Below are 53,792 nucleotides of genomic sequence, written 5' to 3'. Positions count from 1 at the left end.
CTCGGCAGCGGTGTGGAAGGCGCGCTCAGCTGGATATGGCGGGGATCGAAGGCGTCGCGCAGTCCCTCACCGATGAAAACCAGTAGCGAGAGCATCAGTGACAGGCTGACGAAGGCGGTAATACCGAGCCAGGGGGCGTGCAGGTTGTTCTTTCCCTGGGCGACCAGCTCGCCCAGCGAGGGCGAGCCCGGTGGCAGCCCGAAGCCGAGGAAATCCAGGGCGGTGAGGGTAGTTATCGCACCGGTAAACAGAAAGGGAATAAAGGTCAGGGTGGCCACCATGGCGTTGGGTAGCACATGGCGCCACATGATCAGGTGGGAGGGCAGCCCCATGGCCTTCGCGGCTTTAACATACTCCAGGTTGCGGGCACGCAGGAACTCGGCGCGCACCACATCCACCAGCCCCAGCCAGGAGAACAGCAGCATGATGCCGAGTAGCCACCAGAAGCCGGGCTGAACCAGGCTGGCCAGGATGATCAGCAGGAAGAGCACCGGCAGGCCCGACCAGATCTCGGTGAGACGCTGACCGATCAGGTCGGTCTTGCCGCCGAAATAACCCTGGATACCGCCAATGACCACGCCCATCACCAGAGAGCCGGCGGTGAGCACCAGGGCAAAGGCCACCGAGAGGCGAAAGCCATAGATGACACGCGCCAGGACATCGCGGCCTTGATCGTCGGTGCCCAGCCAGTGCCGGCCATCGGGCGCAGCCGGAGAGGGGCGCATCATCTGCATGTCCAGGGTCTGGTAGGAGAAGGGAATCGGTGGCCACAGGGCCCAGCCGTGTTTGTCGATCTGCGCCTGGATAAAAGGGTCGTGATAGTCGGTACGGGTCGGCAGGAAGCCGCCAAACTCGGTTTCCGGGTAGTCCACCAGCAGTGGCACGTACCACTCCCCGTCATAGTGCATGATCAGTGGCTTGTCGTTGGCGATCAGCTCTGCCGCTAGGCTCATCCCGAACAGGGCGAGGAAGATCCACAGCGAGACCCAGGCGCGACGATTGCCGCGAAAGACGGCCAGTCGGCGCCGCGTGATGGGGGAGAAGCGGTCTTGAAATGCCATCGGCTCAGGACTCCCTTGTCTCGAAGTCGATGCGCGGGTCCACCCACACATAGGTCAGGTCGGAGACCAGCTTGAGGATCAGCCCGATCAGGGTATAGAGGAAGAGGGTGCCGAAGATGACCGGATAGTCGCGCTGCATCACCGCCTCGAAGCCGAGCAGACCGAGTCCCTCCAGCGAGAAGATCACCTCGATCAACAGCGAGCCGGTAAAGAAGATGGTGACCAGGGCCCCGGGCAGGCCGGCGATGATGATCAGCATGGCATTGCGGAACACATGGCCGTACAGCACCCCGCGGTCGCTGGCCCCCTTGGCTCGCGCGGTTAGCACGTACTGCTTGTGGATCTCATCGAGAAAGCTGTTCTTGGTCAGCATGGTCAGGGTGGCAAAGCTGCCGATGGTCATGGCGGCCACCGGCAGGGTGATATGCCAGAGATAGTCCTTGACCTTGCCCCAGGGCGATAGCTCATGAAAATCGGGGGAGGTGAGGCCGCGCAGCGGGAAAAAATCCCAATAGCTGCCGCCGGCAAACAGCACGATCAGCAGGATGGCGAACAGAAACCCCGGAATGGCATAGCCGACGATCACCAGCCCCGAGGTCCAGACATCGAATCGGGAGCCGTGTCGCAAGGCCTTGCGGATGCCCAGTGGAATCGAGATCAGGTAGACCAGCAGGGTGGTCCAGAGACCCAGCGAGATCGATACCGGCAGTCGCTCGATCATCAGGTCGATGACGGGACGGTCGCGAAAAAAGCTGTTGCCGAAGTCGAAAGTGGCATAGTCGCGCATCATGGTCACGAAGCGCACATGGGCTGGCTGATCGAAGCCGAACTGGGCTTCGAGCTGTTCGATAAACTGGGGGTCGACCCCGCGCGCCCCTCGAGACTCGTCACGAATCACCACGTCCCCGCCGCCGGCATCGAGCCGGGTGCTGGCCATGCTGTCCACCCCCTCGAAGCGGGCAAGCATCTGGTCGATCGGGCCGCCCGGCGCGGCTTGAACGATGACGAAATTGAGCAGCATGATGCCGATCAGCGTTGGAATCATCAGCAGCAGGCGGCGCAGGACATAGCGACTCACGATGGCACATTCCTTATGGCATTCCCGTCAGCGACGGCGCAGTCGACGGTTGATCTCGGCCTCACGCTCGACGTCGACCCACCAGGCGGCGAGGTCGAGTCCGTAGGTGGGGAAAGGTTCGGGATAGCCGAACTTGTCCCAGATCGCGATGCGGGTCTCGCCGGAGTGGTAGTGGGGAATCATCACGAAGTTCCACAGCAGTACGCGGTCCAGGGCGCGGGCGATGGTGTTGAGCTCCTCTCGGCTGTCGGCGCGAATCATGCGCTCGACCAAATCGTCCACCACCGGGTCGGCGAGGCCCATCAGGTTACGGCTTTGAGGGCTCTCGGCGAAGTCGCTGGTCCAGAACTCGCGCTGTTCGTTGCCCGGGTTGTTGGATTGCGGAAACTGGCCGGTGATGATGTCGAAATCGAAGCTGCGCAGTCGGTTGAGATACTGATTGATGTCGACGATGCGTAGGCTGCCTTGGATGCCGAGGCGCGACATGTTGCGCAGCATCGGCTGCACCACCCGCTCCAGGCCGCTGTCGAAGAGCAGCACTTCCAGGCTAAGGGGTTGGCCCGTTTCACCGTGCACCAGGCGGCCGTCCTCGACCGCATAGCCGGCGTCCTGGAGCAGATCATAGGCCAGTCGCAGGCGCTCGCGCAGGTCCTGCGGATGTTCGATGGGGGTCGGCTCCTCGAACAACCTCTCTGGCAGGGCATCGCGATGGGGCTCTAGCAGCGCGAGCTCGTCCTCGCCTGGCAGCCCTCGGGCGGCCATGTCCGAGTTCTGGAAGAAGCTTTCGGTACGCTGGTAGGCGTCATAGAAAATGTTGGCATTGAGCCAGGGAAAGTCGAAGGTCAGGCTCAATGCTTCGCGAACCCGCGGGTCCTGGAAGGTGTCGCGGCGCAGGTTGAACACGAAGGCCTGCATCGTGGCCGGCTGGCCGTCCGGCACCGTGATGCGCCGGACCAGCCCGTCGCGATAGGCCGGAAAGTCGTAACCGATCGCCCAGGTTGCGGCCCGGGCATCGGTGCGATAGTCCATGACGCCGGCCTTGAAGGCCTCCCAGGCGATGTCGCGATCCCGGTAGTAATCATAGATAAGGCGGTCGATGTTGTGACGTCCGCGATTGACCGGCAGGTCCCGTCCCCAGTAGTCGGGATCGCGCTCATAGACAATGCGTCGCCCGGGGTCCACCTCGCCGATGCGATAGGGGCCAGAGCCGGGGTGGTGTGCCAGCGTCGGTGAGCTGAAGTCCCGTCCCCCCCAGTAGTGCTTGGGCAGCACCGGCAGCTGGCCGACGATCAGCGGCAGCTCCCGGGAGTGATTGCTGCTGAAGGTGAAACGCACGGTGTGCGTGTCTAAGACTTCGACACCCTCCACATCGGCATAGTAGGCGCGATAGAAGGGATTCCCCTCGTCGCGCAGTAGCTCGAAACTGAAGGCCACATCCTCGGCGGTCAGGGGCTCGCCATCATGGAAGCGGGCCTCGGCGCGAAGGTCGAATTCGATCCAGTAGCGCTCGGGGTCAAGGCGCATGCCGTCCGCCAGCAGGCCGTAGACGCTGAACGGCTCATCGGGACTGCCCTCGAGCAGGGTATCGTAGATCTGGCCCAGACCAATGGCGGGCGTACCACGAATGATGAAGGGATTGGTGGAATCGAAGCTGCTGCCCACGGCCGCCCGGGTCATGCTGCCCCCCTTGGGGGCATCGGGATTGACGTGGGGGAAGTGCGGGAAATCCGTGGGGAGCGCGGGTTCGTCGTAGAGCGCGAGGCCGTGGACCGTCGGGACCGCTGGTTCGGCGGCTATCACCAGCGGTGCCAAGATGGTGGTCATGCCAGCAACGGTACCAATCAGCAGGCGGCGTAGCGCTAGGGTCATCGATGACGTCCTTGATGGGGTTCCTGGCCCGGAAGCCCGGGCGATAACCGCCATAAGGTGTCAGGCCGGCCGTGGCTTGTAAACCTCTTCCGACGCCGCCCCGCTTATCGGGATGCCAGGCTGCGGCGCGGGACGGCGAGGGTCTGTCCGGCATGGATGACGTCGCCGTTGAGGCCATTATGCTGCCTTAGCTCGGAGATGCTGATGCCGTAGCGAGAAGCGATGGACGAAAGGCTGTCGCCCTGCTGCACCAGGTGCTGCTCGGCCCCGCCCTGTGTGGCGTTCGGCGCCGGGGTGGACAGGCGCGCCAGGACCACCTCTTCACGCTCCGCTGGTACCAGCACGACCTCGGCGGTCGACGGGTGGGCGCTGCCGTTGGTGAGGCCCGGGTTCAAGGCCGCCAGTTCGCTGGGGCTGACCCCCGCCTGATGGGCTAGCTGGCCAAGGTCGAGCGGAGCGTCAACCGGGATCTTGGCGAAGGCCGGGGTATCATCGATGTCAGGCAGTTCGATACCGTAAGCTTCCGGCTCGGCAATGATTGCCGCGATGGCATGCAGCTTGGGCACGTACTGCATGGTTTCATTAGGCAGACGCAGGTGCCAATAGTCGGTGGACTCGCCACGCGCGCCCGCTGCATGCCGTGCACGGTTCACGGTGCCAGCGCCGGCGTTGTAGGCGGCCAGCGATAGCTCCAGGTCGCCGTCATACCACTGTTCGGCCTGCAGTTCGATATAGTCCAGCGCCGCCCGGGTCGAGGCGACGACGTCCAGGCGACCGTCATAGCCGCGCTGACGTCGCAGGCCCAATGCATCGCCGGTACCCGGCATGAACTGCCAGAGACCCGCGGCGCCGCGATGGCTGCGGGCTTTCGGGTCGAAAGAGCTCTCGACGAACGGAATCAGGGCGATCTCGCCGGGCAGATCGCGCGCCTCGACCTGTTCGATGATCCAGGCCATCCAGGGGCGAGCGCGCTCGGTAATCTCTACCACGTTATGGGGGCTGTCGCGGTAGTGATCGATCCAACGCTGAACCCGTTCGTCGTGGGCCCTCTCCTGCCACGCCAGGTTGTCACGCAGCCTGTCCCAGGTGTTGCCCGAGGCCGGCTGCAGCTCGAGAGCGTCCCAGAAATGCAGCTGAGCCGGAGGGGTGGCAGTGGCCCGAGTGGCAGCCTGACTGGATGTGCCGGCTGCCGCCAAGGCGCCGATCAGGGCGATACTGCTGGCCAGGCCGATGGCTCGGCGCCGTGCCGTTCGATAGGTCATGCGTTCTCCTCCTGGCCGCAGGGACGAGGTCGGGCTGGCCGATTCCTCGTCGCGGCGTCCGGGATCGTGGTTCAGAAACGGTCTTTCCAGGCGCGCAGGGTTGCGAAGGTCGCCTGGTCGGTGTCGGTGTCGCCGTGAGCCGCTGCGGCGCTTCGCACCTCGGGCTCGGCACAGCGCAGGAAGGGATTGATACGCCGCTCACGCCCCAGGTGGCTGGGCAGGGTGGGGCGGTCGAGTTCCCTGGCGCGCTCGGTGTTGGCGATCGCCGTGGCCACATCCGGGTTACGAGGATCCGCGGCGCTGGCGAAACGCAGGTTGGCCAGGGTGTACTCGTGGGCGGCGAATACCAGAGTGTCGTCTGGCAAGTCGGCGAGACGCTGCAGCGAGCGGTACATCTGTTCAGGCGTGCCTTCGAACAGTCGGCCACAGCCGCCGGAAAACAGCGTGTCGCCGCAGAACAGCAGCGGCGGGATGCCCGCCGTAAAGAAGGCGATATGGTCAAGGGTGTGGCCCGGCACTTCCATTATCTCGAAGCGACGACCCATGACCCGGCAGGTGTCGCCTTCGCCGACACGCTCGTCGATCCCCTCGATACTGGGATTGTGAGGGCCGATGACCCGCGGCGAGTAGCGGCGTATCAGTTCGGGCAGACCACCGACATGATCCTGGTGATGGTGAGTAATCAAGACGCTGCCCAGGGTGAGATTCTCGCGTTCCAGCATCTCGATCACCGGGTCCGCGTCACCCGGGTCCACGACGCAGACCTCGGTGTTCGTATCCTGACGGAGTAGCCAGATATAGTTGTCGCCAAAAGCGGGAATCGGTGTCACGCTCAGCATGGGCAGTGTGTCCTCGTCGCGTCGTCAACCGGGTAAGCGGCATGGCACCGCAGGAGCAGGGCGCTCGCTCCAGGCCGTCGCCTAGCGGTTAACTCAAGGGACGGGCTCGAGGAGCTGTCGGCCAGGCGGCTGAGTGCTGCCAATATGATGCTATTGGCCTGCAAAACCGAGTATCTTGGAGGGTCTGGTAGACAATGTCAAACGCGCACGATGCGACTGCACTGGCGCGCCTGTTTCGCGAGGGGCGCCGCTATTGGGCGACGGAGGATGGCTGTGCCCACTGGCGTACCGAGCGCGCTTGCCTCGGTCCGGTCTGTGAGCAGCTGCATGGTGGACACAGCCTGGAGCTTGGCATGGCGCCTACGCTGATCGACATGTGTCCGATACGCCACCGCCTGCGCTGGGCGCCGACTGCTGAGCTGGCCGAAGGCCCTGCCACTCTGGTTTGTCCCCCCGAGGCTCTGCCGCTGCCCGACGAATGCCTGCACCTGGTGGTGCTCCATCACCTGTTGGAGATCCTGCCCAATCCTCATCGCCTGCTTCATGAGGCGGCGCGTGTCACCGCCGCGGATGGCAGCCTGATAATCTTCGGTTGGGCGCCCCTGGGAACGGCTGGCCTGGCGCGCGCCCTGCCGGGGCGCCGTCGACGCCTGCCCTGGCGGGGTGAATGGCGGACGCCGGGGCGTCTGCGTGACTGGCTGGCGTTTGTCGACTTCCAGATCGAGCGGGTAGACTATTGCGGATTTCATCTGCCCGGCAGCCTGCCGCGCAATGCCGCGCTGGAGACCTTGGGGCGCCGACACAATGTCCCGCTGGGCGACAGCTATATCATCCGTGCCCGGCGCCGTTCGCGGCTGGTGCAAACACAGAAACCACGCCTGCGGCTGGGTGGCGCGCTCGGTGGCGCTGCGCTGGGCCACGCCACCCGCGTTGGACGACAAAGCGAAAGGACGACCGAGGTTGAACGAATCCCGTCAGAGTGACCCGCTGCCGCGGGTCACTGTCTATACCGATGGCGCCTGCCGCGGCAATCCAGGGCCGGGCGGCTGGGGAGCGGTGCTCAGCAGCGGTCGCCATGAGAAAACCCTGAACGGCTTCGAGCCCAACACCACCAACAATCGCATGGAGCTAATGGCGGCGATCATGGCGCTGCGTGAGTTGAAACGCGAATGCGAGGTGGAGCTGTGGACCGACTCCGAGTACCTGCGCAAGGGCATCACCGAATGGATTCACGGCTGGATCAAGCGCGGCTGGAAGACCGCGGCCCGCCAACCGGTCAAGAATGCCGAGCTGTGGCGGGAACTGCTGGCCGAAACCCAGCGCCACCGGGTTCAATGGCACTGGGTCAAGGGGCATAGCGGCCATCCGGGCAACGAGCATGCCGACGCCTTGGCCAACGAGGCCATCGATGCCCATCGTGCCACTACCCGTGCCGCCGTCGAGTAGTCGGCGCTTCCCTTTCCCGATTTTCGAGCCACCTGATTCACGAGCGAGCCAATGCGCCAGATCGTCCTGGATACGGAAACCACCGGCATCGACCCTCGAGAGGGCCATCGACTGATCGAGATCGGTGCGGTGGAGCTGGTCAACCGCCGTCTTACCGGTAACAACTACCATCAGTACATCAACCCGGAGCGAGAGATCGAGGCCGAAGCCGTCGGGGTGCACGGCATTACCAATGAACGGGTCGCCGACGAACCGCGTTTCGCTGAGATCGCCGATGCGTTCTGGGAGTACATCCGCGGTGCCGAGCTGGTCATTCACAATGCCGCCTTCGACGTCGGCTTCATCGACCATGAATTCACGCTGCTGCAGGCCAAGCGCGGGGAGCCGCGACTGGGCCCGGTGGCCGAGCACTGCCGGATTCTGGATACCCTGAAGCTGGCCCGCGACCGGCATCCGGGCCAACGCAACAATCTCGACGCCCTGTGCAAGCGCTACGAGATCGACAACGGTCGCCGGGTCCTGCACGGTGCACTGCTCGATGCCGAGATTCTCGCCGAGGTCTATCTGGCCATGACCGGCGGGCAGACCGCCCTGACGCTGGACGCAGAGCACGCGGGCGATGAGCAAGTCCAGAGCGGCGGCCTGGCCATTCGTCGGCTCTCTCTGTCTCCCGGCAGTCTGCGTATCCAGCAACCTGCCGATGATGAGTGGGCCGCCCATCGTGCGAAGCTGGAGCAGATCCGCGAGGCAGCGGGCCATTGCTGTTGGGATGATCTCGAGGCGCTATTCGCCAGCAAGGGGCATTAAGCGCCATGTTGCGTCGTGAACTGCCGCCTTCGGGGGGAATGGGTCGGGTGATTCGTATCGCCCAGGGGCGAATCGCGCCGGGGCCTGACGGTTCACCGCTTCAGCCCGAGCAGCGCTGGGGCGAAGCACTACAGCCGCTGTGCTACTGGCACGAGACGCCCGTTGCCCTGGCCCTGGAGGACGAGCCGGAGCCGAGCTGGCCGGATGGCCGTCGCTGGCTGTCGCTGCTGGCAGAGTCGTGGTTCCCGCTGCTCTCCACGGCGCTGCAGGTCGCCGCTTGGCTCAACGATCACCGCTACTGCGGCCGCTGCGGCGCTCCGGCATCCCCGCTGGATGCCGAGTTTGCCATGCACTGCCGGCGCTGTGGCCATCGCAACTACCCGCGAATATCGCCATGCATCATCACCCTGGTGACCCATGGAGACTCTCTGCTGCTGGCGAGAAGCCCGCGCTTCCCGCCGGGACGCTATTCCACGCTGGCAGGGTTCATTGAGCCGGGCGAGTCGGCCGAGGATGCCGTGCGGCGCGAGATCTTCGAGGAGGTAGGCCTGACGGTGGGACGGCTACGCTACTACCGTAGTCAGGCATGGCCCTTTCCCCATTCGCTGATGCTGGGCTATTTCGCCGAAGCCGCCACGCGCCGGATTCGCATCGATGGGGTGGAGATCGCCGATGCTGCCTGGTTCAGCCCACGGCAGCTTCCCCAGCTGCCTCCCCTCTATTCGATCTCACGCGCGCTGATCGAGACTCACCTCGCGGAGGTGAGCGGGGGCACTGAATCACCTGGGTAAGCCACGGGGCGGCCCGCAGAGCCGAGCACGCCCCTTGCCTTTGCCCTCAGCGTGCCGGGAAGAGGCTGGTGAGCTTGGTGGCCAGCATGACGTTGCCGGTGGCCTTGAGCTTGCCGGTCATGAAGGCGGTCATGCCGTTGATCTGTCCGTTCATCACGCCTTTCAGGGTGTCGGTGCTCAGGCTCAGGGTGACACTGGGGTCTTCATGCTCGCCTTCCTCGATCGCCAGGCTACCGTCCTTGACCACCAGATAGTGGCTACCGGCATCGCTGAAGTGGAATTGGAAGACGTCGTCCATGCCTTCGGCGGCCTGGGCATCGAAGCGGTCTTGCAGCTTTTCAAGGGTGGTGCTGGACATGTGCGGCTTTCCTCTATGAAAAGGGGGTAGGCGGGGCTTGGCACGTCAGGGCCCGAACCCTGCCGAGCATATTTCAAACGACTGTTTCAATCAAGGCCATTGTGCCGGCCGACAGCCGGGGGCAGGATGATGGCATCTTCAGGGAAGCGGGGGAATCAAGGTGAACGATTGGCTGATGGATATCGGAACCTTCTTGGTCCAGCTGATGCTGTTGGCGCTGGTGGCGGGGCTGGTAGTGGCGGTGATTGCTCGAGCGCGCGGCGAGGGGGGCGAGCGCATGCGGCTACGGCTGGAGGAGCTCAATCACAGCCGCGAGTATCGGCGCCGTCGCCTGGCGCTGGCGGCATCTGAGCCTGGCGCCCGCAAGCGCCTGCTCAAGGCGTTTCGCCGCAGCGACAAGTCCGACGGACGCCGTGGACGCCACCAGCAGGAGAAGACGCCCCGTCCGACGGTGTGGGTGCTGGAGTTTCGCGGCGATCTGAAGGCCAGCGGGGCAGGGCGCCTGGCCGAGGAAATTTCTGCCGTGACGGCGGCAGCCGAGGAGGGTGACGAGGTCGTGGTACGGCTGGAATCGGCAGGAGGGCTGGTCCACGCTTACGGTCTCGCCGCTGCCCAGATGGACCGCCTGCGGGAGGCCGGCCTGACGACCACGGTGTGCGTCGACAAGGTGGCCGCCAGCGGCGGTTACATGATGGCCTGTGCCGCCGATCACCTGAGGGCGGCACCCTTCGCCGTACTGGGCTCGATCGGGGTGGTGGCTCAGCTGCCCAATGTGCACCGCCTGCTGAAACGTCATGACATCGACGTGGAGCTGCTCACCGCCGGCGAGTACAAGCGCACCCTGACGATCTTCGGCGAAAATACCGAGGAGGGGCGCGAAAAGTTCATGGCGGACCTGGAAAACACCCATGAACTGTTCAAGGCGCATGTCGCAGAGCGCCGCCCCAACCTGGATATCGAGGCGATTGCCACAGGCGAGATATGGTACGGCCGCGATGCCCTCGGCAAGGGGTTGATCGACGCCCTGGGCACCTGCGAGGCCTATTTGGTCTCGCGCATGGAAGAGGCGAGAGTGGTGAGTGTCACGCTCGAGTCTCGCCGGCCGATGGGGGAGCGGCTGGGCCTCTCGCTCTCCACCGCCGTCGAGCGGGGCATCGAGCGCCTGCTGGAGCGCCTGGATGCCGGACGCTGGGAGCGACGCTGACCGCTACAGTTGCTGCAGGTGGGTCAGCGCCTCCACCATCTGGCCGGCCTGCTCGCCCTGCAGAGAGTAGTAGATGGTCTGGGAGGCGCGCCGCGTGGTGACGAGCCCTTCACGACGCAGAATCGCCAGGTGTTGCGACAGCGCCGACTGACTCAACGACAACCGCCGGTTGAGTTCGGTGACCGACAGCTCCCTGCCGTCCAGCAGGCAGAGAATGCGCAGCCGGTTTTCGTTGGCCAGTGCCTTGAGCAGGGCGGTGGCCTGGTCGATGGCGCCATCGCCAGCCTCCAGGAGTCGGGCGGCGGCGCTCGCTGAGGTGCTCATGATGGTTTCCCCGTATTGGTTGCCCGGATGCTTATGGCGAAAGCGGGGCGGGCGACGGCGGGCAGTTCCCCTGAGCCCGTGACACGCCTCGTCGGTACGCCATCTCCGGGAGGCAACGCTCATGGCTTACTCATTTAGTCATCATTGATAGTGGAGCGGCGGCTGTCAAACGTCGAATCAACGCATTCTCACCCGGGATCGGCCGCTAATGGCTTGAGTGTTGTCAACAATGTGCGCAGGCTCTGCTATTTTGACCCCCAAATTAGCCGATGGTATGAGGGAAAATCCCGGAAAAATCTCTAGAGTGTCAACAATCACCGCAGCAACTTGACGCCGGACAGGACACTCATGACCAATTACTCATCAGAATTTCAGCACTCTATCACTCAGCCCGAGTCATTCTGGGAAGAGCAGGCAAGCCGGATTCCCTGGTTCACGCCGCCCAAGACCATCCTTGACTATGATGAACAGCAGCATGCCCGCTGGTTCGTCGACGGCGAGCTCAATATCTGTCACGCCGCTCTCGACCACCACGTGGAGCAGGGTCGCGGCGACCAGCCCGCCATTTTCTGGGACTCCCCGGTGACGAACAGCAAGCGCACCGTCAGCTACCGCGAGATGCGCGACCAGGTCGCGCGCTTTGCCGGAGCGCTGAAGGGGCTGGGCGTCGAGAAGGGGGACCGCGTGGTCATCTACATGCCGATGGTCCCGGAAGCGCTGATGGCCATGTACGCCTGTGCCCGCCTGGGGGCCGTCCATTCCGTGGTATTCGGTGGCTTCGCGCCCCATGAGCTGGCGGTGCGCATCGACGATGCGCAGCCCAAGGCCGTCGTGGCTGCCTCCTGCGGGATCGAGATCGACAGGGTCATTCCCTATAAGCCGATCATCGATGCCGCCATCGAGCAGAGCGAGCACAAGCCCGAGGCCTGTGTGATCCTGCAGCGAGAGCAGCTGACCGCCGAGCTCGGCTCACGCGATCATGACTGGGCGACGCTGATGGAGACCGCCGAGCCGGCCGACTGCGTGCCGGTCAAGGGCAGCGATCCGCTCTACGTGCTCTACACCTCGGGGACCACCGGCAAGCCCAAAGGCGTGGTGCGCGACACCGGGGGCTATGCGGTGGCGCTGCACTATTCGATGGAGGCGATCTACGATGTCGCGCCTGGTGAGGTGTTCTTCTCCGCCTCAGACGTGGGCTGGGTCGTGGGCCACTCCTATATCGTTTATGCGCCGCTGCTGCGCGGCTGTACCACCGTGGTCTATGAGGGCAAGCCGGTGAAGACGCCGGATGCCGGCGCCTTCTGGCGACTGATCAACGAGTACCAGGTCAAGAGCTTCTTCACCGCGCCGACCGCCTTTCGCGCCATCAAGAAGGAGGATCCGGACGGCAAGCTGCTGCAGCAGTATGATATCTCCTGCCTCAAGGCGCTGTTCCTGGCCGGCGAGCGCCTCGACCCGCCAACCTTCCACTGGCTAGACGATCTGCTGGACGTGCCGGTGATCGATCACTGGTGGCAGACCGAGACCGGCTGGCCGATTGCTGCCAACTTGCAGGGCCTAGAGCCCATGCCGACCAAGGCCGGCTCAGCGACGGTGCCGGTCCCCGGCTTTAACGTTCAGATCCTCAATCGCGACGGCGAGCCGGCTAAGCCGATGGAGCAAGGCAGCGTGGTGATCCAGCAGCCGATGCCTCCCGGCTGCCTGGTGGGTGTCTGGGGGGACCCCCAGCGCTTCCACAGTGCCTACATGGCGGCGTTTCCGGGCTATTATCTGACCGGCGACGGCGGCTACTTCGACGAAGACGGCTATCTCTTCATCATGGGGCGCACCGACGATGTCATTAACATCGCCGGTCATCGACTCTCCACCGGTGAAATGGAAGAGGTGGTCGGTGCCCACCCGGCGGTCGCCGAATGTGCGGTGATCGGTATCCATGACGCCCTCAAGGGGCAGCTGCCGGTGGGTCTGGTAATCCCCAAAGACGGCTTCGACGGTGACGAGGTGGCGTTGGAAGAGGCGCTGATCGCCCTGGTGCGCGACAAGATCGGCCCCATCGCCTGTTTCAAGCAGGTGCTGGTGGTCAACCGGCTTCCCAAGACCCGCTCGGGCAAGATCCTACGCAAACTGCTGCGCACCATCGCCGACGGCAAGGAGTACGGCGTACCGTCCACCATCGACGATCCGGCCAGCTTGCAGGACGTGCATGACGCCATGAAGGAGCGCTCCGTGGGGGCTGCCCACGAGGCCCGCCAGGTATGATCCGACGAGCCAACGACGCGCGATAATGCCAGGACGCCGCCCCGTGGGCGGCGTCCTGGCGTTTGTGAGCCACCTCGGCTGGCCTTCCACGCATGGGCCGGTGGGCATTGGTCAGCGCGCAGGGCCACGGCGTATAATTCACGCCTCTTTCCGGGCAAGCGCCAGACGCTGCTCGCCTGACCGACCAACGCTATGATGGGAGTCTCGATGACCGTCGATCTCAATTATCTTGATACCGGGGGGAGCGGCACGCCACTGGTGGTGGTGCATGGCCTGCTGGGCAGCGCCGACAACTGGCGCTCTCATGTCAAGCAGTGGCAGGCGGATCGGCGCGTTGTGGCAGTGGACCTTCGCAATCACGGCCGCTCCCCCCACGTCGCTGGCATGCGCTACGAGGAGATGGCAGACGATCTACTAGGCCTGATGGATCGGCTAGGGATCGAGCGCGCCCACCTGCTGGGTCACTCGATGGGTGGCAAGGTAGCGATCAGCCTGGCGCAGCAGGCGCCCGAGCGGCTCGCCTCGCTGATCGTCGCCGATATTGCCCCCGTGGCCTATGGTCACGGCCACGATGCGGTGTTCGCCGGCCTGCGGCGCGTGGAGAGCGGGCGTCCCGCCAACCGGCGCGAAGCCGATGCGCTGTTGGCCGAGCATGTCGAGGACCGGGCAACTCGGCTGTTTCTGGCTACCAACCTGGAGCGAGACGAGGCGGGTAGGTTGACGCCGCGCCTGGGGCTGGACCAGATCGAGGCGGGCTATCCGGATATCATGCAGGCACCGCCGGGCGAAGGGAGCTTCGAGGGACCCACGCTGGTCCTGCGGGGCGGCCGATCCGCCTATGTGACCGAGGAGATGCTGCCGGCTCTCTACGCGCGGCTGCCCCAGGCCCAGGTGGTCACCCTCGAAACGGCGGGGCACTGGCTGCACGCCGAGCAGCCCGACGCCTTCCAGGCGGCAGTAAACGATTTTCTTGCCAGCCTGTCGGCATAGGGTCGAATGACTATGGGCCTGGGCTCCCCAGGTCCACGGCCAGTCGCTCGACGGTGGAGCCTTCCTCGAGAATACCGGCATCCAGCAGGAACCTCTCGAAGCGGTGATAGCGCCCCTGATCCACGGCAGCAGGGCGTCGTGTCAGGCGTGGCAGGATATCGTCCCAGGCCTCGCGCATGTTGGGGTCGTCCAGGGCCGGCTCGGCCGAGATCAGCAGTTCCCAGGCCTCCTCTCGGTGATCGAGAATCCACAGGCTGGCCTCCTCCAAGGCGGCGAGCAGATGCCGAAACGCCTCACGCTGGCCATTGAGCCGATCTCGGTTGGCCATCAGGATCAGGCCATCGTGGACCGGCACGCCATGCTCTTCGATGCGCAGGGTGCGGGTGGCGATACCCTCATCGGCCAGCTGACGGGGCAGCAGGTAGCGCTGGTTGACGACCACCCCGTCGAGTGATTCGGCCCGCATGGCGTCCAGTGCCGAGAAATTCACATCGGTGAGGGTGGTGAGGCGGTCCAGGCCTCCCTCCTTCGCCAGCAGGCCGGTGAGGACCACCTCGCGACTGTCCTGATCGGTATAGCCAAGCCGCAGGCTAGCCAATTCGGGCTCGCCTGGGGCCTCGTCCACCGACTGCTTCAGGACCACCCCTCCCAGCGGAGTGTCGATCAGGGTGGCAACTCTGATCAGCGGCAGCCCACTCCCAGCCTTCAGGTGCAGCAGCGCTTGGCGGCCGAGCGCCAGGTCGGTGCGTCCGGCCGCCAGGAGCTTGGCAGGCACATTGGGATCCGCCGGGCTCGTCAGGGTGACCTCCAGGCCCCGGCGCTGAAACATGCCCTTTTCACGCGCGACCAGCAGGGCAGCATGCTGGGGGTTGAGATACCAGTCCAGAGTGATCTCCAGCGCCGTCATCGGCGGGGGCGCGATGGGCTCGGCGGGCTCGATGGCCACCGAGGGCACCGGTTCATCCGCCGTTACCGCCTCGTCCTCGACGGGTGAAGGGGCGAGCAGCGGCGCCAGGTCGATGCTCCCCGGGCCTTCGACCACCGGCGGTACTGCCACCCGAGCCGGTGCATCGCCGGGTGCATCGAGCAAGGGAGGCACCGAGAAAGACGCCGATGGGGTCTCGGTAGGCGCAACGTCATGGAGTGGGATGGGCACCATCACGTCGGAATCAAGGTGCAGGGGAGACGCGTCCTCGGGGAGGGCTTCTGGCGTCTCAGCGATGGCCGGGCCTGGGGCCAGGACAGCAGCGGCCAGCGTCAGGGCCAGCGCGCGGGTTGTAAACCATCGAAGTGTCGAGGTGGCCATGGGGGTGGGAAATCTCCAGCGGCGGCGGGGCCATCGGCGAGCGGCCAGTGTAGCTTCGCCGATGGCCCGGTGACCAGCCGCCGGCCACTGCTCTGTCATGATGGCCGTGTCATAATGCCCGTGATTGTGTTTCGAGGAATGGCATGGATACCATCAACACCCTCTTTCTGCTCAGCGGATTTCTCATCGCCCTGAGCGTGCTGGGCAGTCGCCTCTCCACCCTGGTGGGGTTGCCGCTGCTGTTGATCTTCCTGGGGCTGGGCATGCTGGCAGGCGAGGACGGCCTGCTCGGCATCGAGTTCGACGACCATTCTCTGGCCTTCGTGATCGGCCATCTGGCGCTGGCCATGATTCTGCTCGACGGCGGCCTGCGCACCCGTCTCAAGACCTTCCGTGTGGGGTTCAAGCCGGCGCTGACGCTGGCCACCCTGGGGGTCTTCCTGACCAGCGCCCTGGTCGGCCTGATCGCCATGTGGGTCTTTGAGCTGTCGCTGGTGCAGGGGCTGCTGGTGGGGGCCATCGTCGGCTCCACCGACGCGGCGGCGGTATTTTCCATGCTCAGCGGGCGTGGTGTGCACCTTAACGAGCGAGTCAGCGCCACCCTGGAGATCGAGTCGGGGACCAACGACCCCATGGCGATCTTTCTCACCATCATGCTGGTCGAGCTGCTGGTGGGCGAGATCGGCGGGGTGGCCGATACCCTGCTGTTTCTGGTCACCCAGTTCGGCCTCGGGCTGGTGATCGGCCTCGGGGCCGGCTGGCTGATCGCCCGCCTTCTGCGCTGGGTCGATCTGGCCCCGGGGCTCTACTCGCTGCTGGCCCTGGCCCTCGGGTTCACGGTCTTCGGCCTTACCGGTTTTCTCGGCGGCAGCGGTTTTCTCGCTATCTACCTGACCGGCCTGATGATCGGCAACCAGCCTGGCCGTCATCTCAATTTCATCTTGCCGGTACACGACGGGCTTGCCTGGCTGAGTCAGATCGGCCTCTTCCTGATTCTTGGGCTGCTGGTCAGCCCCATGGAGCTGCTCGAGGTGGCGCTGCCGGCATCGCTGGTCGCCCTGGCGCTGATCTTCGTGGCCCGCCCCCTGGCCGTACTGGTCAGCATCAAGCCGTTCTTCAAGTTTCGCTGGCGAGAGCTCGGCTTCATTGCCTGGGTGGGGCTGCGCGGGGCGGTGCCGATCGTGCTGGCGATCTTCCCGGTGATCGGCGGCGTCGAGAATGCCTCGCTCTACTTCAATGTGGCCTTCGCCGTGGTGCTGATGTCGCTGCTGATCCAGGGCGGCAGCCTGCCGCTGATGGCGCGCTGGATGCGCGTCGAGGTCCCTATGGGGGTGACGCCCAACCATCGCGGCCCGTTGGGCATTCTGCCGGAGAATGACTATGAGATGTTCGTCTATCAGGTCGAGAATCAAGACCTGGATGACGTGCCCATTCGCCTGCTGCGCTTTCCCTCCGGCGCCGTGATCTCGGCGCTGTTTCGTGAGCACGCCATGCTGCATCCGAAGGGCAGCACGCGGCTCAGGATCGGTGACGTGATCTGCGTGATCGGCCGTGCCGATGACCTGCCCGCGCTGAATCGCCTGTTCAGCGGCGATGCCAAACTCAAACGAGAGCGCGCCTTCTTTGGCACCTTCACTTTCGATGGCGACGCCCTGATGCGCGACATCGCCGGCGTCTATGGCTTGACACTCAGCCCCGGCGAGCAGGAGATGACCCTGGCCGAGTTCGTCTCGCTGCGCGTCGGCGGACACCCCGTGGTGGGCGACGATGTGGACTGGCACGGCATTCACTGGGTGGTCAGCGAGATGGAGGGGAATAAAGTGACGCGAGTGGGCCTGAGGCTCTATTGACCGCCGGATGTGGTCGTGGATGCCCTGGTGGCATCCGCCGCCTGCTCGGGGCGGGCAAGGCAATCAGCTTGCGTGCTTGCGCCAGGTCAAGGCGACTTCCACCGACTCATCCGGGGTGTTCAGCCACGTCATACCGTCCTGCAGCGTGCAGTGCAGGTTCATGCTTCTGCCGACCAGGCTCGCTAGCGCCTGTACCGAGGCTGGATCGACATCGATGACGCTCAGGTTACCGAACATGGCGAGCCGGTGGCCGTGCTGTTCCCACCAGAGCTGGGCGCCATGCCCGCTGTAGGTGTAGAGGGTTACCTGCCTGGCGCGGGCGCAGGCCCGGCGAACACTCTTCTCATCGGGCTGCCCGAGCTGAATCCAGTGTTCGATGGCCCCGGTAAGGTCCTTCTGCCAGAGATCGGGCTCGTCCTCGGTGCTCACGCCGCGCCCAAACGCCAGCGCCTCATCGGCGTGCCGGGCGAAGGCCAGCAGCCGCAGCATCATCCGCTCATCGGTTTCCGATGGATGCTGGGCCACGGTCAATGCATGGTCGGCGTAGTAGTGGCGCTCCATATCGGCGACCTGGAGCTGAACCCGGTGAATGCGTGCCTTTAATGCCATGAAACGAAGCTACCTAGGCGGGAGGAGGGCGCCATCATGCCATACGCTACGCCAACGGGGTATCGTCGCACTGTGGGGATGGCGGCCAAGGCGGAATGTCTGCCATGGTAAGAGCAGGCAGAGCCGTTTCGGCATCGCGGGCGACTGACAGGGCAAGCAGGCGCTGCTTGCGAAGGAGGCCGCATCAAGTTGATCAGGCACCAAGCCAACACGCGCGGTCGCGATTTTTTCATTGGCGATCTCCACGGCCAGTATCCGCTGCTGGAACGGGCGCTGCAAAATGTCGACTTCAAGCGCGACAGGGATCGCCTGTTCGCGGTGGGGGATCTGATCGACCGCGGTGCGGCCTCCCATAGATGCCTGGCCCTCGTCAATGAGCCCTGGTTCTTCAGTGTGATGGGCAATCACGAGCAGCTGGCCAAGGCGGCGCTCTGTGACGGCAGCGCCGGGGCCTGGGGGCTTTGGCTACTCAATGGCGGTTGCTGGGTGCTGCGGCATGGGCGCGGGGACGCACGTCGCCGCCTCGAGGCGGCGCTCCCGCACCTGCCCTATGCGCGCGAAATCGAGGTGGAGGGACGGCGGGTTGGCCTGGTCCACGCCGAGCCCCCGGCCGACTGGGCGCAGATCGAGCAGGCCGATACCGAACGACTGCTCTGGGGGCGTGATCGCATCGCCCGGTGTGACACAACACCAGTGACTGGCATCGACATGGTGGTCGTGGGTCACACTATCGTTGAGGCGCCTCTGACCCTGGGCAACGTTCACTATATCGATACTGGCGCCTTCCACTCCGGGCAGCTGACGCTGGTGGAGGCCGGCGAGCTGGTGGCTCGCGGCTGTCCTTAGCGATAGCGACCCGTTGCAACATTCGACTTCAAGGCGCGTTATCGCCCAGGCGAACAGAAAAAGGGGAATCGGCCTGACGGCGGATTCCCCTTTGAAACGGTGGCGGAGGGACAGGGATTCGAACCCTGGGTAGGCTCTCACCTACGCCGGTTTTCAAGACCGGTGCATTCAACCGCTCTGCCATCCCTCCGGCTTACGGCGGAGAATACTACCAGTATTCCTCGCTAGGTCAAGGGGTTCCGACAGGATTCGAAGGAGAGATGCCATGTCAGCCACAGCGCCAGCCGCCCGCAGCCTGCCTTGCCCTGCCGTATCCGCGGCGCTGGTGGAGGCAGGGCGCGTGCTAATGGTGCGACGGGGCAAGGCACCCAACCTGGGAAAATTGGCGCTACCCGGCGGGCGGATCGAAGCGGGCGAGGCACTGCTGGCGGCCGCCGTTCGCGAGCTGCGCGAGGAGAGCGGCATCGAAGCCGCGCCGGTACGCGTGCTCACCGCCATCGACCAGCTACACTATGATCATGAGGGTCAGCTTGCCTACCACTACGTGGTCGTCGTGGTGCTGTGTCGGCGGCTGCGTGGCTGGGGGGAGGCCGGCGACGATGCCAGCGAGGTCGTCTGGCTGGATATCCCGGCGCTGCGCAGCGAGCCGTCGCTCTGCGATAGCGCACGCGACATCGCGCTTCAGTTGCTGGGTGCTGACCCACTGCGCTGAGCTTTCGTTGACCCTTGTGAGGTCGAGGGCTTGCGTCGGGAACCAAGCGACGGCATCCTTTGTCCACTGCCGTGATCAACCAAGATCAACCACAGGGAGCTCTGGATCGATGGCCTATAACGAAACGCATGTGACACAGACCCAGCAGCAGTCGGCGCTGACGACTAACAAGGTGCTGCGTAACACCTATGGCCTGCTGGCCATGACGCTGCTGTTCTCTGCTGTGACCGCCGGCGCCGCCATGGCCATGGGCATCGAGCGCATGAACATCCTGGTCTTTTTCATCGGCGCCTATGGCCTGATGTTCCTGGTGCACAAGACTGCCAACTCGGCGGCCGGCCTGCTGGCTACCTTCGCCTTCACCGGCTTCATGGGCTTCACGCTCGGCCCCATCCTCAGTGCCTACCTGGCACTGCCCAACGGTGCCGCGCTGATCATGAACGCCTTGGCGATGACCGGCCTGACCTTCATCGGTCTGTCGGCCGTGGCCCTGGTGTCCAAGAAGGACTTCAGCTTTCTCGCCAACTTCCTGATGGCCGGTGCCATCGTGCTGATCCTGGCCATGGTGGCGGGCCTGATCTTCCAGATCCCCACCCTGATGCTGATGGTTTCGGCGGGCTTTGTGCTCTTCGCCTCCGCCGCCATCCTCTACCAGACCAGCGAGATCGTGCACCGTGCCGGAGAGACCAACTACATTCTGGCCACCATCACGCTCTACGTGTCGATCTACAATCTCTTCGTCAGCCTGTTGGCCCTGCTGGGGATCATGAGCAACGACTGACGGCGACACGCCACGCGAACCGGCAGGCCCCGCTCCGGCGGGGCCTGTGCGTTTGAGATAGCGGGACACCAGCCAAGATGCGCTACGCACTGCTTGTACAGGGGCCGCCCTACAGCCGACAGGCTGCCCATTCCGCCCTGCGCTTCGCCAGGGCGCTGCTCGCCAGAGGCCATACCCTGGAGAGCGTTTTCTTCTACCACGATGGCGTCTACAATGCCGCCCGGCTGGCGGCACCGCCCCAGGACGAGCCCAACCTGCTGGATGCCTGGCGAGCCCTTCACGACGAGCACGGCACCCGCCTGCAGGTCTGCATCGCTGCGGCGCTGCGGCGGGGGCTGCTCGACGAGCGCGAAGCCAGCCGCCACGGCAAGGCGGGGCACAGCGTCGAGCCGCCCTTCGAGCTGACCGGCCTCGGCCAGCTGATCGACCTGGGACTGAGCAGCGATCGCCTGGTGACCTTTTCTCCCTGAGGAGACGCGATGTACGAGCGAGACAATCCACTCGGCGGCGATGTGCTGGTCATCTTGCGCCATCCTCCCCAGGGGAGCAGCTGGCTTCGCGAGGGGCTCGATGCGGCTCTCGTGGCCGCCGCCTTCGGCCAGGCGGTTAGCTTGCTGTTCCAAGCGGATGGTGTCATGGCGCTAACCCCCGGCCAGGGCCCCGGCCCTCTGGGGCAGAAGGGGACCGCGCCCACCCTGGACATGCTGGCCATGTACGATATCGAGGCGCTCTACCTGGACCGCGCCGCCCTGGTGGAGCGCGACCTCGATGGCGAGATGCTGCTGCTCCCCGCGCGACCGCTAGGGCCCGTCGATATCGCCACCTTGATTGCCACTCATCGGCTGGTGCTAACCTTTTGAATAGCGTCCGGGACACTGTAACGTCGAGGCCTCCATGATCCTGCATATTCTCAATCGCCCCCCCAGCAGCAGCCTGACCTATCGTGATGCCCTGGCCGGTATGGGTCCGGAGGATCGCCTGCTACTGATTGAAGATGGCGTGCTAGGCGCGCTGCCGTCGCAGATTCGCCATTTCGAGGGAGTCGAGGGTCGACTGTTTGCCCTGCGCGAAGACCTGGCGGCCCGCGGGCTCGATGGCCGCTGCGATGCCGTCGTGCAGGTGGTGGATGTCGACGGCTTCGTGCTGTTGACCGAAGAGGCCGACAAGACGGTGAGCTGGTCCTGATGGCATCCACGGCAATAGCACGTTACCTGAAGGCGGGCGAACACTGCGTTCCCCTGGACCCCGAAGGCTATCTGGTCAATCTTGATGACTGGAGCCCCGCGGTGGCGAAGGCCCTCGCAGAGGAGGAGGGGCGCACGCTAACGGATGAACACTGGGAGGTGATTGAGGTGTTACGAGCCTTCTATGCGCGCTTCGAGTCCTCACCCGCCATGCGCCCCCTGGTCAAGGCGGTGGGTCAGTCCCTGGGGCCGGAGAAGGGCCGCTCGCTGCATCTGATGAAGCTCTTCCCCGACAGTCCGGCCCGCGTGGCAGCTCGCCTGGCGGGCCTCCCCAAGCCAGCCAACTGTCTGTGACGTCCGCTCCGTCATGAACTTCCTGGCCCATGCCTGGCTGGCCCGCGGCGGCAGCGACGACTTTCTTTACGGCAACCTGATTGCCGACGGCGTGAAGGGCAGCGACTTGTCGGCCTGGCCGGTTGCGGTGGCACGAGGCATTCGCCACCATCGTCGCGTCGATGCCTTCGTCGATGCCCATCCGGTGGTACGCCAGGCGCGCCGCCGGTCACCGACGCCGCTGCGGCGCTTTTCCGGGATTGCGCTGGATCTGGTGTGGGATCATTTCGTGGCCAAGCGGCTATGCCTGCGGGGAGATGCGCCACAGCTCATCCCACGCTGCTATCGTCTGCTGACCAGCCAGCCAGCGCCGGCGCGCCTGGCGCCCATGATGCCGCTGCTGGTCGAACAGGACTGGCTGCGCCGCTATGCTGATTTCGCGTTCACCTGCCAAGCGGTGCAGGGAATCGGTCGCCGCCTCTCTGGCCCCAATCGCCTGGCCGAGCTGGTGCCCTGGATCGAAGCCGACTATGCACGGCTTGCCGACGACTTTCGACGGCTCTGGCCCGAGCTGGAGGCCGCTCTGGGCGACGAATCCTGAGCGTGCCCCGAAGCGCGCAGCCTCTCCCTCAGGGCACCTGCAGCCAGAGGCACCTCACCGAGTCCCCCGGCTGAATGCGGCTGTGTTCCGGAATGACCGCCAGGGCGTCGGCCTCCACGCAGGAAGAGAGCACCGCCGAGTTTTGATCACGGAAGGCCTGGGCCTGAATCCCGCTTTCATCGAAGGCGAGCCGCACGCGCATGTAATGGCGGCGAGGGCCGGTCTCGGTGGTAAAATCGGCCTGGGCCGTCAGCATCGGCAGGCTCGCAAGCCTAGGGCAACCAAGCAGGGCACCCATCAGCGGGCGGAGGAACAGCCAGGACCCGACAAAGGACGACACCGGGTTGCCGGGCAGCCCGACGAAGCGCGCCTCGCCGCCCGTCCTCCGGGGCAGCCGCCCCAGCGCTAGCGGCTTGCCAGGGCGCACGGCGAGGCGCCACAGATCGAGCCGGCCCAGTTCGGCGACCATCTGCTTGACGTGATCCGCTTCCCCCACGCTGACCCCGCCGGTAGAGACCACCACGTCGGCCCGCTGGGCCGCCTCGTCCAGCAGTCGGCGCGTCTCGTCCGCCCTGTCAGGCACATCGGCATGCCATACCACCTCGGCGCCGAAACGCGCCAGCAGACGCGACAGCATCGGGCGATTGGTGTTGTAGATCTGGCCGGGGCCTAAGGGTTGGCCCGGGGCGACGATCTCATCGCCGGTGGACAGCAGGGCGACCCGCGGTCGCCGGCGCACCGCCACCTCGGTAATGCCTTGCCCTGCCAGATGCCCCAGCGCGGCGGCTTCCAGTCGCTGGCCGGCGCCGAGCAGGGGACTGCCAGCCGACACGTCACGTCCGCGTCGGCGCAGGTTATCACCCGCCGGGATATCCGGCGGCATTACCGCCTCGCCGTCAGTGACCTCGACCCGCTCCTGCATCACCACGCAATCGGCGCCCGGCGGTAATTCTCCGCCGGTGAAGATACGCGCACAGTTGCCGCGGGCCAGCGGTGCTGCGGGCTGGCCCGCCATGACCCGCTGGGAAATCGGCAGCGGGCGTCCGGCATCCTCATGGTGAAGGGCGTACCCGTCCATGGCGCTGTTGTCGAAAGCGGGAACGTCGAGCCTGGCGGTCACCGACTCGGCGAGGACGCGACCGGCGGCTCGTTCGCAGCTGAGCCTCTCTGTCGATAGCACGGTGACGCCTTCCAGCAGGGCCGCCAGAGCGGTCTCCACAGACTGCAGCTCAGCCATGCTGACCTCGTTCGGGGATGACCAGGTTGGCGAAGTTGCACGGCCGATGCCGGCTATCCAGCTGTTCCGCCAGGATGCCATCCCAGGCGGTACGACAGGCGCCGGTGGAGCCGGGCAGGCAGAAGATCACGGTGGCATTGGCCAGTCCCCCCAGGCAACGGCTCTGCACGGTAGAGCTGCCGATCTCCTGCCAGGAGAGCTGGCGAAACAGCTCGCCGAACCCCTCGATACGCTTGTCGAGCAGCACCGAAACCGCCTCCGGCGTGGAGTCGCGGCCGGTGAAGCCGGTGCCGCCGGTGGTGAGGATCACCTGAACCTCGGGATCGGCGATCCAGGCGGCAACCGCCGCGCGAATGCGGTAGACATCGTCGATGACGATCTGGCGGTCGGCGAGGCGATGTCCGGCCGTCACAAGCCGCTCTTTCAGTAGGGCGCCACTGCGATCGGTGCTCATATCCCGGGTATCGGAAATGGTCAGTACGGCCACGTTCAGCGGAATCATCGGTTCGCTCATTAACCTTGTGACTCCTGCTTGGCAGCCTGGCGTGCCTCGAAGGCCGCCTGCTGCTCCGCCGTGGCCGGCTGCTGGTGTTTCTGCTTCCATTCGCTGTAGGGCATGCCGTAGACGTACTCGCGAGCCGTCTCGTAGTCGAGCTCGGCGCCGCGCTCTTCGGCCGCGGTCACGAGCCACTTGGAGAGGCAGTTGCGGCAGAAGTCGGCCAGGATCATCAGATCGATGTTCTGGACGTCCTTGTGTTCGTCCAAATGGTTGAGCAGACGGCGAAACGCTGCCGCCTCGAGTTCGGTTCGAGTGGTGTCATCCAGGTGCTGCATGGGGGCTCTCCCGACAAGCTTGGGTGTTGCTGCGATCCTCCAGCATAACAAAATCGGCAGTGATAGGGCCTGCCCGCATCGCCGACGCCGTGGGCGACTTCACGACAGCCGAGACCACCCATGCCATCATGGCAGGAACGGACAGCGACAGGAGTCGGCCATGCCAGCCCTCACTCGCAGCCATGCCCGGTTGCCCACCACGCTGGAGATCCCGGTATCCGACGAATATGGCGAGTCTCGCTCCCAGGCCATCGCCGCCGAGCGCGCCCTGACGCTCTATCTCAACCGACGGGAGATCGTCACCTTGATGACCCTGGGGGCCGATCCCGAGGCCCTGGTGGTGGGTTATCTGCGCAATCAGGGGCTGATCGACAGCCTCGAAGACCTGGTGGCGGTATACGTGGACTGGGAGGTGGAGGCAGCGGCCGTGGTCACGCGTCGCCAGCCCGAGGACCTGGAGACACGGCTGGGGCAGCGCACCGTGACCACCGGCTGCGGCCAGGGCACGGTGTTCGGGCGCCTGCTGGAGGCGACCTCGCTGCAGGCGCTGCCACCGACCGAACTGTCGCAGTCGGTGCTCTACTCGCTGCTCACGCGACTGGGTGACTTTAACGAGACCTACCGCAGTGCCGGCGCGGTTCATGGCTGCGCCCTGTGCCGGCAGGCCGAGGTGTTGGATTTTGTGGAAGACGTGGGGCGCCACAACGCCGTGGACACCCTAGCCGGGCGTCAGTGGCTGGCCGAGGCAGACAGCGCCAATGCGGATATCTTCTATACGACAGGCCGCCTGACCTCGGAAATGGTGCTCAAGGTAGCCCAGATGGGCATCAGCGTGCTGGTGTCCCGTTCCGGGGTGACACAAAAGGGCGTCGAGCTTGCGGAGCGATTTGGGGTCCTGCTGATCGCCCGCGCCAAGGGACGTCACTTCCAGGCCATCCATACCGGCGGACGGCTGCGGCTCGATGCCATCCCCGCGCGGCGCCCCGGCGATCGTCGGCGCGGCTAGCCGCTAGACCATTTCCCCGCCAGGGGTGCAAACCGAAAGTACCACGGCATCCTGCTCGCTGATCGACACCAGCGCGTGCCCCATATCGCTATCGAAATAGATGCTGTCACCGCGCGACAGTCGTAGCGGCTCATAGAATTCGGTGTAGAGCCGAACCTCGCCGTCCAGCACGGTCAGGAACTCCTCGCCGTCGTGACGCACCCATTCGCTGAATTCATCGAAGCTGCGGGCCCGCACGATAGTCTTGAAGGGAATCATGCGCTTCTGGGCCAGCTCGCAGCTGAGCAGCTCGTGCTCGTAGGTGGGGGTGGGGTGGTGCTGGCCCGCCCCCTCGCGGGTCAGGTCGCGGCGCCCCATGGTGCGCGGCTGCACTCGGGGTGGCGTTAGCAGCTGGGGCAGATCGATACCCAAGCCGTTGATCAGCTTCTGCACCGCGGTGAAGGTCGGCGAGATCTGGTCATTCTCGATTTTGGACAGGGTCGAGCGGGCCAGCCCGGTGCGCTGGCTGACATCCTCGAGCGTCCACTGGTTGGCCAGACGGATCTCCTTGAGGCGCTCACCGAGTCGCAGCGGCTCGACGAAAGGTTTGCGGCCGGAGGCGATGCGCAGCGCGGCATCCTGGTCGGTGGTAGCGGTCATCGGCAGGTTCACTATCGGAAACAGAGTTTCCCCAAAGCGTACCATAAATGGCGGGCCGCGCATCGCCGAGATGACCTAGCCACTGAGATGGCCCAGCAAGAATTCGCGAGGCGCTCACTCGCTGAAGGGCTGTCCAAGCAGCGCCTTGAGATGCGCCTCGGCACCGCTGGCCAGTGAGTCCAGGTTATAGCCGCCCTCGAGTACCGAGACCAGGCGGTTTTCCGCGTAGAGGGCCGCGATCTCCAGGGCGCGCTGGGTCACCCAGTAGAAGTCCTCGTCCTCCAGGCAGAGCTCCGCCAGGGGATCCTCCCGGTGCGCATCGAAGCCCGCCGAGACGAGTACCAGCTCCGGCTTGAAGGCGTGCAGCGCCGGCAGCCAGTCGTCCTCGATGGCGCGCCGGAAGGCGGCGCTGTCGGTGCCGGCCTCGAGGGGCGTGTTGACCACGTTGTGCCATTCGCTGCGCAGGTAGCGCCAGGGATAGAAGGGGTACTGGAAGCTGGTGCAGATTAATGTCTCCGGGTCATCCTTGAAGATATCGACGGTGCCGTTGCACTGGTGGACGTCGAAATCGAGAATGGCGATGCGCCTGGCCCCGTACTTGGCTCGTGCATGAGCGGCACCGACGGCCACATTGTTGTAGAAGCAAAAGCCCATGGCGTCGGTGGCTTCGGCGTGATGGCCAGGCGGACGCACGGCACAGAACACGTTATCGGCCTGACGGCGATAGACCTGATCGACGCCGCGCAGAACTGCCCCCGCGGCCACCCGTGCCGCCTGCAGGCTGTCCGGGTTCATCATGGTGTCACTGTCGAGGGTCACGATGCCGGTTTGGGGTACGCACTTGTCCAGCGCACGCAGGTGGCGCAGCGGGTGGACCCTGGCGAGCTCTTCTTCGGAAGCCTCACGGGCCTCTGACTGCATGGTCTGCTGCAGCAGCCCCGTCAGCGCCAGCCTGGCCCGGATCGCTTCCAGGCGCAGCGGGCTTTCGGGATGCTCCGGCCCCATATGATGAAGGTCGCAGTCCGGGTGCGTTATGTAGGCCGTGATCATGCGTATGCTCCAAAATGACTGACATCACTTTAATGTCCTTAAACCCTTGCACGACAGTGTCAATAAGTCGTACACAGGGTGACTGGAACAGAGCTGGCGGAGGGAGCGACTTGGGTACCCGATTTCTGCGACACTTCTTCGAACCGCGCTCCATTGCGGTCATCGGCGCCTCGGAGAAGCCCCACTCCATCGGTGGACTGGTCATCCGCAACCTGCAGGATGCCGGCTTTCCCGGCACGATCTGGGCGGTCAACCGCAAGGGCTATGCCAGTGTCTTCGGCCAGCCGGGCGTGGCACGCATCCGCGACCTGCCGGAGCCCCCCGATCTGGCGGTGATCTGCTCTCCGGCGCACAGCCTGCCCAAGGTCATTGCCCGCCTGGGACGCTTCGGGGTCAAGGCCGCGCTGGTCCTATCCGGCGGCTCCGACCTCGATGACGCCAGTGAGGGAAAGGGTTCGATCCGTGAGCAGATGCTTGCAGCGGCACGGACGTCGGGCATACGGGTGCTGGGACCGGAGTGCATGGGGCTGATCGTTCCGGGCCGCAAGCTCAACGCCTCCTATGCCAGTCAGCCGGTCAAGGCGGGGCGCGTCGCCTACCTGGGGCAGTCCGGCATGCTGGGCAACGCCATGATCGACTGGGCCGCCGGGCGCGGGATCGGTTTTTCGCACCTGATCACCGTTGGCGACAGCGTCGACGTCATGCTTCCCGACCTGATCGACTACATCAACCAGTACGCTCCCACCCAGGCGATACTGCTGCACCTGGAGCGCATCCAGGACGCCCAGCACTTCATGACGGCGCTGCGCGACGCGTCCCGGCATCGCTTGGTCCTGGCGATCAAGAGCGGTCGCACACCCGAATCGGATCTCTCCAATGTCCCCCCCACGCCCGGGGTAGCCAACCGCGACGTGGTCTTCGATGCGGCCTTCTCGCGGGCCGGGGTGGTCAGGGTCAACGACTCGGATGAGCTCTTCGATGCGCTGATGACGCTGTCCCAGATGAAGCCGCTCAAGGGCGATCGCCTGGCCATCGTCTCCAATGGTCTGGGCCCTGCCATGCTGGCCATCGATAAGCTGATCAGCGCCGGAGGCCGGCTCGCCAGTTTCAGCGATGAGACTCGGCAGGCGTTGCGCAAGGCCGATTTCGACATGAGCAAACCGGGGGAAAATCCGGTCGACCTGGGCGGCAATGCCACGCCCGAGAAGCTGGTTGAAGCGCTGGAGGTCGTTGCCGCCGACCCGGGGGTTGATGCCGTGCTGGTGGTGCATGCGCCAACCCGTCTGGCCCCCTCCAAGACCACCGCCCAGGCCATCATCGCCAACCGCAAGCGGTTTCGCCGCAATCTGCTGACCAGTTGGATGGGGCTCGAGGGCGCCCTCTATGCGCGCCACGAGTGCAGCATGGCCGGCATTCCCACCTATGTGTCACCGGAGAAAGCCGTCAAAGCCTTCATGCACATGGTGGACTACCAGCGCGTCCAGGCGCTGCTCCAGGAGACCCCGCCGAGCCTGCCGTTTACCACCACCCCCGATATTCGCGCCGAGTGCCGCGCCCTCATCGAGACGGCCAAGGCCCAGGGGCGCGAGACCCTGTACCACTCCGAGACGGCGAGGGTGCTCGAGGCCTACGGTATCCCGGTGGCACCCAGCCGGCACGTGCACACCTCAGAGGAGGCCGCCTCCGCCGCCGTCGAGATCGATGGGCCCATGGCGCTCAAGGTCGTTCACGAGGGCAACTGTCAGCCGTTTCGCTACCGCAAACATCCGCACCGTCTCTCTGCCGGGCTGCTGCAGGACCTGCATACGCCGGAGCAAGTGGTGGAGGGGGTCGGGCGGCTGGCCGACAAGGTCCACGAGAAGCTTCCCTCCCTGGTCATCCGAGAGTATTGCCTGCAGCCCATGCAGCGGGGCAAGCACTCCATGCAACTCTGCGCCGGGATCACCCGGGACCCGATCTTCGGACCGATCATCGTGTTCGGCATCGGCGGCTACAAGGTCAATGTCCTGGCCGACCGGCAGGTGGCGCTGCCACCGCTGAACATGACCCTGGCGGCCGACGTGGTGGGGCGTACCCATGCGGCGCGATTGATTCGCGAGCATTCAAGCGACCCCGAACGCGACCTCGAGCGGCTCTGTCAGCTGCTGGTCAAACTGTCGCAGATGGCCTCGGACCTGCTCGAACTGCGCGGCCTCGAGCTCAATCCCCTGCTGCTTAACCGCGACGGCATGATCGCCGTGGACTTCGCCATGGACCTGGGGGCACCGGCACGCTTTGCGATCATGCCCTATCCCGAAGAGCTCAGAGAGTGGGTGACCCTGAAGAACGGCATGGAGGTCGAAGTGCGGCCGATTCGCGCCGAAGACGCCCCGTTGATTACCAGTTTTCACACCCAGCTCTCCGAAGAGAGCATTCGTTTTCGTTACTTCCACAACAAATCCGACCTTACCCAGCGCGACCTGTCGATTCTCTCGCATATCAATTACGACCGGCAGATGGCCTTTATCGCCGAACACCGACGCGAGGACGGCAGCAAGGAGATGCTCGGGGTGGTGAGGGTCTGGAACGACCCCGATAATATCCGTACCGAATTCTCGGTGATCATCCGCGATGACATGAAGGGGCAGGGGCTCGGCAGCCTGCTGATGAAGAAGATGATCGCCTACTGCAAGAGCGTCGGGACTCTGGAGATGATCGGCAAGATCATGGTCGACAATCATCCCATGCGGGCGCTGATGAAGCACCTGGGATTTCGCTGTCGCTACAACATGGAAGAGCAGGTGGTGGATGCGGTCATGCGGCTCAACGAGCCGGTAAGCGAGTGGCAGCGCCACCGACTGGAGAGTCTACCGGATTGAGCGAGCCCCGATTCACCGCCCACAACGGCAGGAATCGGGTTCTTCGCACTTTAGTGTGAACGTGTTTGGCTGATTATGGTGGGAGGCCGGCTCTGCCGGGCGAAGGCGCCGCAGGCGCCCTATGGGTAGTGCTGCGCGCTACTTCGCGAGCTGAAGCTCCCTCCCACAGAGCCAGTTCACGCCAGTCTGTGAAGAGCCGGGGATCAGGGCAAGAGGGAGGCGGAGTTACACGAGAACTACTCGTCGGCTCATCAGGGCGCCATACGAAAATGATGCCAGCGGCCATCACGATTCTCGTAGCGAATACGATCATGTAGGCGGCTGGGCTGACCTTGCCAGAACTCGAACATCTCGGGAATCACGCGGTAGCCGCCCCAGTGGATGGGGCGCGGGATCTCCTGGCCTTCGTACGCCTGCTCGAAGCGGTGCTGTCGCTCTTCGATCCAGCTACGGCCGGGGATCACCACGCTCTGGGTGGCAATCCAGGCACCGAGCTGGCTGGCCCGTGGTCGGCTGTTGAAGTAGGCATCGGATTCATCGCTACCGACCTGTTCGACCCGGCCCTCGACGCGTAGCTGTCGGCTAAGCGACGGCCACCAGAAGACCATGGCGGCGTGGGGCACATTGGCCAGCTCGCTGCCCTTGTGGCTGTGGTAGTTGGTGTAGAAGACCAGTCCTTGCTCATCATAGCCCTTGAGAAGCAGGATGCGCGCATGGGGCAACCCCTGGCTGTCCACCGTGGCCAGCGTCATGACATTGCCGTCATCGCCTTCGACGTCTAACGCCAGGGTCATCCACTCGTCGAACAGGACCATGGGGTCCTCTGGGGCCTGGGCCTCTTCCAGTCGGCCGCCCTCGTAGTCACGCCGGATATCGGCGATATTGCGTGTCATGGCGTTCTCCTCGTAAATTTTGCACATGGTCGCTGCTGCAGGGATGAAGCACAACACCCGATTCACCCCATCGGACTTACACAGGGTCAACGAGGGTAGAGGGGGGCGAACGGACTACCGTGGCGACAAGGGAATTGTACCGTCGAGTCAACCACGAAGTGGCAAGGAGGCGAAATGCGATATCCAGTCTGGGACCTGCCCATCAGGCTGTTTCACTGGGCTCTGGTGGCCGGTGTGGCGCTCTCCTTCTATACCATGAAGCTGGGTGGGGCTCCTTTCCTGTTTCCCGTGGAGCTACATGCCAAGGCGGGCTTTGTGGTGCTCGGGCTGCTCCTGTTTCGCTGGCTTTGGGGGTGGGTGGGCAGCTATCACGCGCAGTTTTGGCATTTTCTCTACGGGCCCAAGCGAATGGCTCGCTACGCCTGGCGGCTGCTCAAGGGGCCGCCGCCCGCCTTCGCCGGACATAATCCGCTAGGTGGCCTGATGGTCATCATCATGCTGGCTTCACTGACCTTTCAAGCGGTCAGTGGGCTCTTCCTGACCGATGATATCTTCTTCCGGGCGCCGCTTTACGGCCTTTTCGGCCGCGATGTCAGTCGTACCTTGCAGACACTGCATCATCTCAATGCCGATCTGCTGCTGATGTTGATTGCAGCCCACCTGGTGGCGCTCATCGTCCATCGCTTGAAAGGAGAGCGTCTGGTGGTGGCCATGATCACCGGTCGCAAGCCACTGCCAGGGGCACCGGAAGATGCGCCTGGCAAGGGGGCCGAGGGCCGTAACCCCCGCCCGTGGTGGCTGATCGTCTCCCTGGCCCTGGCGGCCGCTCCGGTGATCTGGCTGTGGAACGCCTGAGCCAGGGCCCCCACCTATAAGCAAAGGGGCGGCAGGAAGCCGCCCCCTATACTCGCACGCACCGCGCAATCACGCCGGCTCAGTCGGCACGATAATTATCGTGGCAGCCCCGGCACGTCTCTGCCACGTCGGCCACCTGTCGACGCATGATGCCGAAGTCGTCCCCCTGGGCGAGTTCGGCCAGAGTAGCGGTCTGCTCGATCAGCGTCTGCTGGCGTGACTCGAAGTCCGCCCAGTCGTCGGCGATCGCGGCCAGGGCGTCGGTGTCGACTCCATGTCCATCGCCGCGCAGCGAGCCCTCGACGAAGCCCTCCCAGGGCAGAGACGCCAGAAAGGCGAGGTTCTCGGCGCGATAGGCAAACGCTTCGGCATCGTAGTCGATATCGCCCTGGGCCATGGCGCCCAGCGGTCCGATCTGCCAGCCGATCACGCTCAGCGCGCTCTGGCGATAGTGGATGGCATCCTCGATGTCGCTGGCCTGGGCGACACCGGCCACTGCCACTCCCACCGATAGGCCACCGGCGACCAAGCAAGTCTTGAGCGTTACATTCATCACGGTCTCCCTTGAAGTCCTTATCAATTTAGCGCGTTACGAACGAATGCCATGCCAGGTCAGCGATTACCTTCGGCACGCAGCTGGCGACTGCGAAAGCGGGCATAGAACATGCAGCCGGTGAACAGCGCCAAGGCGGTCAGCGCCTCGAGACCGCCCCGCAGCCCCTGGCCGGGCAGGGTCGCGACCATCACCCCCTGAGTAAAGTAGAGCAGGCTGACAAATGCCAGCCAGGCGTGGCCTCTGGGACGCTGCCCGATCACCGACGGCAGGAACAGCACCAGCGGCAGGATGCGGACGATGATCGGCGTCAAGGGGTTATCGCCGGCCTGCATCGACAGGCTGCCCCACACCACCAGCACCATCAGCAGGATGAAGCTGCCCAGCACCAGGCGGCGCGCTCGCTCGGTCAGGGCATCCAGACCATGACGGGCCTCCAACTCCTCTAGCCAGCGTCTCATCGTGCCTCCCGGCGCATGGCGTCGAGGGCGAGGGCCAGCCGAGCGAGGCGCTTGCCCTGGGCCTTGGCCAGGTGGCGCTCGTCCTCGCCAAGCGGTCGGTCGCTGCGCACGCCGGCGACGTGACTGGCCCCGTAGGGGGTGCCGCCGCTGGAAGTGCTCATCAGCTCGGTTTCGCTGTAGGGCAGGCCGGCATAGACCATGCCATGGTGTAGCAGCGGCAGCAGCATGGAGATCAGGGTAGTCTCCTGGCCGCCATGCAGGCTCGAGGTGGACGTGAAGGCGCAGGCGGGCTTGTCGATCAGGGCGCCATTGATCCAGAGGGCGCTGGTGGAATCGATGAAGTGCTTGAGCGGGGCTGCCATATTGCCGAAACGGGTCGGGCTACCCAGCGCCACGGCGGCACAGCCCCGCAGATCGTCCAGGTCAGCATAGACGGCCCCCTCGGCGGGGATCTCCGGGTCCACTGCCTCGCAGGTAGGAGAGACCGGCGGAACGGTGCGTAGCCGGGCCGCGACCCCGGGGCAGGACTCGACCCCGGCGGCCAGCTGTTCGGCCATGGCGCGGGTGGCGCCGTAGCGGGAGTAGTACAGGATCAGCACGTAGGGCAGGGTGTCAGGCATCGTGGTTCCTGGTGAGTGGGAAACAGAAGAACGGGGCGGCAATTAATCATCGCCGCCGAGCAGGGAAAGGACGTCCTCCGGCGGCCGGCCGATGATGGCGCGCCGGCCATCGTCGGCGATCGGGCGCTCCAGCAGCCGCGGATGCGCCACGATGGCCCGGATCACCTGTTCCGGGTCCTGGATGTCGGCGTCCAGGGCCTTCCATTCGGCCTCCTGGGTGCGCACCAGGGCCTCGCCGTCGGTATCCAGGCGCGCCAGCAGCGCACGCAGTTCGCTCTCGTTCAGCGGCTCGTCTAGGTAGCGGCGCACATGCACCTCGGCGCCATGCTCTTGAAGCAGCGCCAGCGCTTGGCGCGACTTGGAGCAGCGGGGATTGTGCAGGAGAGTAATCGCCATTGTGGGGTCTGCCTCGCGTCGGAGCGTGAAGGTGGCGGCTATTGTAGAAGCAAGGCGGACGCCTCGGCCAGCCGCCGATAGACCCAGACCTCACGGCCATCCTCCAGTTCCAGGCGGACCCGCTCATAGCGAATGCCCAGACGCTCGTAGCGATCCAGCCGGGCCAGCTCCCGGGACGTTACCTCGATCAGCTCGCCGGCCACGCGCTCCCCGGGGGCCTCGGTCAGATCCAGCCCCTCGCGGCGAAAGCCCTCGAGCAGCGCAGGCTCGGTCTCGCCGGCACGCCCCATCACCACCCAGCGCACCGGGGCGAAGCGCAGGGTGCCATAGACGAAGACCTCGTGGGTTCCCTCCTCGATGGGCGGCAGATGCCCGGGGCGGTCGTAGGTGTAGGGACTCAGCATGGTCCACCATAGCCAGCCGGCCAGCGCCAGCGGGAGCAACAGCAGGCAAAGCAGCACAAGGCGCAGGCGTGTCATGGGAACTCCTGATCGAAAGCGGTAGGGGCATGCTGCCACGCTTGCCCCTTTGCTGTCCGATTCAACCCTTAACGCCGGCTCTGGTAGGATGTTTCCAGATACGACAATCGCGGAGGTGGCCCATGACCCAGTCGGCACGTGATGATCAGGACTTCCGGGCGCTGATGGGCGATGTCAGGCCACTGGCGAGTGGCGGCAATCGCGCCGATCCGGGGCCTCGGCGCCGCCCGCCGAGCGACGCCCAGCTGGCCCGCCGCGAGAGCGCTCAGGCCGAGGCGGGGCAGGACAACTTCCTCTCCGATGACTTCGTCGATCTGCTGCCGCCCTTCGATCCGCTGGAGTACCGTCGCGACGGCATCCAGAGCGGCGTCGTCGACCGCTTGCGCCACGGCGGCTATACCGCCCAGGCGCGTCTCCACCTGCTGCGGCGCCCCCTTGCCGAGTGCCGGCGTGCGCTGCCGCCCTTCATCCAGGAGGCCTATGCCCATGATCTGCGTTCGGTACTGATCGTTCACGGCCGCGGCCGGGAGATCGACAGCCCGCCCAACGTGTTGCGCTCCTATCTGGCCAAATGGCTGGCCCAGTTCGAGGAGGTACAGGCGTTCGTCTCCGCTCAGCAGGCGGACGGCGGCCTGGGCGCCACCTGGGTGATGCTGCGCAAGAGCGAACGGGCCCGGGCCGCTAACCGCGAGCGGCAGCAGAAGCGCCGGGGATAAGGAAGGACTCACGAGAACCGGGGCCAATTCTGGCCCCGGCGTCTCTTGAGCTTCTACGCTAGTCGCGCCATCAGGCGTAGGCGGGGGCGTAGTCGCGGGCCTTGGCCCACTCCCGTTCGCGGCGGCGGAACAGCGGCTCGGGCTGGTCGACGGCCGGCTGGTAGGCGCGGCTGAAGAAGCCCAACGCGCGCAGGGCGTCTTCCAACCACTGATCCTCGCGCAGCGACAACGCATCGAAGCCGCAGCGAGTCAGGAAGAAGCACTGATCCACCAGCACGTCCCCGATGGCACGGATCTCGCCTGCATAGCCATAGCGCTCGCGCAGCAGCCGCGCCAGGCTGTAGCCGCGCCCGTCGGTGAACTTGGGAAAATCGATGGCGATGAGCGGCGCCTTGGCGAGTTCATCGGCCAGCGCCGGCGTCAGTTCGGTGTCGCTGGAGAGCCAGGGTGCGAGCTCATCGTTCGGCTCGCCAGCCTGCCAGCGCGCCAGCGGTACGATCGCCGGGCCCGCGGGGAGTGCCGCCTGATCGTCGCGCACCAGCGTCCAGCGATCCTCGGCCGGCTTTCCCTGACGAATGAAGGGGCGCGTGTTAAGAGTGTTTTGATCAGGCATAGACCCGCTCCTTGAAGGGTTTGAGACCGATTCGGCGATAGGTTTCCAGGAAGGTCTCGCCGTCGATACGCTGTCCGACATAGACCTGCAGCACCTTGTCGATGACCTCGGGGACGCTTTCGCGGCTGAAAGAGGGGCCGAGAATCTTGCCCAGCGATGCGCCGTTGCCCTGGGCACCGCCCAGCGAGATCTGGTACCACTCCTCGCCTTTCTTGTCGACGCCGAGGATGCCGATGTGGCCGACATGGTGATGCCCGCAGGCGTTCATGCAGCCGGAAATGTTCAGCTCCAGCGGCCCCAGATCGTAGAGGAAATCGAGATCCTCGAAGCGCTCCTGGATGGCATGGGCGACGGGGATCGACTTGGCATTGGCCAGGCCGCAGTAGTCGCCGCCGGGGCAGCAGATCAGATCGGCCAAGGTGCCGACGGTAGGATTGGCGAGTCCCAGTTCGCCCAGCCGCTGCCAGAGCGCGTGCAGGCGGTCCACCGGCACGTCGGAAAGCACCAGGTTCTGCTCGTGGGTCACGCGCAGCTCGCCATGGCTGTAGTCGTCGGCCAGGTCGGCCACCTGGTGCATCTGCTCCCAGGTCAGGTCGCCCGGCGAGTGGCCGCTGCGCTTGAGCGACAGGGTGACCGCCTTGTAGCCGGTCACTTTGTGGCCGCTGACGTTGTTGGTGACGAAACGACCGAAGGCGCGGTTCTCGGTGCGCAGGCGCTCGAACTCATCGATGGCCTCGGCCGTGACCGGGCGACGCTCGGGGTCGACGAAGTGGCGATGCATATCGCTGACGGTATCGCGGGTCAGGGTCTGGGGGCCGTCCTTGAGGTGGGCCCACTCGGCGTCCACGCGACGACGGAACTCCTCCACGCCCAGCGCCTTGACCAGGATCTTGATGCGTGCCTTGAACTTGTTGTCGCGGCGACCGAACTGGTTGTAGACCCGCACCAGGGCCTCCAGATAGGTCAGCAGGTGCTGCCAGGGCAGGTCCTCACGAACGGTTTCGCCGATCATCGGCGTGCGGCCGAGGCCACCGCCGGCCATCACTTTCACCCGCACCTCGCCCTGGGCGTCACGCCACAGGCGCAGGCCCACGTCGTGCACCTGAATGGCCGCACGGTCTTCCTCGGCGCCGGTCACCGCGATCTTGAACTTGCGCGGCAGGTAGGTGAACTCCGGGTGGAAGGTGGACCACTGGCGGATCAGCTCACACCAGGGGCGGGGGTCCACCTCTTCGTCCTCGGCCACGCCGGCAAACTGATCGGTACTGGTGTTGCGAATGTCGTTACCGCTGGTCTGGATAGCATGCATCTGCACGCTGGCGAGTTCGGCCAGCATGTCCGGCACCGTTTCCAGCTTCGGCCAGTTGAGCTGCAGGTTGGTGCGGGTCGTGAAGTGGCCGTAGCCACGGTCATAGTCCCGGGCCAGGTCGCCAAGCTTGCGCAGCTGGTAGGAGGCCAGCAGGCCGTAGGGGATCGCGATGCGCAGCATGGGAGCGTGCCGCTGGACATAGAGACCGTTCTGCACGCGCAGCGGCAGAAACTCCTCCTCGCTGAGTCGCCCGTCCAGATAGCGATTCATCTGGTCGCGAAACTGGGCGACGCGTTCATTGACCAGGGTCTGATCGTGGTTGTCGTAGCGATACATTCAGCCGATCCTGCTGCAGTGAGAGTGGCGAAGCGTCAGGGGCACCTTAACGCCTCGGCATTATTCTATGAAAGAATAAATATTCATACTTTTTATACAAAAAGTCATATAAGAGGTCAAATCCCTGGGGCGCCTGCTATATCCGCACGGACTGCCAGCGGCGTCGCTGCCAGATCCACACGAACCAGGCCGAATTGAGACAGCGGTAGCCGAGCTGGGCCCACCAGATGCCCAAAAGCCCGAACTCCAGCACTACCCCGACCCACCACGCCAGGGGCAGGAACACCAGCCACTGCAGGGTCAGGGTGGTGGTCATGACGGTGCGGTTGGCGCCGGCACCGAGCAGCGCCTGGCCCAGCACCAGGGCGGCGGCGTCGAGCACGATCATCGCCGCAGCCAGCTGCAGCGGCAGGCGTCCCAGCGCGATCAGCGCCGGGTCATGCAGGAACAGCCCCAGCACCTGCTCGGGGAGCAGCGCCATGGGCAGCGCCAGGGCCGCGAGACACAGCCAGGCCAGGCGCACCACGTCCCACCCCCAGCGGTGCGCCTCGCGGTGAGCGCGCTGGCCCAGGGCTTCGCCCACCAGGCTCATCGCCGCCATGCCCAGCCCCACCCCGGGCAGGATCAGCAGCAGCGAAAGGTTCACCAGCACGTGCCCCACCGCCACACTGGCGGTGTCGATCCGACCAAGGATCCAGAACAGCACCGCATAGCCGGCGGCGAACCACAGCTGCTGGAAGGAGTGGGGCGTGGCCAGGCGCAGGGTCGTGACGAAGATTAGCCGGCGTGGCAGGGCGGCCAGAAAGCCGCTGCCAGTGGCATGACGCAGGGAGAGTACCGCCCAGACCGCAAGCCCCGCGAACAGTGATAGGGTGGTGCCGGCCCCCGCGCCGGCGGCGCCCATGGCCGGCAGCCCCAGATAGCCGAAGATCAGCACCACGCTGGCCAACACGTTGACCAGATGCATGAACAGGATGATGCGCAGATAGATGCCGGTCTGCTGGATGCCGTTCCAGTAGCCGCGAAAGCAGAAGATCATCGCCACGGCAGCAAGCGACAGCACTCGCCAGCGAAAGTACTCCACGGCCACGGCGCTGACCGCCGGATCCTGGTTGATCAGCGCCAGCAGCCGGGGGGCCTGCCAGAAGCACAGCGCGGTCAGCGGCAGTGCCGCCAACAAGGCGATGAACAGGCCGGCATTGAGCGGCATGGCGCGCTGCCCCCAGTCTGCCTCGCCGTGCCGCCGAGCGGTCTGAGCCTGCACACCGGAGGAGAGCCCGAACACCAGGGCGGTGATCAGGAACATGGCATAGCCGCCGATCCCCACCCCGGCCAGGGGCACCTCGCCGAGCGACCCCACCAGGGCCGCATCGATCAGGTTGATCAGGCTCTGGGAGAGCATGCCGGCGATGATCGGCAGGGCCAGGCGCAGAATCTTCTGTCGCCGCAGGGGGGAGGGCAGCAGCCCGGCCCCTGCAGGATCGTGACGCACCGCGGCCATCAGCTCGGGTCGTAGGAGAGCACCGGAGCAAGCCACCGCTCCAGTTCCGTCAAGGACATGCCCTTGCGACTGGCCAGCGCCTCGACCTGGTCCCGAGTGATCTTGCCGGTGGAGAAGTATTTCGACTGGGGGTGGGAGAAGTACCAGCCCGATACTGCCGCCGCCGGCCACATGGCGAAGTTCTCGGTCAGCACCAGACCGCTGTTCTCGGTGGCGTCGAGCAGGCGGAAGAGCGTGGCCTTCTCGGTGTGGTCCGGGCAGGCGGGGTAGCCGGGCGCCGGACGGATGCCCTGGTACTTCTCGGCGATCAGCGCCTGGTTGTCCAGCGTCTCGTCGGGGACATAGCCCCAGAACTCCTTGCGCACCCGTTCGTGCATGCGCTCGGCGAAGGCCTCGGCCATGCGATCGGTCAGCGCCTGGACCATGATCGCACTGTAGTCGTCGCCGGCGGCCTTGTAGCGCTCGGCCAGTGCCTCGACGCCGTGACCGGTGGTCACCGCGAAGCCGCCGATCCAGTCGGGCTTGCCGCCGGCATCGGGACGGGGGGCCACGAAGTCGGCCAGGCTGTAGCAGACGCCGTCGCGGTTCTTGGTGGTCTGCTGGCGAATATGGTGCAGCCGCTCGATCACCCGGGTGCGTGACTCGTCGGCATACACCTCGATGACGTCATCGTCGACGCTGTTGGCTGGCCATAGGCCGATCACGCCGCGCGCCTCGATGTGGCGCTCGTCGATCAGCTTGCGCAGCATGACCTGGGCGTCGGCAAAGAGGCTGCGCGCGGCCTCGCCGACCACGGCGTCGTCGAGGATCTTCGGATACTTGCCGGCCAGCTCCCAGCTCATGAAGAAGGGCGTCCAGTCGATGCGCTCGATGAGCTCCTCCAGGTCGTAGTCGTGAAAGACCTTGAGGCCGGTGAAGGCGGGGCTTGGGGGCGTATAGCCGGCCCAGTCGATGGGCAGCTTTCTCGCCCGGGCCTCGGCGTAGCTGAGATCGGCCGCCTTCGGCCGACGCTTGGCATTGCGTTCGCGAACCTGGGCGTATTCGGCACGAATCTCGGCGGTATAGCCCGGCTTGAGCTCCGGCGAGAGCAGCTTACCGGCAACCCCGACCGCCCGGGACGCGTCTGCCACGTAGATGACGGGATGCTCGTAGCCGGGTTCGACCTTGACCGCGGTGTGCGCCTTGGAGGTGGTGGCCCCGCCGATCAGCAGCGGCAGCTCGAAGCCCTGACGCTGCATCTCCTTGGCCACATGAACCATCTCGTCCAGCGATGGCGTGATCAGCCCCGAGAGGCCGATGATATCGGCGTTCTCGGCCCTGGCCGTCTGCAGGATCTTCTCCGCCGGCACCATCACGCCCAGGTCGACGACGTCGTAGTTATTGCACTGCAGGACCACGCCGACGATATTCTTGCCGATATCGTGGACGTCGCCCTTGACGGTCGCCATGACGATCTTGCCCTTGGCCTGGGTATCGTCACTCTTCTCGGCTTCGATATAGGGGATCAGGTAGGCCACCGCCTGCTTCATGACCCGGGCCGACTTGACCACCTGGGGGAGAAACATCTTGCCCGCCCCGAACAGGTCGCCGACCACGTTCATCCCGTCCATCAGCGGCCCCTCGATCACCTCGATGGGGCGGGCGGCACGCTGGCGGGCCTGCTCGGTATCCTCCTCGATATAGGCGGTGATGCCCTTGATCAGGGCGTGGGAGATGCGCTTCTCGACCTCCCAGCTGCGCCACTCCAGGTCTTCCTTCTTGGCGCCGCCGCTGCCGTCCCCCTTGTACTTGTCGGCCAGGTCGAGCAGCCGCTCGGTGCCGTCGCTGCGCCGATTGAGGACCACATCCTCCACCGCCTCGCGCAGCTCCGCCGGCAGGTCGTCATAGACCGCCAGCTGGCCGGCATTGACGATGCCCATGGTCAGCCCGGCGCGGATGGCATGGTAGAGAAAAACCGAGTGAATCGCCTCGCGCACCGGGTTGTTGCCGCGAAAGGAGAACGACACGTTGGAGACGCCGCCGGAGACCATGGCGTGGGGCAGGTGCTCGCGGATCCAGCGGGTGGCCTCGATAAAGTCCACCGCGTAGTTGTCGTGCTCCTCGATGCCGGTGGCGATGGCAAAGATGTTGGGGTCGAAGATGATATCCTCGGGGGGGAAGCCCACCACCTCGACCAGGGTGCGGTAGGCGCGCTGACAGATCTCGATCTTGCGCGCGAAAGTGTCGGCCTGTCCCTGTTCGTCGAAGGCCATCACGACCACGGCGGCGCCGTAGCGGCGGCACAGGGTCGCCTGCTCGACGAAGGCGGCCTCGCCCTCCTTGAGGGAGATGGAGTTGACCACCGCCTTGCCCTGCACGCACTTCAGGCCCGCCTCGATGATCTCCCACTTGGACGAGTCGATCATGATCGGCACCCGGGCGATATCCGGCTCTCCGGCGATCAGGTTGAGGAAGCGCACCATCGCCTCCTCGGACTCCAGCATGCCCTCGTCCATGTTGATGTCGATGACCTGGGCGCCGTTCTCCACCTGCTCCAGCGCCACTTCCAGGGCGGTGGTATAGTCCTCCTCGACGATCAGCCGCTTGAAGCGAGCCGAACCGGTAATGTTGGTGCGCTCACCGACGTTGACGAACAGCGACCCCTTCTCGATGTTGAAGGGCTCGAGCCCCGCCAGGCGGCAGGCGCGGGCGCGCTCGGGCACTTTCCGCGGCGCCACTTCGGCGATGGCGGCGTGAATGGCGGCGATATGCTCGGGCGTGCTGCCGCAGCAGCCGCCGATGATATTGACCAGCCCGCTCTGAGCGAACTCGGCGACGATGGCCGCCATCTCCTCCGGGGTCTGGTCATACTCGCCAAACTCGTTGGGCAGGCCGGCGTTGGGGTGGGCCGAGACGAAGGTATCGGCCTTGGTGGCGAGCTCTTCCAGGTAGGGACGCAGTTCCTCCGCCCCCAGCGCGCAGTTGAGGCCGATGGAGAACGGCTGGGCGTGGCGCACCGAGTTCCAGAACGCCTCGGTGGTCTGGCCGGAGAGGGTGCGACCGGAGGCGTCGGTGATAGTGCCGGAGATCATCACCGGCAGGCGCTCGCCGCGCTCGTCGAACAGCTGCTCGAGGGCAAAGATCGCCGCCTTGGCGTTGAGCGTGTCGAAGATCGTCTCGATCAGGATCAGGTCAGAGCCGCCCTCGATCAGCGCCTCGGCCGCCTCGTAGTAGTTGTCGCGTAGCTCGTCGAAGGTGACATTGCGCTTGGCCGGGTCGTTGACGTCCGGCGATAGCGAGGCGGTACGCGAGGTCGGACCCAGCACCCCGGCCACGTAACGCGGCACCCCGGTCTCGGCGGCCACGGCATCGCAGACCTGGCGGGCCAGACGCGCCGATTCCCGGTTGAGCTCGACCACCAGCGCTTCCATGCCATAGTCTGCCTGGGAGAGGCGGGTGCTGTTGAAGGTGTTGGTCTCGACGATGTCGGCGCCGGCCTCCAGGTATTCCCGATGAATGCGGATCACCAGGTCGGGGCAGGTCAGCGCCAGCAGATCATTGTTGCCCTTGAGGTCGGAGGGCCAGTCGTCGAAGCGCTCTCCGCGGAAATCGGCCTCATCGAGCCCGGCGTTCTGCAGCATGGTGCCCATGCCACCGTCGAGCATCAGGATGCGCTCGCCGAGGCGCTCGGTGAGGGTGGCGGTCAGGGCAGAGGGAACGGCGGCCATGGGTTGGGTCGGTCTCCAGCGTAGTCACGTCCAGGGTGGGGAGCCGCGCCAGCGCTTGAAAGCGTCTTCTCGTGCGCGGCCGAGTTGGCCGCACATGGTAGCAAAATCGGCGCAGCGAGGGCAGGGCGTGGTTAAAAGCCGACCAAAATAGTCGGGATTGTCTCGCCGGATGCTTTTGCTTACCATACAGGCATGTCACCTATGGCCGGCCTGCGGGGCGGCCCGACCAGCGAGACCAACATGAGCGAGATCATCCAGATTACCGACAGCGCCCAGGACTACCTTGCCGAGCTGCTCGAGAAGCAGAGCGTCGAGGGCATCGCGGTGCGCATCTTCATCACCCAGCCCGGCACCCCCTATGCGGAAACCTGCCTGGCCTACTGTCGCCCGGGTGAAGAGGAGCCCAGCGACGAGCGGCTCGATCTCGACAAGCTGGGGGTGTTCGTCGACAAGCACAGCATTCCGTTCCTCGAGGAAGCCGTGGTCGATTTCAATGCCGACCGCATGGGCGGACAGCTGACCATCAAGGCGCCCAACGCCAAGATGCCCAAGGTCAATGCCGACAGCCCGCTGGAGGATCGCGTCAACTATATCCTCTATAGCGAGATCAATCCCGGCCTGGCCGCCCACGGCGGCGAGATCAAGCTGATCGAGCTGACCGAGCAGAACGTCGCCGTGCTGGCCTTCGGCGGCGGCTGTCAGGGCTGTGCGGCAGTGGACCTGACCCTCAAGGAGGGTGTCGAGAAAACCCTGATGGAGCGGATTCCCGAGCTCGCTGGCATCCGCGACGTCACCGACCACACCGACACCACCAACGCTTACTATCGGTGACCCCCCTGCCGGAGGCGCTCCGCCCAGGGGAGCGCCAACCGCTAGCGGCCGTCCCCGTCGGCTGAATCGGCTCGTGTCGATGCATCGGAAGGCCCCGCCACGGCGGGGCCTTCTGCGGTAACGGCAGCCGTGCCATCGCCATCGGCCGGTGCCGCGGCCAGGTCTGCCAGCTGCTGCTCCCGGCGGGCCAGCGCCGTTTCCAGGGCCTGAATCCGCTCCCTCTGCTCGTCTAGGTGGCGGCGCTGCTCCTCGACTCGCCCCTGGAGCAGCGATTGGGCCTGCCGCTGGGCCTCGGCCTGCTCTTCGGCGCGGGTTCTGGCCCACCGGGCCTCCCGATGCGCCTTCTCCTCCTCGCCAAGCGCGCGACGCGCCTGCTGCAGCGCCTCTTGCAGTGACGCCTGGCGCTGCTCCAGCTGCTGCTCCCTGGTCGCCTGGCGCTTGTCGGCGGCCAGACGCTCCTGCCGGAGGTCGTCCAGCAGTCCCATGAGGCGGGCCTCGGCGGCCTCGTGGCGCTGCTCTTCCTGGGCCTCACGGTCCCGATGGCGGGTCTCGAGCTCGTCCAGCGCCTGCCGGTGGGCCTGGGCCTGTTGCTCGACCTCGGCCTGCAGCGCTTCGCCGCATCGCTTGGCATGCGCCAGCTGCGCCGCGACCTGCTCGTGCTGCCGCTGGGCCTGGTCGCGCTCGGCCTCGACCCTGGCCAGCTCGGCGCTGCGCGCCTCCAGGCGCTGCTCGACGGCGGCCAGGTGTGCCGCCAGGGCGGCCTCCCGCTGCGCCGCATCTTCGGCCTCTCGTCTCGCCTCGTCGGCCGCCTGGCCGGCCGAGGCCACCTTGCCATCGGCCTCCTCCCGATAGTGCGCCAGGGCCTCGCCAGCGGCTTCCTGGGCGTTTTCCCACAGCTGCTCGGCCAGCTGCTGAATCTCCTCGGGCATGCTGCGCGGCGGTGGGCGGTCACGGTTCTCCTCGCGCCGCGTTCGCCACTCCCTGAGGTGTTCGCTAATGGTGGTGAAACTGCCGGTGCCCAGCACCTCGCGAACCTTCTGAACGCCAGGGGCATCCCCCCGGGCGAGCAGGGTGTCGATTGCCCGCTGGACGTCCTCGTACCGCACACCGCTGCGTGCCATCTCGCTCTCCTCGTCACCTTGCCGTCAGATCGGTGGTTTCCTGCGGCCGGCACGCACCAGGGCGTCGGCACTGGCGGCAGGATAGCGCGGGAGGTCGCGAAAGGAAAGATTATTACGTATTACGTAACTGTATTTTTATTTATCTTATCAGGAGTAAAATCAAGATTACGCGGCTTATCTTGATTTTCTGGCTGGGGAGCTGGGATACTGACTGGCAACCAGCCACCGCTCGGGGCTGAATCTGGTGGCAACCCTTTGAGGAGGCGCTGTGAACACCTCCCTGTACGCTACCGGCGCCATCCCTGGCGCAGGACCTCCTCTACGGCTTGCCCCCAGCGCCCCTCGCTATGCATGGCGGCAAGCAGTCCGCCAGCGTCATTGGTGCAAGTGAGGAGAGGGAAGGTGAGGAGAGCGCAGAATGAGCCGTGAGCCGGTCCCGACGAGCGTCGTGCCCGATCTGGTCGATTGGCCAGTCGCCGGGCAGGGCGCCTATATCGCGGCGCGCAGCGACGGGGAGGCGGTAGCCCAGTGGCTGGCCGAGTATCGCGCCAGTCCCCAGACGCTGCGGACCTACCGGCGCGAGGCCGAGCGACTCCTGCTCTGGCTGGGTGAGCGGGGCAGGGCGCTTGGGGATCTCCGGCGCGAGGATCTGGAGGCCTTCGAGGCCTTTCTTGGCGATCCCCGCCCCCGGGAGCGCTGGATCGGGCCGCCGCGCCCGCGGCACAGCCCCGACTGGAAGCCCTTCCGTGGCCCGCTGTCGCCGGCCAGCCGTCGCCAGACTCTGGTGATTCTCCAGGGGCTGTTCGCCTGGCTGGCCGAGGCAGGATGGGTGGCCCACAACCCCTTTCGGCTGATGCGCGACAAGCGCCGCCGCCTCGACAATCGCCGGCAGCGGGTCGAACGCTACCTGGAGCGGCCGCTGTGGGAGTGGTTATGGCAGTGGCTGGCCCGGGCGCCGGAGGAGGGGGCCGACGAGCGGGCGCGCTTCGAACACGCCCGGCGCCGGCTGCTGTTCGGCTTCGCCTATCTGCTGGCCCCACGGATCAGCGAGATGGCCGCGGCGCGCATGGGCGACTTCGCGCGCCGCGAGGGGCGCTGGTGGTGGCGGGTGGTGGGCAAAGGGGGCAAGGTGGCGCAGATTCCGGTGCCGCCGGACATGCTCGCGCTACTGACCCAGTGGCGCGAGCAGCTGGGCCTGCCGGCCCATCCCACCCCGGACGAGTCGAGCCCGCTGCTGCGCCGTCTGGATGGCCAGCGCGGACTGGGTGACAACCGACTCTACCGGCTGATACGCGAGACGTTCCAGCAGGCCGCCGTTGCGCTGGAGAGCGAGGCGGGGGAGCAGGCGAGGGCCGAGGTGATCCGGCTGCGTCGGGCGTCCCCCCACTGGTTGCGCCATACCGCCCTGACCCATCAGGCCCAGGCCGGCGTGGAGCTGCGCTACCTGGCCGGCACCGCCCGCCATGCCCGGCTCGACACCACCGCGATCTACCTGCATGCGGAGGAGGAAGAGTGGCATCGCCAGCAGCAGGCCCACGGCCTGCCCGAAGGATCGTGATGGCGGCGCCGAGACGATATAATGGGGGCCATCGCTTACTAGGAGTCGCCATGAGTGCCGAGACCACCGCCGAGCAGGCTCAGCAGGAGCTGCTCGAAGAGTTCGAGATGTTCGATAACTGGATGGATCGCTACCAGTACATCATCGACATGGGCAAACAGCTGCCCGACTTTCCCGAGTCGTGGAAGACCCCCGAGCTCAAGATCCAGGGCTGCCAGTCCAACGTTTGGATGCATCACCGCCGGGAAGGGGGGCGGCTGCATTTCGACGCCGTCTCGGATGCCGCCATCGTCTCGGGTCTGATCGCGGTGCTGATGCGCATCTACAACGATCGTCCGGCGGCGGAAATCCGCGACACCAGCCCGCATTTCCTCTCCGACCTAGGCCTGGACAAGCACCTGTCGCCGACCCGCAGCAACGGCTTGAACAGTATGCTGGCACGCATCTATGAGATCGCCGAGCAGGAGGCGGCCTGAGGGGCGCTCAGTCGCGCGCGCTGCTTCCCGGGGCTGAGCGAGGACGGAAATGCTCGTCGAGCTCCGGGTCCTCCCGGCAGAGGCGCTCACTGGGCCCGCCGGGCACCGGGTCGATGCCGCCCTCGCAGCCGGGATGGCAGCGGGAGATCCGCCTGATCGCCATCAGGCTGCCCTTCACAGGCCCATGGACACGCAGGGCTTCCAGGGTGTAATGGGAGCAGCTCGGCCAGTAGCGGCAGCGCGGCCCCAGCAGCGGGCTAAGCGTCACCTGATAGAGCTTGACTAGGGCGACCAGCAGCAGCAGGGACACTCGGCGCATGAGCCCCAACGGCCAGGCTAGCCAGCGGGGCATCGCTCAGCCCCTGTCCTTGGCGTAGAGGGTGTCGGGGTCGATCAGCGGGTCACTGCTGATGCGCGCTTCCTGGCCCTCCAGCGCCACATAGAAGCAGCTGCGCCGCCCGGTATGACAGGCCGGCCCGGTCTGATCCACCTGCAGCAGCAGGGTGTCGCCGTCGCAGTCTAGGCGGGCAGTACACAGGTGCTGCTGCTGACCCGACGACTCCCCCTTGCGCCACAGCTTGCCCCGCGACCGCGACCAATAGCAGACGTGGCCGGTCTCGAGGGTCTCGTCCAGCGCCTCACGGTTCATCCAGGCCATCATCAACACCTCGCCGCTGTCATGCTGCTGGGCGATGGCGGGGATCAGGCCATCGGCGTTGAAGCGTACGGCATTGAGAATGGCATCACGCGGCCAGCGCGAGTCGCGCTGGGCACGCTCCAGTTCCTTGAAGGTCTCGGCCATTGGAGCTCCTGCGGGTGAAAATAGGGCGGCGGATCGAGATATCGAGCTCAAGACGCCTGCGAGGCCGCCCCCTGGCGACTCTCCTGGCAGCTCTCGCAACGCCCCAGTAGTTCGATGGTCTGACGCTCGATGCGAAACCCCAGGGTCTGGGCGCGGGCGTCGAGCTGCGCATTGACATCATCCAGGTGCAGCTCCTCGACGCGGCCACAGTCGCGGCAGATCAGCAGCTGGAAGCCGTGGGCGTGCTCGGGACAGGGGCAGGCGACATAGGCGTTGAGCGACTCGATGCGGTGCACCAGCCCCTGGTCGATCAGAAAGTCCAGGGCGCGATAGATGGTCGGCGGGCGGGCGGCGGCGTGCTCCACGGCCAGCCGGTCGAGAAGCTCATACGCCTTGAGGCCGCCACTGGCGTCGGCGATCATCTCCAGCACGCGTCGACGAATCGGCGTGAAACGGGCACCGTGTCGCTGACACTGTCGTTCAGCCTGCAGGAGCAGGGTGGTGGAGTCGGCCATGATCGATCCGCTGCTGAGGTAACGCTCCCCATTCTACGCGCTGGGGGCCGGAGCCACCAGTGAGGGGCGGGGCTCGAGAGGCAGCTGCAGCTCGCCGCGCCGAGCGAACTGGCGCTGGGCGAAGGCCACCCGCGCTTCGACGCCTGCCCCCTCGACCTGCTGCTCGATCAGGTCCAGGCGCGGCCGCAACCCCTCGCCATTGGCCATCTGGATCGCCAACCCTGGACGGGCATTGAGCTCCAGCAGCATAGGGCCACGATGGCGATCCAGCACCATGTCGGTGCCCAGATAGCCCAGGCCGGTCATCTCATAGCAGCTGGCCGCCAACGTCAGCAGGGTCTGCCAGTCGGGGATACGCAGGCTGGCCAGCTCATGGCCGGTGTCCGGATGGTCGGCACGCGCCCGGTCGTACTGAACCCCGCGCAGCGCCACCCCGGTGGCGATATCGAGCCCCACGCCCACGGCCCCCTGATGCAGATTGGCCTTGCCGTCGGAGGCCGCCGTCGACAGCCGCATCATGGCCATCACCGGATAGCCGCGAAAGACAATGACGCGGATATCGGGCACCCCCTCATAAGTGTAGGCGGAGAGCGACTCATCGAAATTGATCAGCGCCTCTACCACGGCCACGTCGGGCGAGCCGCCCAGCGAGTAGAGCCCAGAGAGAATATTGGAGACATGACGCTCCAGGTCCGCCAGCTTCAGACGCGCCCCGCTGGGCTTGAGATAGCCGTCGCCATCGCAGCCCTCGATCACCAGGATGCCCTTGCCGCCGCTGCCCTTGGCCGGCTTGATCACGAAACCGGCATGCCCGGCCACCATGCTGCGGATGTGCTTGACGCCAAACTGCGTGGTTACCGTGCCGATCAGTGCCGGGGTGGTGATGCCATGACGCTCGGCCAGCAGCTTGGTCTGCAGCTTGTCATCCACCAGCGGGTAGAGACGGCGATCGTTATAGCGGCCGATGTAGCGGATATTGCGCCGGTTCATGCCGATGATGCCGCGGCGAAACAGTTGGCTGGGGCGTGCCCACATAGCGTCAGTCCTCGGTCACGGGCTTGAAGCGGCGCAGCTCGAGCAGGCGATAGCCAGTGTAGTTGCCAAGCAGCAGGATCAGTGCCATCAGGATCAGCTGTACGCCAAGGAAATTGAAGGTGATGTGCCGAACCCAGGGATTGTTCATGGCCAGGTAGGCCAGCACCGCCGTGATCAGGCTGCCGCCCCCTTGGATAAGCACCTCCTTGGGGCCTTCCTCCTCCCAGAGGATCGACATCCGCTCGATGGTCCAGGAGAGGATGATCATCGGGAAGAAGGTGATGGTCAGCCCAGCGTTTAGCCCCACCCGATAGGAGAGCACCGAGAATAGCGAGATGATGGCGATGACCGTGATGATCACCGCCGAGACTCGCGCCACCAGCAATAGATTGAGGTAGGAGAGATAGTTGCGTATCACCAGGCCGACGGCCACGATCAGCAAGAAGCCAATGAGCCCGGTCAGCAGCGTGGTCTGAATGAAGGCCAGGGCGATCAGCACCGGCATGAAGGTGCCCGATGTCTTGATCCCCACCATGATGCGCAGAAAGACCACCACCAGGGCGCCGATGGGGATCAGCAGGATGGTCTGGAAGAGCGCCTGTTCCTCCAGCGGCAGACTGTGGATCGAGAAGTTGAGCAGGGTGTCGTTGGCCAGCTGGCTGCGTACCGCCGCCGCGGCCGGCTGGCTGCGCGAGAGCATCGAGAAACTCACCCGGGAGTTGCTGCCGCCCTCGACCTCGAGTACCGCGCGGCCGCCGCTCTCCCACAGCAGCAGATTGTCGGGGCTCCCCTGTTGGCCGGTAACGGGATTGAACAGCGACCAGCGCCGGTCATCCTCATAGACCTGAATCCAGGAGGTCAACGACTGTCGGCGCCGCCCATCCTCCAGCAGCAGACCGCTCACCTCGCGGGCATGCACGCCGGCCTGATTGAGCAGCCGTACCAGCAGGGGGCCGCGGTCGAACTGGGTCAGCAACAGACGGGCATTCTCCCCTTGGCGCTCGTCGCTGAAGTCGCGGATCAGCTCCCGGGCGAACGTATAGGGGTCGGCACTTCGCGCCCAGGCACGGTCGATGACCTGGGCGGCGGCGGTGTTGTAGGGCTGCTCCCAGACGCTATTGCGCAGCGGCGGCCGCGGTATCGGCTGCTGGTCGCGTTCGTCGGTGACCAACAGGCGCAGGGAGTAGTAAAGCTGCTGGCTGCCAGCGGCCTCGCGAATCGACCACTGAGCGCGGCGACCGGCGTCATCCTGAAGATAGGAGAGGCCATAGCCCGGCGAGGCGGTATTTTCGGTCAGGATCCGAAAGCCGCGCTGGTGGGAGGGCAGGGCGAAATCCACCCGTACGGGCTCTCCCAGGGCCGTAAAATCGATGACCGCTTCCACTTCCCAGGTCTGGCGCTGCTCGCCCGGGGTCCAGGGCACTTCGAACTGAACGTGCCGATGCACGCTGAAACCGATACCTAGGGCCAGCAGCAAACCCACGATCAAGTAGAAGGGCAGTCGTGACATGAAGAGTCCTTGCAGGGCAGGGTGGGCGAGGCTCAGCCCTCGTCTTCATCCTGGTCGCCGATCTCATCCTCATGAGCCTCATCGGCGGGCCGTCCGCCCGGAAACTCGGGGCGGGGATGGAGATAGGTCTCGGCAACGTCGATGATGGCCAGGTCCATCAGAAAACGACGTCCCAGCAGCACCGGATAGTTGAGGTGGGTCCGATCGTTGAGGGTGAACTCGACCGGCTCGCGGATATCGCCTAGGGTCATGATCAGGCTGACCACCGGGCGAGATTCCGTGCCGGCGGCCTGCAGGATGCGAACCCGACGCTCCACCGGCGCCTCGATCCATTCGTCGCGGACGTCCTCGACCACCACGTCATCGTCGGTCAGGCCAAGCTTGAACCGCACCCAGTTTTCGCCGTCGCGCTCGAAGCGAGTAATCTCGGTGGCGGAGAGCGACGAGGTATTGGCCCCCGAGTCGACGCGAGCCTTGAGGTAGGTACCGATATCGGGCAGGCCTATCCACTCGGAGCGGCCGACGATCTCCTTGCCCTCCAGTAGGTCGTTGGCGCCGTTTGCACAGTCGGCGGCGACGATCACCGGCTCCTCTTCACGCTGCTCAAGCCGCTCGATGTCTCCACGCAGCAGCCGCAGGAGGCTGCCGACCTCACGGATATCGGCGTTCAGCTCATCTTGACGAAGGTCCTGGCTGATTAGCCGCTGCGCCTGGATGTCACAGCGCTGACCCAGATGGCGTTCCAGCTCGGCGATGCGCATCTCGAAGGCGTCGGGCGTCAGCACCTGATCGGGCTCGGCCCGCTGGTCCGGCATCAGGGCACAGCCGCTCAGCAGGAGCGTGCCTAGCAGCCATGGCGCAACGATCGGCGATGGGAGACGCATGATAGGCAAGGACCTCCGGATGGCGACCCTCAAGGGGTAAGTCTGGCGAGGGTGGCAAATGGGCTGGCATAGCGAACGGATGATAAGGAGTTCACCGTGGGTTTGTCCAACTTCACGATATTGGGCAATTTAACATAATATACATTCTGCGAACCAACGTCATGCGGGCATTTCAGCCAAGCCGATGCGGCGGCGGCACCGATCTGACAAGCAGCACCCCCGAACCCTTGGGTTCGGGGGTGCCACGCCGTCTTGCTCGCGACGATCAGAGCGGCTTCTGGTCGTCGGCTTCGGCCGGTGCATAGGAGCCGTCTTCGCGGTGCACTTCATTGCCGGTCAGCCCCGGCGTGAAGACGCAGGCCAGGTGCATGGTCTTGAAGGCGCGCAGCAGATGCTCATCGTGCTGATCGAGAATGTAGATGTCGCCCGGCTTGATCGGCCAGATCTTGCCATCGGCCAGGGTCTCGACCTCGCCGTCACCCTCGATGCAGTAGACCGCTTCGAAGTGGTGCTTGTAATGGATATGCGTCTCGGTCCCTGCATAGATGCGCGTAATGTGGAAGGAACAGCTACCGCCATCGTCGGCCAGGCAGAGACGAGTGCTGTCCCAGTTGCCATTCTCGGCCTTCACCAGCCGGTCGGTCTCACGCGCGACTTCAAGGTTGCGTACGATCATGGATGTGACTCCCGATAATTCGGTAATAAATGGGCGGCCCTGGTGAGGCCGCCCGGGACGGGGCTCTTCTCAATTTCAGCAGATGCCGAGCCCGCTGTCGCGCTCGGCATCCACTATTCCGTGTTCAGCTCAGCGCCTGCTTGGCACTGGCCTCGAGGATATCGAGGCCCTCGACCAGGTCCTCGTCGCTGATGGTCAGCGGACAGAGACACTTGACCACTTCGCCGTCCTGGCCGCTGGTCTCGATCACCAGGCCATTCTCGAAGGCCTGAGCCGTGATCTTGTCGGCGACCTCGCCGCTGCCCACGTCGATGCCGCGCATCAGGCCGCGGCCGCGCTCGCTGGCCTCGATGCCCTGCTCGCTGATCCAGGCCGCAATGCGCTGGAACCGCTCGGCAACCGCCTGCCCCTTGCGCTCCACTTCCTTGGCGAAAGCGTCATCGGACCAGTACTCGCGCAGCGCCGCTGCGGCCGTCGTAAAGGCCAGCGCGAAGCCGCGGAAGGTGCCGTTGTATTGACCGGGGCTCCAGACATCCAGTTCGGGACGCATCAATACCTGGGAGAACGGCAGTCCAAGCCCGGAGAGCGACTTCGAGTTGGTGACGATATCCGGCGTCACGCCGGCGTGCTCGAAGCTGAAGAACTTGCCGGTACGCCCGCAGCCCGCCTGGATGTCGTCGACGATCAGCAGGATGTCGTGGGCATGGCAGATGCCTTCCAGACGCTTCAGCCACTCGGTGCCGCAGGCGTTGATACCGCCCTCCCCCTGCACGGTCTCGACGATCACCCCGGCCGGCACGTCCAGGCCGCCCGACTTGTCGGTGAGCAGCTTCTCAAAGTAGTCCAGCGTATCGGTGCCGTCGCCCAGGTAGCCGTCATAGGGCATGAAGGCGCCGCCAACGGTAGGCACTCCCCCGGTGGCCTCGCGGAACTTGCGGTTGCCGGTGGTAGCCAGGGCTCCCATGGTCACGCCGTGGAACCCGTTGGTGAAGGTAACGATGTTGTGGCGACCCTTGGCGTTACGCGCCAGGCGAATGGCGGCCTCGACGGCATTGGTGCCGGTGGGCCCGGGAAACTGTACCTTGTAGTCCAGGCCGCGGGGCTTGAGGATCACCTCTTCCAGCGTCTCGAGGTAGTTGCGCTTGGCGGCGGTCCAGAAATCCAGGCCGTGGATGATATTGTCCTCGGCCAGGTAGTCGAGCAGTGCCTGCTTGATCTTCGGATTGTTGTGGCCGTAGTTCAGGGTGCCGGCCCCGGCCAGGAAGTCGATGTACTGGCGTCCATTCTCGTCGGTCAGGCGCGCATTGCGGGCCTGGGTGAACACCACCGGAAAGGAGCGAGAATAGGTACGGACTTCGGATTCCATGCGTTCGAGAAGCTGGGTCTGCATTGAGCGACCTCCTTGCTGAGAGTATGGGTAACCAAGAGCGCGGACGGTCAGTCGTGGACCGCCCCGCGCGAATGACGGGCTAGGCTTTGTCCGAAAAGTGCCTGCGCTCGGTCATACGGCGTTAAAAATCGGCTCGTGCGCGAGTCCGATCAAAGTACTCATTTACAAGCCGTAAACTCCGTCTTTTCACCGATTTTTGCCTTGTCTGACCATCGCTCGTCGACTTTTCAGACAGAGCCTCACGCCTGATGGGGCGGGACCTGTTACAACCGGCCGGTATCGAAGGGGCCGATGCGCACCAGGTTTTCGGGATCATGCTCGCCGCCGAGCTGATCCGTGGAGAAGTACTCACGGCTGTTGAGCGGCGCATGCCAGCGATCGGCAAGCCGCCGGAACAACCCCCAGGACGCCTGGTTGTCCG

Annotated in this window: 57 protein-coding genes and 1 tRNA gene (2 of these 58 cut by a window edge); 23 read left to right on the top strand and 35 right to left on the bottom strand. The window is 65.2% G+C overall.

The annotated features are described in order from the left end of the window. The 5 genes from ACZIYR_RS09570 to gloB form a co-directional block, all read right to left on the bottom strand. Nucleotides 1-1,061, bottom strand: partial view of an ABC transporter permease gene (locus ACZIYR_RS09570; RefSeq protein WP_483529024.1) — the 5' portion only. It extends 19 nt beyond the left edge of the window; 1,061 of the gene's 1,080 nt are visible here — the first part of the coding sequence; it begins with the start codon at nucleotides 1,059-1,061; the stop codon falls past the left edge of the window. Between the two features lie 4 nt (nucleotides 1,062-1,065). Next, nucleotides 1,066-2,139: a microcin C ABC transporter permease YejB gene (locus ACZIYR_RS09565; RefSeq protein WP_483529023.1), complete on the bottom strand. Its 1,074-nt coding sequence runs from the start codon at nucleotides 2,137-2,139 to the stop codon at nucleotides 1,066-1,068. Nucleotides 2,140-2,166: 27 nt separating this feature from the next. Beyond that, nucleotides 2,167-3,963 (bottom strand): extracellular solute-binding protein, encoded by a 1,797-nt coding sequence (locus ACZIYR_RS09560; protein WP_483529066.1) that lies wholly within the window; start codon nucleotides 3,961-3,963, stop codon nucleotides 2,167-2,169. A gap of 149 nt (nucleotides 3,964-4,112) precedes the next feature. Further along, nucleotides 4,113-5,270, bottom strand: coding sequence for a transglycosylase SLT domain-containing protein (locus ACZIYR_RS09555; RefSeq protein ID WP_483529022.1), 1,158 nt, complete (start codon nucleotides 5,268-5,270; stop codon nucleotides 4,113-4,115). Between the two features lie 71 nt (nucleotides 5,271-5,341). Beyond that, entirely contained in the window at nucleotides 5,342-6,109 is a 768-nt protein-coding gene (gloB, locus tag ACZIYR_RS09550; RefSeq protein ID WP_483529021.1) for a hydroxyacylglutathione hydrolase, read from the bottom strand. Nucleotides 6,110-6,303: 194 nt separating this feature from the next. Here gloB and ACZIYR_RS09545 point away from each other — a divergent pair, with 194 nt between their 5' ends. Genes ACZIYR_RS09545 through nudC form a run of 4 tightly spaced genes read left to right on the top strand, consistent with a single transcriptional unit; the run spans nucleotide 6,304 to nucleotide 9,153 of the window. Beyond that, the gene (locus ACZIYR_RS09545) at nucleotides 6,304-7,092 is read left to right on the top strand and encodes a methyltransferase domain-containing protein (RefSeq protein ID WP_483529020.1); all 789 of its coding nucleotides are present in this window, start codon (nucleotides 6,304-6,306) and stop codon (nucleotides 7,090-7,092) included. After that, a complete protein-coding gene (gene rnhA / locus ACZIYR_RS09540; RefSeq protein WP_483529019.1) occupies nucleotides 7,070-7,555 on the top strand; it encodes a ribonuclease HI in 486 nt (161 codons plus the stop codon). The genes ACZIYR_RS09545 and rnhA overlap by 23 nt, the downstream gene beginning before the upstream one ends. 51 nt (nucleotides 7,556-7,606) lie before the next feature. Continuing rightward, the gene (gene dnaQ / locus ACZIYR_RS09535) at nucleotides 7,607-8,362 is read left to right on the top strand and encodes a DNA polymerase III subunit epsilon (protein ID WP_473033533.1); all 756 of its coding nucleotides are present in this window, start codon (nucleotides 7,607-7,609) and stop codon (nucleotides 8,360-8,362) included. 5 nt (nucleotides 8,363-8,367) lie between these two features. Next, the gene (nudC, locus tag ACZIYR_RS09530) at nucleotides 8,368-9,153 is read left to right on the top strand and encodes an NAD(+) diphosphatase (protein WP_473033531.1); all 786 of its coding nucleotides are present in this window, start codon (nucleotides 8,368-8,370) and stop codon (nucleotides 9,151-9,153) included. 46 nt (nucleotides 9,154-9,199) lie between these two features. Here nudC and ACZIYR_RS09525 read toward each other — a convergent pair whose 3' ends face one another. Continuing rightward, nucleotides 9,200-9,511 carry an SCP2 sterol-binding domain-containing protein gene (locus ACZIYR_RS09525; protein WP_473033529.1) on the bottom strand — a complete coding sequence of 104 codons (312 nt, stop codon included), beginning with the start codon at nucleotides 9,509-9,511 and terminating at the stop codon, nucleotides 9,200-9,202. Nucleotides 9,512-9,671: 160 nt separating this feature from the next. Between ACZIYR_RS09525 and sohB the strand changes: the two genes are divergently transcribed. After that, entirely contained in the window at nucleotides 9,672-10,715 is a 1,044-nt protein-coding gene (sohB, locus tag ACZIYR_RS09520; RefSeq protein WP_483529018.1) for a protease SohB, read from the top strand. A gap of 3 nt (nucleotides 10,716-10,718) precedes the next feature. Here the strand turns inward: sohB and ACZIYR_RS09515 are convergent, their stop codons facing one another. Beyond that, the gene (locus tag ACZIYR_RS09515) at nucleotides 10,719-11,039 is read right to left on the bottom strand and encodes an ArsR/SmtB family transcription factor (RefSeq protein ID WP_473033526.1); all 321 of its coding nucleotides are present in this window, start codon (nucleotides 11,037-11,039) and stop codon (nucleotides 10,719-10,721) included. A gap of 348 nt (nucleotides 11,040-11,387) precedes the next feature. On the opposite strand from ACZIYR_RS09515, the gene ACZIYR_RS09510 reads away from it, so the two are divergent. Next, entirely contained in the window at nucleotides 11,388-13,298 is a 1,911-nt protein-coding gene (locus ACZIYR_RS09510; protein WP_473033524.1) for a propionyl-CoA synthetase, read from the top strand. A gap of 207 nt (nucleotides 13,299-13,505) precedes the next feature. Next, the gene (locus ACZIYR_RS09505; RefSeq protein WP_483529017.1) at nucleotides 13,506-14,288 is read left to right on the top strand and encodes an alpha/beta fold hydrolase; all 783 of its coding nucleotides are present in this window, start codon (nucleotides 13,506-13,508) and stop codon (nucleotides 14,286-14,288) included. A gap of 10 nt (nucleotides 14,289-14,298) precedes the next feature. On the opposite strand, the gene ACZIYR_RS09500 is transcribed toward ACZIYR_RS09505, so the two are convergent. Beyond that, nucleotides 14,299-15,378 carry an ABC transporter substrate-binding protein gene (locus tag ACZIYR_RS09500; protein WP_483529016.1) on the bottom strand — a complete coding sequence of 360 codons (1,080 nt, stop codon included), beginning with the start codon at nucleotides 15,376-15,378 and terminating at the stop codon, nucleotides 14,299-14,301. 359 nt (nucleotides 15,379-15,737) lie between these two features. Here ACZIYR_RS09500 and ACZIYR_RS09495 point away from each other — a divergent pair, with 359 nt between their 5' ends. Then, nucleotides 15,738-17,444 (top strand): potassium/proton antiporter, encoded by a 1,707-nt coding sequence (locus tag ACZIYR_RS09495; RefSeq protein WP_483529015.1) that lies wholly within the window; start codon nucleotides 15,738-15,740, stop codon nucleotides 17,442-17,444. Nucleotides 17,445-17,507: 63 nt separating this feature from the next. Here ACZIYR_RS09495 and ACZIYR_RS09490 read toward each other — a convergent pair whose 3' ends face one another. After that, nucleotides 17,508-18,053 carry a YaeQ family protein gene (locus ACZIYR_RS09490; RefSeq protein WP_473033521.1) on the bottom strand — a complete coding sequence of 182 codons (546 nt, stop codon included), beginning with the start codon at nucleotides 18,051-18,053 and terminating at the stop codon, nucleotides 17,508-17,510. A 189-nt stretch (nucleotides 18,054-18,242) separates the two neighbouring features. On the opposite strand from ACZIYR_RS09490, the gene ACZIYR_RS09485 reads away from it, so the two are divergent. Then, on the top strand, nucleotides 18,243-18,899 hold the full coding sequence (locus ACZIYR_RS09485) for a metallophosphoesterase (protein ID WP_483529014.1): 657 nt from the start codon (nucleotides 18,243-18,245) through the stop codon (nucleotides 18,897-18,899). Nucleotides 18,900-18,999: 100 nt separating this feature from the next. Here ACZIYR_RS09485 and ACZIYR_RS09480 read toward each other — a convergent pair. Beyond that, a tRNA-Ser gene (locus ACZIYR_RS09480) sits at nucleotides 19,000-19,089 on the bottom strand. 75 nt (nucleotides 19,090-19,164) lie between these two features. Between ACZIYR_RS09480 and ACZIYR_RS09475 the strand changes: the two genes are divergently transcribed. The 7 genes from ACZIYR_RS09475 (at nucleotide 19,165) to ACZIYR_RS09445 (ending at nucleotide 22,510) form a co-directional block, all read left to right on the top strand. Further along, complete coding sequence (locus ACZIYR_RS09475) at nucleotides 19,165-19,611, top strand: NUDIX hydrolase (protein WP_483529013.1); 447 nt, start codon at nucleotides 19,165-19,167, stop codon at nucleotides 19,609-19,611. 109 nt (nucleotides 19,612-19,720) lie between these two features. Further along, on the top strand, nucleotides 19,721-20,392 hold the full coding sequence (locus ACZIYR_RS09470; protein ID WP_238976213.1) for a Bax inhibitor-1/YccA family protein: 672 nt from the start codon (nucleotides 19,721-19,723) through the stop codon (nucleotides 20,390-20,392). A 77-nt stretch (nucleotides 20,393-20,469) separates the two neighbouring features. Next, nucleotides 20,470-20,862: a sulfurtransferase complex subunit TusD gene (gene tusD, locus ACZIYR_RS09465; RefSeq protein ID WP_483529012.1), complete on the top strand. Its 393-nt coding sequence runs from the start codon at nucleotides 20,470-20,472 to the stop codon at nucleotides 20,860-20,862. 9 nt (nucleotides 20,863-20,871) lie between these two features. Next, nucleotides 20,872-21,252 carry a sulfurtransferase complex subunit TusC gene (gene tusC / locus ACZIYR_RS09460; RefSeq protein WP_483529011.1) on the top strand — a complete coding sequence of 127 codons (381 nt, stop codon included), beginning with the start codon at nucleotides 20,872-20,874 and terminating at the stop codon, nucleotides 21,250-21,252. Nucleotides 21,253-21,286: 34 nt separating this feature from the next. Further along, nucleotides 21,287-21,577: a sulfurtransferase complex subunit TusB gene (gene tusB, locus ACZIYR_RS09455; protein WP_483529010.1), complete on the top strand. Its 291-nt coding sequence runs from the start codon at nucleotides 21,287-21,289 to the stop codon at nucleotides 21,575-21,577. Then, nucleotides 21,577-21,930, top strand: a complete 354-nt coding sequence (locus ACZIYR_RS09450) for a TusE/DsrC/DsvC family sulfur relay protein (protein WP_473033516.1) — start codon at nucleotides 21,577-21,579, stop codon at nucleotides 21,928-21,930. Before tusB ends, ACZIYR_RS09450 begins: the two co-directional genes overlap by 1 nt. 13 nt (nucleotides 21,931-21,943) lie before the next feature. Continuing rightward, entirely contained in the window at nucleotides 21,944-22,510 is a 567-nt protein-coding gene (locus tag ACZIYR_RS09445) for an acyl carrier protein phosphodiesterase (protein WP_483529009.1), read from the top strand. Between the two features lie 28 nt (nucleotides 22,511-22,538). On the opposite strand, the gene ACZIYR_RS09440 is transcribed toward ACZIYR_RS09445, so the two are convergent. The 3 genes from ACZIYR_RS09440 to ACZIYR_RS09430 are packed head-to-tail and all read right to left on the bottom strand — an operon-like array spanning nucleotide 22,539 to nucleotide 24,581. Then, nucleotides 22,539-23,747, bottom strand: a complete 1,209-nt coding sequence (locus ACZIYR_RS09440; RefSeq protein ID WP_483529008.1) for a molybdopterin molybdotransferase MoeA — start codon at nucleotides 23,745-23,747, stop codon at nucleotides 22,539-22,541. Continuing rightward, the gene (gene moaB / locus ACZIYR_RS09435) at nucleotides 23,740-24,261 is read right to left on the bottom strand and encodes a molybdenum cofactor biosynthesis protein B (protein WP_483529007.1); all 522 of its coding nucleotides are present in this window, start codon (nucleotides 24,259-24,261) and stop codon (nucleotides 23,740-23,742) included. Before moaB ends, ACZIYR_RS09440 begins: the two co-directional genes overlap by 8 nt. Then, entirely contained in the window at nucleotides 24,261-24,581 is a 321-nt protein-coding gene (locus ACZIYR_RS09430) for a DUF1244 domain-containing protein (RefSeq protein ID WP_473033514.1), read from the bottom strand. The genes moaB and ACZIYR_RS09430 overlap by 1 nt, the downstream gene beginning before the upstream one ends. 160 nt (nucleotides 24,582-24,741) lie before the next feature. Between ACZIYR_RS09430 and ACZIYR_RS09425 the strand changes: the two genes are divergently transcribed. Beyond that, nucleotides 24,742-25,587 (top strand): formate dehydrogenase accessory sulfurtransferase FdhD, encoded by an 846-nt coding sequence (locus ACZIYR_RS09425; protein WP_473033512.1) that lies wholly within the window; start codon nucleotides 24,742-24,744, stop codon nucleotides 25,585-25,587. Nucleotides 25,588-25,590: 3 nt separating this feature from the next. Here ACZIYR_RS09425 and ACZIYR_RS09420 read toward each other — a convergent pair whose 3' ends face one another. Together ACZIYR_RS09420 and ACZIYR_RS09415 are read right to left on the bottom strand one after the other, a co-directional pair. Further along, a complete protein-coding gene (locus ACZIYR_RS09420; RefSeq protein WP_473033511.1) occupies nucleotides 25,591-26,226 on the bottom strand; it encodes a helix-turn-helix domain-containing protein in 636 nt (211 codons plus the stop codon). A 114-nt stretch (nucleotides 26,227-26,340) separates the two neighbouring features. Continuing rightward, nucleotides 26,341-27,276, bottom strand: a complete 936-nt coding sequence (locus ACZIYR_RS09415; RefSeq protein WP_473033510.1) for a histone deacetylase family protein — start codon at nucleotides 27,274-27,276, stop codon at nucleotides 26,341-26,343. Nucleotides 27,277-27,386: 110 nt separating this feature from the next. On the opposite strand from ACZIYR_RS09415, the gene ACZIYR_RS09410 reads away from it, so the two are divergent. Continuing rightward, nucleotides 27,387-30,134 (top strand): bifunctional acetate--CoA ligase family protein/GNAT family N-acetyltransferase, encoded by a 2,748-nt coding sequence (locus tag ACZIYR_RS09410; protein ID WP_483529006.1) that lies wholly within the window; start codon nucleotides 27,387-27,389, stop codon nucleotides 30,132-30,134. A gap of 251 nt (nucleotides 30,135-30,385) precedes the next feature. Here ACZIYR_RS09410 and pdxH read toward each other — a convergent pair whose 3' ends face one another. Then, nucleotides 30,386-31,027, bottom strand: coding sequence for a pyridoxamine 5'-phosphate oxidase (gene pdxH / locus ACZIYR_RS09405; protein ID WP_483529005.1), 642 nt, complete (start codon nucleotides 31,025-31,027; stop codon nucleotides 30,386-30,388). Between the two features lie 174 nt (nucleotides 31,028-31,201). Between pdxH and ACZIYR_RS09400 the strand changes: the two genes are divergently transcribed. Beyond that, nucleotides 31,202-31,882: a cytochrome b/b6 domain-containing protein gene (locus ACZIYR_RS09400; protein WP_483529004.1), complete on the top strand. Its 681-nt coding sequence runs from the start codon at nucleotides 31,202-31,204 to the stop codon at nucleotides 31,880-31,882. A 79-nt stretch (nucleotides 31,883-31,961) separates the two neighbouring features. Here the strand turns inward: ACZIYR_RS09400 and ACZIYR_RS09395 are convergent, their stop codons facing one another. The 5 genes from ACZIYR_RS09395 to ACZIYR_RS09375 are packed head-to-tail and all read right to left on the bottom strand — an operon-like array spanning nucleotide 31,962 to nucleotide 34,391. Then, nucleotides 31,962-32,435 carry a c-type cytochrome gene (locus ACZIYR_RS09395; protein WP_483529003.1) on the bottom strand — a complete coding sequence of 158 codons (474 nt, stop codon included), beginning with the start codon at nucleotides 32,433-32,435 and terminating at the stop codon, nucleotides 31,962-31,964. A gap of 59 nt (nucleotides 32,436-32,494) precedes the next feature. Further along, nucleotides 32,495-32,896 (bottom strand): DUF2069 domain-containing protein, encoded by a 402-nt coding sequence (locus ACZIYR_RS09390; protein ID WP_473033506.1) that lies wholly within the window; start codon nucleotides 32,894-32,896, stop codon nucleotides 32,495-32,497. Then, nucleotides 32,893-33,516, bottom strand: a complete 624-nt coding sequence (wrbA, locus tag ACZIYR_RS09385) for an NAD(P)H:quinone oxidoreductase (protein ID WP_483529002.1) — start codon at nucleotides 33,514-33,516, stop codon at nucleotides 32,893-32,895. Before wrbA ends, ACZIYR_RS09390 begins: the two co-directional genes overlap by 4 nt. A gap of 42 nt (nucleotides 33,517-33,558) precedes the next feature. Continuing rightward, entirely contained in the window at nucleotides 33,559-33,912 is a 354-nt protein-coding gene (gene arsC / locus ACZIYR_RS09380) for an arsenate reductase (glutaredoxin) (protein ID WP_483529001.1), read from the bottom strand. A gap of 38 nt (nucleotides 33,913-33,950) precedes the next feature. After that, on the bottom strand, nucleotides 33,951-34,391 hold the full coding sequence (locus ACZIYR_RS09375) for a gamma-glutamylcyclotransferase family protein (protein WP_473033504.1): 441 nt from the start codon (nucleotides 34,389-34,391) through the stop codon (nucleotides 33,951-33,953). Between the two features lie 122 nt (nucleotides 34,392-34,513). Here ACZIYR_RS09375 and smrA point away from each other — a divergent pair, with 122 nt between their 5' ends. Next, nucleotides 34,514-35,107, top strand: coding sequence for a DNA endonuclease SmrA (gene smrA / locus ACZIYR_RS09370; RefSeq protein WP_483529000.1), 594 nt, complete (start codon nucleotides 34,514-34,516; stop codon nucleotides 35,105-35,107). A 70-nt stretch (nucleotides 35,108-35,177) separates the two neighbouring features. Here the strand turns inward: smrA and ACZIYR_RS09365 are convergent, their stop codons facing one another. The 4 genes from ACZIYR_RS09365 to metH all read right to left on the bottom strand — a co-directional run bounded on the left by ACZIYR_RS09365 (nucleotide 35,178) and on the right by metH (nucleotide 42,573). Beyond that, nucleotides 35,178-35,720: a DUF934 domain-containing protein gene (locus ACZIYR_RS09365; protein WP_473033502.1), complete on the bottom strand. Its 543-nt coding sequence runs from the start codon at nucleotides 35,718-35,720 to the stop codon at nucleotides 35,178-35,180. Beyond that, on the bottom strand, nucleotides 35,713-37,365 hold the full coding sequence (locus ACZIYR_RS09360) for a nitrite/sulfite reductase (RefSeq protein ID WP_473033501.1): 1,653 nt from the start codon (nucleotides 37,363-37,365) through the stop codon (nucleotides 35,713-35,715). The genes ACZIYR_RS09365 and ACZIYR_RS09360 overlap by 8 nt, the downstream gene beginning before the upstream one ends. 136 nt (nucleotides 37,366-37,501) lie before the next feature. Next, entirely contained in the window at nucleotides 37,502-38,866 is a 1,365-nt protein-coding gene (locus ACZIYR_RS09355; RefSeq protein WP_483528999.1) for an MATE family efflux transporter, read from the bottom strand. Continuing rightward, nucleotides 38,866-42,573, bottom strand: coding sequence for a methionine synthase (gene metH / locus ACZIYR_RS09350; RefSeq protein ID WP_483528998.1), 3,708 nt, complete (start codon nucleotides 42,571-42,573; stop codon nucleotides 38,866-38,868). The genes ACZIYR_RS09355 and metH overlap by 1 nt, the downstream gene beginning before the upstream one ends. 240 nt (nucleotides 42,574-42,813) lie before the next feature. On the opposite strand from metH, the gene nfuA reads away from it, so the two are divergent. Continuing rightward, nucleotides 42,814-43,404, top strand: coding sequence for a Fe-S biogenesis protein NfuA (gene nfuA, locus ACZIYR_RS09345; protein WP_473033500.1), 591 nt, complete (start codon nucleotides 42,814-42,816; stop codon nucleotides 43,402-43,404). 41 nt (nucleotides 43,405-43,445) lie between these two features. Here nfuA and ACZIYR_RS09340 read toward each other — a convergent pair whose 3' ends face one another. Then, entirely contained in the window at nucleotides 43,446-44,525 is a 1,080-nt protein-coding gene (locus ACZIYR_RS09340) for a DNA-binding protein (RefSeq protein ID WP_483528997.1), read from the bottom strand. Nucleotides 44,526-44,943: 418 nt separating this feature from the next. Here ACZIYR_RS09340 and ACZIYR_RS09335 point away from each other — a divergent pair, with 418 nt between their 5' ends. Both ACZIYR_RS09335 and ACZIYR_RS09330 read left to right on the top strand, forming a co-directional pair. Beyond that, a complete protein-coding gene (locus tag ACZIYR_RS09335; RefSeq protein WP_483528996.1) occupies nucleotides 44,944-46,083 on the top strand; it encodes a tyrosine-type recombinase/integrase in 1,140 nt (379 codons plus the stop codon). A gap of 50 nt (nucleotides 46,084-46,133) precedes the next feature. Beyond that, on the top strand, nucleotides 46,134-46,559 hold the full coding sequence (locus ACZIYR_RS09330) for a SufE family protein (RefSeq protein WP_473033495.1): 426 nt from the start codon (nucleotides 46,134-46,136) through the stop codon (nucleotides 46,557-46,559). 7 nt (nucleotides 46,560-46,566) lie between these two features. Here the strand turns inward: ACZIYR_RS09330 and yidD are convergent, their stop codons facing one another. From yidD to ectA, 9 genes are all read right to left on the bottom strand, one after another. Beyond that, a complete protein-coding gene (gene yidD, locus ACZIYR_RS09325) occupies nucleotides 46,567-46,911 on the bottom strand; it encodes a membrane protein insertion efficiency factor YidD (protein ID WP_483528995.1) in 345 nt (114 codons plus the stop codon). 3 nt (nucleotides 46,912-46,914) lie between these two features. Then, nucleotides 46,915-47,361: a phosphoribosyl-AMP cyclohydrolase gene (hisI, locus tag ACZIYR_RS09320; protein WP_473033493.1), complete on the bottom strand. Its 447-nt coding sequence runs from the start codon at nucleotides 47,359-47,361 to the stop codon at nucleotides 46,915-46,917. A gap of 47 nt (nucleotides 47,362-47,408) precedes the next feature. Next, complete coding sequence (locus tag ACZIYR_RS09315; RefSeq protein ID WP_473033492.1) at nucleotides 47,409-47,876, bottom strand: Fur family transcriptional regulator; 468 nt, start codon at nucleotides 47,874-47,876, stop codon at nucleotides 47,409-47,411. Nucleotides 47,877-47,909: 33 nt separating this feature from the next. Further along, nucleotides 47,910-48,911 (bottom strand): alpha-L-glutamate ligase-like protein, encoded by a 1,002-nt coding sequence (locus ACZIYR_RS09310; RefSeq protein ID WP_473033491.1) that lies wholly within the window; start codon nucleotides 48,909-48,911, stop codon nucleotides 47,910-47,912. Nucleotides 48,912-48,915: 4 nt separating this feature from the next. After that, nucleotides 48,916-50,421 (bottom strand): inactive transglutaminase family protein, encoded by a 1,506-nt coding sequence (locus tag ACZIYR_RS09305; protein WP_483528994.1) that lies wholly within the window; start codon nucleotides 50,419-50,421, stop codon nucleotides 48,916-48,918. A gap of 32 nt (nucleotides 50,422-50,453) precedes the next feature. Beyond that, complete coding sequence (locus ACZIYR_RS09300) at nucleotides 50,454-51,305, bottom strand: ATP-dependent zinc protease family protein (RefSeq protein WP_483528993.1); 852 nt, start codon at nucleotides 51,303-51,305, stop codon at nucleotides 50,454-50,456. A 265-nt stretch (nucleotides 51,306-51,570) separates the two neighbouring features. Then, nucleotides 51,571-51,981, bottom strand: coding sequence for an ectoine synthase (locus ACZIYR_RS09295; protein ID WP_473033488.1), 411 nt, complete (start codon nucleotides 51,979-51,981; stop codon nucleotides 51,571-51,573). A 124-nt stretch (nucleotides 51,982-52,105) separates the two neighbouring features. After that, nucleotides 52,106-53,371: a diaminobutyrate--2-oxoglutarate transaminase gene (ectB, locus tag ACZIYR_RS09290; RefSeq protein WP_483528992.1), complete on the bottom strand. Its 1,266-nt coding sequence runs from the start codon at nucleotides 53,369-53,371 to the stop codon at nucleotides 52,106-52,108. Nucleotides 53,372-53,634: 263 nt separating this feature from the next. Further along, a protein-coding gene (gene ectA / locus ACZIYR_RS09285) for a diaminobutyrate acetyltransferase (protein ID WP_483528991.1) crosses the window boundary here: on the bottom strand, nucleotides 53,635-53,792 show its 3' portion. Its footprint extends 421 nt past the window's final position; 158 of the gene's 579 nt are visible here — the last part of the coding sequence; its start codon lies off the right edge, out of view; its stop codon occupies nucleotides 53,635-53,637.

This window comes from Billgrantia sp. NRB1, from assembly GCF_056921725.1.
This window is presented reverse-complemented; position numbering and strand designations above follow the sequence as displayed.

What these genes read in the sequence shown, in the direction of transcription:
- tusC (WP_483529011.1), top strand. Translation starts at nt 20,872, where the DNA reads ATGTACGAGCGAGACAATCCACTCGGCGGCGATGTGCTGGTCATCTTG.
- ACZIYR_RS09400 (WP_483529004.1), top strand. Translation starts at nt 31,202, where the DNA reads ATGCGATATCCAGTCTGGGACCTGCCCATCAGGCTGTTTCACTGGGCT.
- smrA (WP_483529000.1), top strand. Translation starts at nt 34,514, where the DNA reads ATGACCCAGTCGGCACGTGATGATCAGGACTTCCGGGCGCTGATGGGC.
- metH (WP_483528998.1), bottom strand. Translation starts at nt 42,573, where the DNA reads ATGGCCGCCGTTCCCTCTGCCCTGACCGCCACCCTCACCGAGCGCCTC.
- wrbA (WP_483529002.1), bottom strand. Translation starts at nt 33,516, where the DNA reads ATGCCTGACACCCTGCCCTACGTGCTGATCCTGTACTACTCCCGCTAC.
- ACZIYR_RS09495 (WP_483529015.1), top strand. Translation starts at nt 15,738, where the DNA reads ATGGATACCATCAACACCCTCTTTCTGCTCAGCGGATTTCTCATCGCC.
- ACZIYR_RS09450 (WP_473033516.1), top strand. Translation starts at nt 21,577, where the DNA reads ATGGCATCCACGGCAATAGCACGTTACCTGAAGGCGGGCGAACACTGC.
- hisI (WP_473033493.1), bottom strand. Translation starts at nt 47,361, where the DNA reads ATGGCCGAGACCTTCAAGGAACTGGAGCGTGCCCAGCGCGACTCGCGC.
- ACZIYR_RS09390 (WP_473033506.1), bottom strand. Translation starts at nt 32,896, where the DNA reads ATGAGACGCTGGCTAGAGGAGTTGGAGGCCCGTCATGGTCTGGATGCC.
- tusD (WP_483529012.1), top strand. Translation starts at nt 20,470, where the DNA reads ATGCGCTACGCACTGCTTGTACAGGGGCCGCCCTACAGCCGACAGGCT.
- ACZIYR_RS09515 (WP_473033526.1), bottom strand. Translation starts at nt 11,039, where the DNA reads ATGAGCACCTCAGCGAGCGCCGCCGCCCGACTCCTGGAGGCTGGCGAT.
- yidD (WP_483528995.1), bottom strand. Translation starts at nt 46,911, where the DNA reads ATGCCCCGCTGGCTAGCCTGGCCGTTGGGGCTCATGCGCCGAGTGTCC.
- ACZIYR_RS09335 (WP_483528996.1), top strand. Translation starts at nt 44,944, where the DNA reads ATGAGCCGTGAGCCGGTCCCGACGAGCGTCGTGCCCGATCTGGTCGAT.
- ACZIYR_RS09555 (WP_483529022.1), bottom strand. Translation starts at nt 5,270, where the DNA reads ATGACCTATCGAACGGCACGGCGCCGAGCCATCGGCCTGGCCAGCAGT.
- ACZIYR_RS09425 (WP_473033512.1), top strand. Translation starts at nt 24,742, where the DNA reads ATGCCAGCCCTCACTCGCAGCCATGCCCGGTTGCCCACCACGCTGGAG.
- ACZIYR_RS09560 (WP_483529066.1), bottom strand. Translation starts at nt 3,963, where the DNA reads ATGACCACCATCTTGGCACCGCTGGTGATAGCCGCCGAACCAGCGGTC.
- ACZIYR_RS09300 (WP_483528993.1), bottom strand. Translation starts at nt 51,305, where the DNA reads ATGCGTCTCCCATCGCCGATCGTTGCGCCATGGCTGCTAGGCACGCTC.
- ACZIYR_RS09365 (WP_473033502.1), bottom strand. Translation starts at nt 35,720, where the DNA reads ATGCCTGATCAAAACACTCTTAACACGCGCCCCTTCATTCGTCAGGGA.
- pdxH (WP_483529005.1), bottom strand. Translation starts at nt 31,027, where the DNA reads ATGACACGCAATATCGCCGATATCCGGCGTGACTACGAGGGCGGCCGA.
- ACZIYR_RS09475 (WP_483529013.1), top strand. Translation starts at nt 19,165, where the DNA reads ATGTCAGCCACAGCGCCAGCCGCCCGCAGCCTGCCTTGCCCTGCCGTA.
- ACZIYR_RS09375 (WP_473033504.1), bottom strand. Translation starts at nt 34,391, where the DNA reads ATGACACGCCTGCGCCTTGTGCTGCTTTGCCTGCTGTTGCTCCCGCTG.
- ACZIYR_RS09395 (WP_483529003.1), bottom strand. Translation starts at nt 32,435, where the DNA reads ATGAATGTAACGCTCAAGACTTGCTTGGTCGCCGGTGGCCTATCGGTG.
- gloB (WP_483529021.1), bottom strand. Translation starts at nt 6,109, where the DNA reads ATGCTGAGCGTGACACCGATTCCCGCTTTTGGCGACAACTATATCTGG.
- ACZIYR_RS09360 (WP_473033501.1), bottom strand. Translation starts at nt 37,365, where the DNA reads ATGTATCGCTACGACAACCACGATCAGACCCTGGTCAATGAACGCGTC.
- ACZIYR_RS09510 (WP_473033524.1), top strand. Translation starts at nt 11,388, where the DNA reads ATGACCAATTACTCATCAGAATTTCAGCACTCTATCACTCAGCCCGAG.
- ACZIYR_RS09305 (WP_483528994.1), bottom strand. Translation starts at nt 50,421, where the DNA reads ATGTCACGACTGCCCTTCTACTTGATCGTGGGTTTGCTGCTGGCCCTA.
- ACZIYR_RS09445 (WP_483529009.1), top strand. Translation starts at nt 21,944, where the DNA reads ATGAACTTCCTGGCCCATGCCTGGCTGGCCCGCGGCGGCAGCGACGAC.
- ACZIYR_RS09525 (WP_473033529.1), bottom strand. Translation starts at nt 9,511, where the DNA reads ATGTCCAGCACCACCCTTGAAAAGCTGCAAGACCGCTTCGATGCCCAG.
- ACZIYR_RS09420 (WP_473033511.1), bottom strand. Translation starts at nt 26,226, where the DNA reads ATGACCGCTACCACCGACCAGGATGCCGCGCTGCGCATCGCCTCCGGC.
- arsC (WP_483529001.1), bottom strand. Translation starts at nt 33,912, where the DNA reads ATGGCGATTACTCTCCTGCACAATCCCCGCTGCTCCAAGTCGCGCCAA.
- ACZIYR_RS09295 (WP_473033488.1), bottom strand. Translation starts at nt 51,981, where the DNA reads ATGATCGTACGCAACCTTGAAGTCGCGCGTGAGACCGACCGGCTGGTG.
- moaB (WP_483529007.1), bottom strand. Translation starts at nt 24,261, where the DNA reads ATGAGCGAACCGATGATTCCGCTGAACGTGGCCGTACTGACCATTTCC.
- ACZIYR_RS09415 (WP_473033510.1), bottom strand. Translation starts at nt 27,276, where the DNA reads ATGATCACGGCCTACATAACGCACCCGGACTGCGACCTTCATCATATG.
- tusB (WP_483529010.1), top strand. Translation starts at nt 21,287, where the DNA reads ATGATCCTGCATATTCTCAATCGCCCCCCCAGCAGCAGCCTGACCTAT.
- ACZIYR_RS09440 (WP_483529008.1), bottom strand. Translation starts at nt 23,747, where the DNA reads ATGGCTGAGCTGCAGTCTGTGGAGACCGCTCTGGCGGCCCTGCTGGAA.
- ACZIYR_RS09470 (WP_238976213.1), top strand. Translation starts at nt 19,721, where the DNA reads ATGGCCTATAACGAAACGCATGTGACACAGACCCAGCAGCAGTCGGCG.
- ACZIYR_RS09315 (WP_473033492.1), bottom strand. Translation starts at nt 47,876, where the DNA reads ATGGCCGACTCCACCACCCTGCTCCTGCAGGCTGAACGACAGTGTCAG.
- nfuA (WP_473033500.1), top strand. Translation starts at nt 42,814, where the DNA reads ATGAGCGAGATCATCCAGATTACCGACAGCGCCCAGGACTACCTTGCC.
- ACZIYR_RS09545 (WP_483529020.1), top strand. Translation starts at nt 6,304, where the DNA reads ATGTCAAACGCGCACGATGCGACTGCACTGGCGCGCCTGTTTCGCGAG.
- ACZIYR_RS09430 (WP_473033514.1), bottom strand. Translation starts at nt 24,581, where the DNA reads ATGCAGCACCTGGATGACACCACTCGAACCGAACTCGAGGCGGCAGCG.
- ACZIYR_RS09340 (WP_483528997.1), bottom strand. Translation starts at nt 44,525, where the DNA reads ATGGCACGCAGCGGTGTGCGGTACGAGGACGTCCAGCGGGCAATCGAC.
- ACZIYR_RS09490 (WP_473033521.1), bottom strand. Translation starts at nt 18,053, where the DNA reads ATGGCATTAAAGGCACGCATTCACCGGGTTCAGCTCCAGGTCGCCGAT.
- dnaQ (WP_473033533.1), top strand. Translation starts at nt 7,607, where the DNA reads ATGCGCCAGATCGTCCTGGATACGGAAACCACCGGCATCGACCCTCGA.
- ACZIYR_RS09310 (WP_473033491.1), bottom strand. Translation starts at nt 48,911, where the DNA reads ATGTGGGCACGCCCCAGCCAACTGTTTCGCCGCGGCATCATCGGCATG.
- nudC (WP_473033531.1), top strand. Translation starts at nt 8,368, where the DNA reads ATGTTGCGTCGTGAACTGCCGCCTTCGGGGGGAATGGGTCGGGTGATT.
- ACZIYR_RS09355 (WP_483528999.1), bottom strand. Translation starts at nt 38,866, where the DNA reads ATGGCCGCGGTGCGTCACGATCCTGCAGGGGCCGGGCTGCTGCCCTCC.
- ACZIYR_RS09505 (WP_483529017.1), top strand. Translation starts at nt 13,506, where the DNA reads ATGACCGTCGATCTCAATTATCTTGATACCGGGGGGAGCGGCACGCCA.
- ectB (WP_483528992.1), bottom strand. Translation starts at nt 53,371, where the DNA reads ATGCAGACCCAGCTTCTCGAACGCATGGAATCCGAAGTCCGTACCTAT.
- ACZIYR_RS09330 (WP_473033495.1), top strand. Translation starts at nt 46,134, where the DNA reads ATGAGTGCCGAGACCACCGCCGAGCAGGCTCAGCAGGAGCTGCTCGAA.